The 57,671-nt window shown below is 69.6% G+C and carries 39 protein-coding genes (1 of these 39 running past the window's edge); 18 read left to right on the forward strand and 21 right to left on the reverse strand.

The genetic code is table 11. The features are described from left to right. Positions 1 to 91: 91 nt before the first annotated feature. Entirely contained in the window at positions 92 to 625 is a 534-nt protein-coding gene (locus AB0B66_RS37090; protein ID WP_360539123.1) for a DUF6817 domain-containing protein, read from the reverse strand. Between the two features lie 108 nt (positions 626 to 733). Here AB0B66_RS37090 and AB0B66_RS37095 point away from each other — a divergent pair, with 108 nt between their 5' ends. Beyond that, positions 734 to 1,465, forward strand: coding sequence for a methyltransferase domain-containing protein (locus tag AB0B66_RS37095; protein ID WP_360539126.1), 732 nt, complete (start codon positions 734 to 736; stop codon positions 1,463 to 1,465). Between the two features lie 90 nt (positions 1,466 to 1,555). Here the strand turns inward: AB0B66_RS37095 and AB0B66_RS37100 are convergent, their stop codons facing one another. From AB0B66_RS37100 to AB0B66_RS37115, 4 genes are all read right to left on the reverse strand, one after another. Next, positions 1,556 to 1,978 (reverse strand): DUF4259 domain-containing protein, encoded by a 423-nt coding sequence (locus tag AB0B66_RS37100; RefSeq protein ID WP_360539129.1) that lies wholly within the window; start codon positions 1,976 to 1,978, stop codon positions 1,556 to 1,558. A 105-nt stretch (positions 1,979 to 2,083) separates the two neighbouring features. Further along, positions 2,084 to 2,554 (reverse strand): CAP domain-containing protein, encoded by a 471-nt coding sequence (locus tag AB0B66_RS37105; RefSeq protein WP_360539132.1) that lies wholly within the window; start codon positions 2,552 to 2,554, stop codon positions 2,084 to 2,086. Positions 2,555 to 2,691: 137 nt separating this feature from the next. After that, complete coding sequence (locus AB0B66_RS37110) at positions 2,692 to 3,456, reverse strand: glycoside hydrolase family 16 protein (RefSeq protein ID WP_360539135.1); 765 nt, start codon at positions 3,454 to 3,456, stop codon at positions 2,692 to 2,694. Between the two features lie 425 nt (positions 3,457 to 3,881). After that, positions 3,882 to 4,913 carry a LacI family DNA-binding transcriptional regulator gene (locus AB0B66_RS37115; RefSeq protein WP_360539138.1) on the reverse strand — a complete coding sequence of 344 codons (1,032 nt, stop codon included), beginning with the start codon at positions 4,911 to 4,913 and terminating at the stop codon, positions 3,882 to 3,884. A gap of 271 nt (positions 4,914 to 5,184) precedes the next feature. Here AB0B66_RS37115 and AB0B66_RS37120 point away from each other — a divergent pair, with 271 nt between their 5' ends. Then, positions 5,185 to 6,471 (forward strand): glycoside hydrolase family 6 protein, encoded by a 1,287-nt coding sequence (locus AB0B66_RS37120; protein WP_360539141.1) that lies wholly within the window; start codon positions 5,185 to 5,187, stop codon positions 6,469 to 6,471. 74 nt (positions 6,472 to 6,545) lie between these two features. Here AB0B66_RS37120 and AB0B66_RS37125 read toward each other — a convergent pair whose 3' ends face one another. Beyond that, positions 6,546 to 6,836, reverse strand: coding sequence for a hypothetical protein (locus AB0B66_RS37125; protein WP_360539144.1), 291 nt, complete (start codon positions 6,834 to 6,836; stop codon positions 6,546 to 6,548). Positions 6,837 to 7,085: 249 nt separating this feature from the next. Between AB0B66_RS37125 and AB0B66_RS37130 the strand changes: the two genes are divergently transcribed. Then, positions 7,086 to 11,423 carry a hypothetical protein gene (locus AB0B66_RS37130; protein ID WP_360539147.1) on the forward strand — a complete coding sequence of 1,446 codons (4,338 nt, stop codon included), beginning with the start codon at positions 7,086 to 7,088 and terminating at the stop codon, positions 11,421 to 11,423. Between the two features lie 83 nt (positions 11,424 to 11,506). Here AB0B66_RS37130 and AB0B66_RS37135 read toward each other — a convergent pair whose 3' ends face one another. From AB0B66_RS37135 to AB0B66_RS37160, 6 genes are all read right to left on the reverse strand, one after another. Further along, positions 11,507 to 12,619, reverse strand: a complete 1,113-nt coding sequence (locus AB0B66_RS37135; RefSeq protein ID WP_360539149.1) for a hypothetical protein — start codon at positions 12,617 to 12,619, stop codon at positions 11,507 to 11,509. Between the two features lie 95 nt (positions 12,620 to 12,714). Further along, the gene (locus AB0B66_RS37140; protein ID WP_360539152.1) at positions 12,715 to 13,503 is read right to left on the reverse strand and encodes an ABC transporter ATP-binding protein; all 789 of its coding nucleotides are present in this window, start codon (positions 13,501 to 13,503) and stop codon (positions 12,715 to 12,717) included. A gap of 5 nt (positions 13,504 to 13,508) precedes the next feature. Next, positions 13,509 to 14,507 carry an ABC transporter substrate-binding protein gene (locus AB0B66_RS37145; protein ID WP_360539155.1) on the reverse strand — a complete coding sequence of 333 codons (999 nt, stop codon included), beginning with the start codon at positions 14,505 to 14,507 and terminating at the stop codon, positions 13,509 to 13,511. 41 nt (positions 14,508 to 14,548) lie between these two features. Next, a complete protein-coding gene (locus AB0B66_RS37150) occupies positions 14,549 to 15,436 on the reverse strand; it encodes an ABC transporter permease (protein WP_360539157.1) in 888 nt (295 codons plus the stop codon). Between the two features lie 155 nt (positions 15,437 to 15,591). Continuing rightward, on the reverse strand, positions 15,592 to 16,371 hold the full coding sequence (locus AB0B66_RS37155; RefSeq protein WP_360539159.1) for a cupin domain-containing protein: 780 nt from the start codon (positions 16,369 to 16,371) through the stop codon (positions 15,592 to 15,594). Beyond that, positions 16,355 to 16,708: a cupin domain-containing protein gene (locus tag AB0B66_RS37160; protein ID WP_360539161.1), complete on the reverse strand. Its 354-nt coding sequence runs from the start codon at positions 16,706 to 16,708 to the stop codon at positions 16,355 to 16,357. The genes AB0B66_RS37155 and AB0B66_RS37160 overlap by 17 nt, the downstream gene beginning before the upstream one ends. 295 nt (positions 16,709 to 17,003) lie before the next feature. On the opposite strand from AB0B66_RS37160, the gene AB0B66_RS37165 reads away from it, so the two are divergent. Further along, complete coding sequence (locus AB0B66_RS37165; protein WP_360539163.1) at positions 17,004 to 20,030, forward strand: family 16 glycoside hydrolase; 3,027 nt, start codon at positions 17,004 to 17,006, stop codon at positions 20,028 to 20,030. Between the two features lie 103 nt (positions 20,031 to 20,133). Here AB0B66_RS37165 and AB0B66_RS37170 read toward each other — a convergent pair whose 3' ends face one another. Continuing rightward, positions 20,134 to 21,972: a VWD domain-containing protein gene (locus AB0B66_RS37170; protein ID WP_360539165.1), complete on the reverse strand. Its 1,839-nt coding sequence runs from the start codon at positions 21,970 to 21,972 to the stop codon at positions 20,134 to 20,136. A gap of 365 nt (positions 21,973 to 22,337) precedes the next feature. Here AB0B66_RS37170 and AB0B66_RS37175 point away from each other — a divergent pair, with 365 nt between their 5' ends. After that, the gene (locus AB0B66_RS37175; RefSeq protein ID WP_360539167.1) at positions 22,338 to 22,799 is read left to right on the forward strand and encodes a Calx-beta domain-containing protein; all 462 of its coding nucleotides are present in this window, start codon (positions 22,338 to 22,340) and stop codon (positions 22,797 to 22,799) included. Here the strand turns inward: AB0B66_RS37175 and AB0B66_RS37180 are convergent. The 3 genes from AB0B66_RS37180 to AB0B66_RS37190 all read right to left on the reverse strand — a co-directional run bounded on the left by AB0B66_RS37180 (position 22,796) and on the right by AB0B66_RS37190 (position 27,842). Then, positions 22,796 to 25,831, reverse strand: coding sequence for a BTAD domain-containing putative transcriptional regulator (locus AB0B66_RS37180; RefSeq protein WP_360539169.1), 3,036 nt, complete (start codon positions 25,829 to 25,831; stop codon positions 22,796 to 22,798). The two genes, AB0B66_RS37175 and AB0B66_RS37180, sit on opposite strands and share 4 nt — an antisense overlap. A 428-nt stretch (positions 25,832 to 26,259) precedes the next feature. Beyond that, complete coding sequence (locus tag AB0B66_RS37185) at positions 26,260 to 27,114, reverse strand: alpha/beta hydrolase (protein ID WP_360539171.1); 855 nt, start codon at positions 27,112 to 27,114, stop codon at positions 26,260 to 26,262. Between the two features lie 200 nt (positions 27,115 to 27,314). Further along, positions 27,315 to 27,842 carry an RICIN domain-containing protein gene (locus AB0B66_RS37190; RefSeq protein ID WP_360539173.1) on the reverse strand — a complete coding sequence of 176 codons (528 nt, stop codon included), beginning with the start codon at positions 27,840 to 27,842 and terminating at the stop codon, positions 27,315 to 27,317. 153 nt (positions 27,843 to 27,995) lie between these two features. On the opposite strand from AB0B66_RS37190, the gene AB0B66_RS37195 reads away from it, so the two are divergent. Further along, positions 27,996 to 28,769 carry a 2-phosphosulfolactate phosphatase gene (locus AB0B66_RS37195; protein WP_360539175.1) on the forward strand — a complete coding sequence of 258 codons (774 nt, stop codon included), beginning with the start codon at positions 27,996 to 27,998 and terminating at the stop codon, positions 28,767 to 28,769. 43 nt (positions 28,770 to 28,812) lie between these two features. Here AB0B66_RS37195 and AB0B66_RS37200 read toward each other — a convergent pair whose 3' ends face one another. Then, positions 28,813 to 29,541 carry a neutral zinc metallopeptidase gene (locus AB0B66_RS37200; RefSeq protein WP_360539177.1) on the reverse strand — a complete coding sequence of 243 codons (729 nt, stop codon included), beginning with the start codon at positions 29,539 to 29,541 and terminating at the stop codon, positions 28,813 to 28,815. A 176-nt stretch (positions 29,542 to 29,717) separates the two neighbouring features. Here AB0B66_RS37200 and AB0B66_RS37205 point away from each other — a divergent pair, with 176 nt between their 5' ends. From AB0B66_RS37205 to AB0B66_RS37220, 4 genes are all read left to right on the forward strand, one after another. Beyond that, positions 29,718 to 30,041: a hypothetical protein gene (locus AB0B66_RS37205; protein WP_360539179.1), complete on the forward strand. Its 324-nt coding sequence runs from the start codon at positions 29,718 to 29,720 to the stop codon at positions 30,039 to 30,041. Beyond that, on the forward strand, positions 30,038 to 31,042 hold the full coding sequence (locus AB0B66_RS37210; protein ID WP_360539180.1) for a hypothetical protein: 1,005 nt from the start codon (positions 30,038 to 30,040) through the stop codon (positions 31,040 to 31,042). The genes AB0B66_RS37205 and AB0B66_RS37210 overlap by 4 nt, the downstream gene beginning before the upstream one ends. A gap of 146 nt (positions 31,043 to 31,188) precedes the next feature. Further along, on the forward strand, positions 31,189 to 31,668 hold the full coding sequence (locus AB0B66_RS37215) for an SPW repeat protein (protein WP_360539231.1): 480 nt from the start codon (positions 31,189 to 31,191) through the stop codon (positions 31,666 to 31,668). Between the two features lie 153 nt (positions 31,669 to 31,821). Continuing rightward, a complete protein-coding gene (locus AB0B66_RS37220; protein WP_360539182.1) occupies positions 31,822 to 32,346 on the forward strand; it encodes a YbhB/YbcL family Raf kinase inhibitor-like protein in 525 nt (174 codons plus the stop codon). A 15-nt stretch (positions 32,347 to 32,361) separates the two neighbouring features. Here the strand turns inward: AB0B66_RS37220 and AB0B66_RS37225 are convergent, their stop codons facing one another. After that, positions 32,362 to 33,024, reverse strand: coding sequence for a hypothetical protein (locus AB0B66_RS37225; protein WP_360539184.1), 663 nt, complete (start codon positions 33,022 to 33,024; stop codon positions 32,362 to 32,364). Between the two features lie 175 nt (positions 33,025 to 33,199). Between AB0B66_RS37225 and AB0B66_RS37230 the strand changes: the two genes are divergently transcribed. Next, entirely contained in the window at positions 33,200 to 33,964 is a 765-nt protein-coding gene (locus AB0B66_RS37230; protein ID WP_360539186.1) for a methyltransferase domain-containing protein, read from the forward strand. 67 nt (positions 33,965 to 34,031) lie between these two features. On the opposite strand, the gene AB0B66_RS37235 is transcribed toward AB0B66_RS37230, so the two are convergent. Further along, positions 34,032 to 36,470: a tetratricopeptide repeat protein gene (locus AB0B66_RS37235; protein ID WP_360539188.1), complete on the reverse strand. Its 2,439-nt coding sequence runs from the start codon at positions 36,468 to 36,470 to the stop codon at positions 34,032 to 34,034. Positions 36,471 to 36,728: 258 nt separating this feature from the next. Between AB0B66_RS37235 and AB0B66_RS37240 the strand changes: the two genes are divergently transcribed. From AB0B66_RS37240 to AB0B66_RS37255, 4 genes are all read left to right on the forward strand, one after another. Then, a complete protein-coding gene (locus AB0B66_RS37240; RefSeq protein ID WP_360539190.1) occupies positions 36,729 to 37,853 on the forward strand; it encodes a hypothetical protein in 1,125 nt (374 codons plus the stop codon). A 319-nt stretch (positions 37,854 to 38,172) separates the two neighbouring features. Next, positions 38,173 to 44,715 carry a LamG domain-containing protein gene (locus AB0B66_RS37245; protein WP_360539192.1) on the forward strand — a complete coding sequence of 2,181 codons (6,543 nt, stop codon included), beginning with the start codon at positions 38,173 to 38,175 and terminating at the stop codon, positions 44,713 to 44,715. 13 nt (positions 44,716 to 44,728) lie between these two features. Further along, a complete protein-coding gene (locus tag AB0B66_RS37250) occupies positions 44,729 to 50,377 on the forward strand; it encodes an RHS repeat-associated core domain-containing protein (RefSeq protein WP_360539193.1) in 5,649 nt (1,882 codons plus the stop codon). Between the two features lie 87 nt (positions 50,378 to 50,464). Then, positions 50,465 to 53,230, forward strand: coding sequence for a BTAD domain-containing putative transcriptional regulator (locus AB0B66_RS37255; protein WP_360539194.1), 2,766 nt, complete (start codon positions 50,465 to 50,467; stop codon positions 53,228 to 53,230). A gap of 182 nt (positions 53,231 to 53,412) precedes the next feature. On the opposite strand, the gene AB0B66_RS37260 is transcribed toward AB0B66_RS37255, so the two are convergent. Next, the gene (locus AB0B66_RS37260; protein WP_360539195.1) at positions 53,413 to 54,807 is read right to left on the reverse strand and encodes a hypothetical protein; all 1,395 of its coding nucleotides are present in this window, start codon (positions 54,805 to 54,807) and stop codon (positions 53,413 to 53,415) included. 289 nt (positions 54,808 to 55,096) lie between these two features. On the opposite strand from AB0B66_RS37260, the gene AB0B66_RS37265 reads away from it, so the two are divergent. Beyond that, positions 55,097 to 55,606, forward strand: a complete 510-nt coding sequence (locus AB0B66_RS37265; protein ID WP_360539196.1) for a hypothetical protein — start codon at positions 55,097 to 55,099, stop codon at positions 55,604 to 55,606. A gap of 116 nt (positions 55,607 to 55,722) precedes the next feature. Here the strand turns inward: AB0B66_RS37265 and AB0B66_RS37270 are convergent, their stop codons facing one another. Then, positions 55,723 to 56,157 (reverse strand): hypothetical protein, encoded by a 435-nt coding sequence (locus AB0B66_RS37270; protein WP_360539198.1) that lies wholly within the window; start codon positions 56,155 to 56,157, stop codon positions 55,723 to 55,725. A gap of 234 nt (positions 56,158 to 56,391) precedes the next feature. On the opposite strand from AB0B66_RS37270, the gene AB0B66_RS37275 reads away from it, so the two are divergent. Both AB0B66_RS37275 and AB0B66_RS37280 read left to right on the forward strand, forming a co-directional pair. Next, positions 56,392 to 56,763: a TraR/DksA family transcriptional regulator gene (locus AB0B66_RS37275; protein ID WP_360539200.1), complete on the forward strand. Its 372-nt coding sequence runs from the start codon at positions 56,392 to 56,394 to the stop codon at positions 56,761 to 56,763. 504 nt (positions 56,764 to 57,267) lie between these two features. Further along, a protein-coding gene (locus AB0B66_RS37280) for a hypothetical protein (RefSeq protein ID WP_360539202.1) crosses the window boundary here: on the forward strand, positions 57,268 to 57,671 show its 5' portion. It continues 148 nt past the right edge of the window; 404 of the gene's 552 nt are visible here — the first part of the coding sequence; its start codon is at positions 57,268 to 57,270; its stop codon lies off the right edge, out of view.

Consider the following 57,671-nt stretch of genomic DNA (forward strand, 5'->3'; position numbering starts at 1 on the left):
CGCATCAGTGATCGTCAGCGCTGCCTTCGGCCGACCCATCCGTCCCATCGGCACAGCATAGACTTATGCAACGGATTTCCGGCGCAGCACACTAGTGGCCGATCAGGCGCTGAACCTGACCGGTGACCTGCGGGGAGGCGATCGGAGCCCAGGCGGCGAACAACGAGCGGAAGTACGCGCCGTACTTGTCCGCCACGGAGGGATCTTGCTCGAAGACGTCCAGTTCATTGACGATGCTGAGATCCACGAAGGGCTGAATCTGACCGGGCCCCAGACTCCAGGTCTGTCCGGTGAAGCGGTCGACGACTTCACCGGTCGTCGCGAGGCTCCGCCAGGTCCGCCCGCGGTCGCACGCCCCGTAGAGGTAGACCAGTTGCTCGGCCTCGTGGCCGATGAGGTCCTGCGCCATGCCCCGGTCCGTCAGGTCGAGCAGGACGACCTCGAAGCCGTCGGTGCCGTATACGGCATGCGCGAGACCGGCCAGTTGCGTGTCGACGCCGCATTCCAGGTCCGCAAGACGGTCGTGCACCCGGCACAGGTGCGCGTAGAGAGTCCCGCCGGGATGCGGGATCGTCTCGGCCCCGCGCTGCCGAAGCCATGTCCGTACGGCACCGTCGATGGTCATGGCCCGACTCTAACGAAAGGCGCATCGGACCGGCCGTCCCTCGACATGGGCGGTTAGTCACAGCGGCGCGCCCTTGCGAGCCCGCGCTCACAGGCGGTTCAGTGAAGCATGGCCCGAATCGCATACGACAATGAGGACGCGGCGGCGTTCGAGGCGAGCCGCCACCTCATCGACGCCGAGCTCGTGGCCTGGCGGGAGGCGATCAGCCGGCACCTCGACCCCCGACCAGGCATGCGCGTGCTAGACCTGGGCTCCGGCACCGGCATGTGGGCGCGAGCCTTCACCGCCTGGTACGACGGCGTGGAGGTCGTCGCGGTCGAGCCCTCCGAAGCAATGCGCGCCCGCTCGGTCCACCAGCCCGTCGTGCCAGGAGACGCCGAAGGTATCCCACTCGACGACGCCAGCGTCGACGCGGCCTGGCTCTCCACGGTCATCCACCACGTGCCGGACCTGACAAGCGCGGCCCGAGAACTGCGCCGCGTACTGCGTCCCGGGGCACCGGTGCTGATCCGCTCGGCATTCGCGGGCCGTCACCACGCGATCACCCTGTTCCGCTACTTTCCCGAAGCCATTCGGGTGCTGGACACCTACCCCTCCGTGGCCGACGTCGAAGCCGCCTTCGCCACCGCGGGATTCGCCCCCGCCGGCTTCGAACAGGTTCCGCAGACAACCGCGCCGTCGCTTCGCGAGGCCGCGACCAGGTTGCGCCGTGAGGCCCACACGCCTCTGCAACTGATCACCGACGACGAGTACACGGCAGGGCTGGTCCGGCTGCACCGGGCAGCGGAAACCGAGACCGGCGCTGTAGTCGACTCGCTGGACCTCCTCGTCCTACGCTGACGGGCCGGCGTCAGCCGGCGTCATCCAGCTGAGACAAAGCCCCTGGCCTCGGACCCGCTGAAGGTTCCCCTTCGGCGCGAGACCGACCGGTCAAGCCGCCGGTCTGTGCAGCTCGGCGCGCAGGTTGCGGACCACCGCGAAGGCAGCGTCGGGATCGTTGGTCTCCTCCCACAGTTCGACCCACTCGGAGTCTGCGGCCAGGACCCGGTCCAGGGCGCGGACCGCCAGCGCCGGCAGATCTGCCGGGACTTCCAGCCGGTTGCCGTCGGTCAGGAAGTCGGGGGCGTACGAAGACATCAGCCGAACAGCGCCGGGCAGCTGCGAGCCGATGACGGCCGCAGCGGCGATGGCCTGCTCACCCTCGCGGGAGTCCAGATAACCGGTCTCCTCAGCGGCCTGCCGTAGAGCCTGGCGGATGAGCCCGAGGCGTTCGGCGGGATCGGCATCGTGCAGGTTGCCACACCAGTCCGCCGCGCCGTCGTTGTCGAACGGGCCGATGTCCCAGGTCCCCACGCCATGTACCTCCGGGCTCGCGATGTTGCGCGACTGTAGCGCCCAAGTGCGACACCGTCGGCACCCGCCACCGAGTAGACCGGACCCCGATGTTGCCGAGGCGGGTCATGTCCCGGACGCGAAGTCGGCCACGGCCGCGAATTCGCCGCCCGCGGTGAGCGCCGCGGCGCCTACCTTGGTCAGCTCGCAGTCGCTGATGATCGTGCGGTGACCGGGGCTGTCCATCCAGGCGTCGACCGCCTGTCGCGCGGCTCCGGTGCCCTGCGCCCAGTACAGGATCTCGCCGTTGGTGGAGGCGTCGAATCCGGTGTCGGCGATGCGCTGGGCGGCGGTGCTGCCGTCGGATCCGGTGTGGTCGCGCACGCCGTGGTCCAGCATGTCCTGGGCGTGGCGTTTGGCGGCGTCGGCCAGGCGCTGGTCGGCGGTGACCGCTGGGCAGGACGGCTCTGCTCGGCGCTGGTTGATCAGCGTCACGAGGTCTGCGCCGTCGCCTGGTGCCGCCGGACCGGTGGGTCTGCCGGCGCATCCGGCGAGGCATGCGACGAGCCCTGCGGCCAGCAGTCTGCGCAACAACATGGTCTGCGGATGCCCGGTCCGGTCGGCAGACAAACGGTCAGGCGGAGCGATCGCTCAGCCGGGACCGCCGAACCGCGCGACCGGCGGACGTGGAGGTGCCACGGCCGGCCGGTCGCGCCGTGATCCGCGTACCGGGATCAGTACTTGGTGTAGGTGACCGACTCGTATCGGGCGGTCAGCGGTGTGCCGGGGTAGCTGAACGGGCCGAGCCAGCCGTCCACGCCGATGCCTGGCCACAGGTTGGCCATGATGCGCTGGGGGCGGGTGGGCAGCGGGCCGCGTGAGCCGTTCTCCTGGTGGACGAGCCGGCCGTCGACGAACCAGTTGATCGTGCCCTGGTTCCACCACTCGATGGCGTAGTTGTGGTAGCCGGTGGAGGCGTCGAAGCCGAGGTTGATGATCGTTTCGTGTCCGCCGACTCCGTTGGTGAAGTAGTTGGTCTGCATCTGGGTCGTGTTCTTGCCGAGGATCTCGACGTCGATCTCGTCCCATGGCTGACCGTCGCTGGGCCCGGTGTAGGTGAAGAACGACGTGACGGTGCCGGGGCGTTTGACCGCCATCATCCGCACTTCGAACCGGCCGTAGGAGTACAGGTCGGTCGACCGGAACTCGCCGGAGGCGTACAGCTTGCCGGAGCATCCGGCGGGGCAGGTGGCGGTGTCGAGGTTGATGCCCATGACGCCGCCGTTGAACCAGACGTGGTCGGCGCGCCAGCCGACGTTGAACATGCTGCCGTTGCTCCAGCCGTCGGCCTTGTACCAGCGGCTGGTGTTGAACGTGTTGAAGTTGTCGCTGAAGCTGCCGCCGATGGCGGCGTAGGCGGGGGACGCGACGTGGACGGCGCCGGCGGCGGCGAGGGCCATCGTCACAGCGATGACGAGGGTGCGGGTGAGGCGTCTCATGCTTGCTCCATCTGCTGGAGGCGGCCGCGGGCAGGCGGCACGCCGTGGACGGAAGCGGCACCCGTCCTCGCGCGAATGGACGGTTGCGCGCCGGTGGACTGGAAGGGCTTCCAGTCCGTTTCCAGCGGTCTGGCGGCGTCACCGAAATGATGTGCGTGAATCAAAACGCTGTCAAGGGCACTGTTGTGCGGCGCGGCGTAACTTGGCATTTACACGGTGCCGGTACGCCGGTAGCTTCCAAAATGGAAGCGATTCCAGTTTCTGGTCTCCGTCGGCCGAGGTCCGGCCGGGTGGTCGCGGCGGCGTCAACGCACGTGAGTCTGCGGCCGGCCGGCGGACGGACGCTTCCGGTGGCGGTCTGCGGTGCGTGACACCGCAGGCCGCCACCCGCGCGGTGGCCGAACGTTCGCGGTCGGTGACGCGGTTCAGCCGTGGCCGGCGGTCCGCGTCGAACCGCGTACGACCAGGCGGGTGGGCAGGATCAGCGGAGTCGGCTGCGTGCCGTCCAGGACGGACAGCAGCATGCGGGTCATCTCTGCGCCCAATGCCCGTATGGGCTGATGGATCGTGGTGAGCTGCGGGTCGGTGTGCCGGGCGGTCTGCAGGTCGTCGAAGCCGATGAGGCCGACGTCGCCGGGAACGGCGCGGCCATGGGCCCGAAGGACCCGCAGCGCCCCGGCGGCCATGTTGTCCGACGCTGCGAACACCGCGTCGAGGTCGGGATGGGCCTGCAACAGCCGAGTCATCGCCGTAGCGCCGCCGGCCTCGCCGAAGTCCGCGTGCTCGACCCGATGTGCCGGCAGCTCCGCGACCGCCATCGCGTCCCGAAACCCCCGGTAGCGCGCGTCGGCGACGTCGAGGCTGAGCGGGCCGGTGATCGTCGCTATCCGGCGGTAGCCCGCCTCGACGAGATGCTCGATGGCCAGCCGTGCGCCGCCCCGGTTGTCGGTGTCCACATACCAGCGGGGTTCGCCGCGCAGCGGCCGACCGCCGAACACGACCGGCACGCTCGACTGCTCGGCGAGCCCGGCCAGTGGATCCTCGCCGTGCAGGTTCATCAGCATGATCCCGTCGGCGCGGCGGGACCGTATGATCTGCCGCAGCTTGGCCTGCCCCTCGGGCCGCCCGGCCAGCACCAGCGTCAGGGTGAAGTCGGTGGGCTCCAGTGCGACGCTGATGCCGTAGATCACCTGGGCGAAGAAGGCGTCGGCGAAGATGCCCGGCTCGTCGGCGGCGACCGCCAGGACGACCGCGCCAACGCGGTTGGTGGCCAGCGCCCGAGCGGACGGATTGGGCACGTACCCCAGCTCGCGCACCGCACGTTGCACGGCGACCCGTTTGGGCGCGCTGACGTTGCCGACGTTGTTGATCGCCCGGGACGCGACCGAACGCGACACCCCCGCCCGCTCGGCAACGTCGTCGAGGGTGGGGGAGCGGTCAGGCGGCGCGGTGTCCATGAGCAGGGACCCGTCTTTCCTCGCGGGGGATCGGCGGGACCCATAGTAGGGCAGCCGCGACCGGCCGAGGCGACGCCGCCGTCAGTGGCCGCTCAGCGGCGACCGCCGGTTTCCCGCCTGCCTGGCCGTAGCGGCAGTGAGTCGAAATTGGAAGCGGTTGCTCTGCATGAGAATGCGTTCTGGCATTGACAACACGGAGCCGATCGATGACGATGCATCAAGAAACTGGGAGCGCTTCCAGTCCGTCCCATCGTTTCCTAGAGGAGACCCGATGCCCCTACGACGACGGCTACTGGCGTCGCTGGCCGCAGCAGCCCTGACCGCGGTGGCCGCCCCGGCACCCGCATCGGCCGCCGCGCCCGTCGCACCGGCCCGCCGCAGCCTGCCTGCCGACACCCGCTTCTACGTCGACCCCGCCGCCGGCGCCGCCCGCCAGGCCCTCGTGGACCTCGCCGCCGGCAACACCACCGACGCCGTGCGGATGGCCCAGCTCGCCACCTGGCCGCAGGCGATCTGGATCGACAACGGCACACCCGCGCAGATCGGCGCCCAGATCCGAAAGATCATGTCTGCCGCGCGGGCCACCCGCACCGTTCCCGTACTGGTCAGCTACTTCATTCCCGGCCGCGACTGCAGCCTGTACTCCGCCGGCGGCGCGCAGGCCTCCGCCGAGTACCGGGCCTGGATCGCGGCGTTCGCCGCGGCGATCGGCGACGGCAAAGCCGTGGTCGTCGTCGAACCCGACGGCCTGTCGCTGCTGCCCAAGGACTGCGCCGGCAACATCGACCCGACCGGCGAGCTGACCGCGCAGCGCCTGGCCGACCTGAAGGCGGCGGTGGCGATGTTCGGGGCCCAGCCCAACACGTCGGTCTACCTCGACGCCGGCAACAGCGGCTGGCAGGCCGTCGGTGTCATCGCCGAACGCCTCATCCAGGCCGGCATCGACCAGGCCCGCGGATTCGCGCTCAACGTCTCCAACTACTGGCGCACCGAGCAGAACACCCGGTACGCGACCTGGGTCGCCAAGTGCATCTGGTGGGCGACCCGCGGTCCGGACTGGGCCCGCGGGCACACCGACTGGTGCGCCAGCCAGTACTACTCGGCCGCCGCGCCCAACGACGGGCAGCCCGGCAACGCCGTCGTCTACGAGGACCCCGCGACGTGGCACTGGACCGACGCCTGGTTCGACCAGAACGTCGGCACCCCGCCGGTCGGGCAGCTCACCCACAACATCGTCGACACCAGCCGCAACGGCATCGGCCCCTGGACCGCCCCCGCCGGCAAGTACACCGACGCCGAGACCTGGTGCAACCCGCCGGCCCGTGGCATCGGGGCCCGGCCGACGGCCGACACCGGCCTGCCGCTGACCGACGCCTTCTTGTGGATCAAAACCATCGGCGAGTCCGACGGCAGCTGCAAGCGCGGTACCGCCGGGCCCGCCGACCCCGAGTACGGCTCGGTGGATCCCGCCGCGGGCGCCTGGTGGCCGGACATGGCCCACTGGCTGGCGGCCAACGCCTCACCTGCCTTGAGGTTCAACCCGCGGCTGCTGGCCTGACGGGTCGGCGGGACGCCCCAGGGCGTCCCGCCGACCATGCGCAGCAGTCGGGAATAGTGCAGTGCCGCCGGTGGTCAAGCCGCGGAGGGCATTCCGGGTGTCGTCGATGCCAAACTGTGATCTACTTCGTGCTCGCGGGGCAGGTAGCAGGGCAGATCGGGCAGCCCTTTGCTGTCGGTGGCGAGGGGATGGCGGATCTCCAGGTCCCAGGGCGACTGCTCCGCCGGAGTCCGCCCGGCGCGGCCTGTTAACAGGCGGCGGCCGGCCAGTGCTGACTCGATGCGCTCCATGCGGCCGGCCAGGTCTTCGAGCCACCGCCAAGTCGCCAAACGACCCTTGACGGCGGATACGAGGTCCAACACCATCGGCCCGCCTCACGGCGGTCGGCGACGTCGGTGGCCAAAACGCCCGCGATGCCCGGTGTCCCATGCAGACTTTGACAGCTCGAGCCGAGCGAGATGGTAGTAGATCTTCTTGGGCGCCACGCCGGTGACTGCGGCCAGTTGGCGAGCGGTCCAGGACCGTTCGACGTCGTGTCGGTTGGCCGACACTCGATGGCGCCTCGCCGTGCCGCGCTGCTTTGATCCGAGAGCTGTCGTGACGAGATTCCAGCCGTGCTGAGTGAGGATTCATGTGAGATGCCGGGTGGACTTTACTTCATAGGCACAGGCACCTCTCACTACAAGCATGGCGACTTCGCGGATCGGCCCGAACTGTCGGTCGAACTGGCAAGGATGTCGAGCCTCTTCTCGGACGTGCTTGGATACAGCGAGGTAGCCGACTTCGGGTTGAACATGTCCTCGATAGAGCTGAAAGCCCGCCTCCGCGCATTCTTGACGGCCGACGAGCGACGGCGCGACGACCGAGTGGTGTTCTATTACACCGGACATGCCATCCATGACGGCATGGAGTATCTGATCCCGTTGCGCGAGACCACCAACGTCGACCTCATCGGCACTTCGTTGTCCGCGTCGGAACTCTCACGTTGGCTGTTTCGAGGGACCGCCGTCGACTCGATCCTGGTGATCCTCGATACCTGCTATGCGGGGGCGGGTGGCGGGGAGATCGCGAAGAAGGCGATCGATCAGATGCTGCACGAGCGCCGCTCGGGCGGTTCTGCTGTCATCTCGGCGAGCCGTCCCTATGAGGCGGCAGAGTCCGGTGCCTTCACGCAGGCGTTCGAGTCGGTGGTGCGCCATCGCGCGAGCGGCGGGCACAACCCTCGGTTTCTGGCGCTGGACGGCGTGGTGAACATGATCTGCGAGGAGACTCCGACCTGGCAGAACGCGCGACTGTTCCTTACCGGTGACCCGGTCACCGAGTTCCTGCCGAATCCGCGCTACGACCCCAGCTACCGGGATCTCGATCTTCGTGCGCAGCGGGATCGGCAACAGCGGGCGCTGAGGGAAGCTGAGAGCAAGGCTCATGTCCTGCCGCGGGCGCAAGGGCTCGACACGCCCCAGGACGATCTGTGGTTGTTCACGGGACGGGGCGCTGCCCTGAAGGCCATCGGCGGCTGGCTGCAGCAGGATGAGGGCCACCGGACGCTGGTCGTCACTGGCGACCCCGGCTCGGGCAAGTCCTCAGTGCTGTCGCGAGTGTTTGTGCTGTCGGATCCGAAACTGCGCGCTCGAGTGCCGGCCCTGTACCGCATCGCGGACGAGACCCTCCCTCCGGTGGGCTCGATCGCGCGCTTCATTCACGCCCGCGGACTGACTGCATCGCAGATCTTCGACGGCATCCTCGAGGCTGCCCGGCTGGGCCGGGTGGAGACGCCCGCAGACCTGCTGGCGGCGGTGGCGGCGAGGACCGAACCGCTGACGATCGTCATCGACGCGGTCGATGAGAGCATCGGCGGAAACGATCTACGCACTTCGCCGGTCGCTCATCTGCTGGTCCAATTGATCGAGGGCGCGCCGAGGTCGAAGCTGCGGCTGCTCATCGGATCGCGCCGGCCGCTGTTGAGCGTGATCAACACTGATCTCTGCGTGCTGGCCGATCTCGACAAGGCCGAATACTCCGAACCCGGAGATATCAACTCGTATGCCGTCGAGTGCCTGATGAGGCTGTCGCCGGCATCTCCATACCGGCACGTGCCCGAATCGGTGACCCGCGAAGTCGCCGACGGAATCGCCCGAGCCGCCCAGCGGTCCTTCCTGGTCGCCCTGATTGTCGGTCGCAGCCTTTCCCTACGCGAGGCGGCCGTGGATCCCACAGTTGCCGGCTGGGATGCCCGGCTGCCGCGAGAGGCTTCGGAGGCGATGCGGCTGGACCTCGACGAGCGCCTCGGGGTAGAGGCCGCGAAGGCGCGGGACCTGCTACGTCCGCTGGCGTATGCCCAGGGCGCCGGCCTGCCATGGGAGGACATCTGGCCACGCCTGGCATCGGAGCTCGGCGCGGCCCGCTACACCAGCGACGATATCGACTGGCTTGTCGAGCGTGCCGGCTACTACGTCATCGAGACGACCGAGCAGAAGCGCTCCACCTATCGCCTCTACCATGAATCATTGGAGGCGCATCTGCGGGCGGACCGGGACGCGGTCGTCGATCACCAGAGGATCGTCATGACGCTGCGCGATCACGCGCTGGCAGGGGGCAGTGGCAACACCTGGTTCGACGCGCACCCGTACATTCGCACCCACCTGGCGACGCACGCTTCCCGATGTCAGGCGATCGACGGACTGGCGCTCGATCCGGCTTTCCTGCTGGCCTCGCATCGTCCGCAGATGCTGGCGGCGCTTTCCCGAGTGGCGACGCCTGATGCCAAGGCGGCGGCCGACGCCTTCATCCAGGCGCTTCCCCACCTGCGTGGAAAGCACCACACCGAACACGGATCCTACCTGCAGATGGCGGCCGCGCAGATCGATGCGTCGGTGCTGCTGGAGGCGAGCCAGCGCGCGGACGTGCCGGCGAAGTGGAGCACCCTCTGGGCCGACTGGCAGCCTGAGCGGACCCACCAGCGAATAGGCACGCTGCGAAAGAGCACGCGACAACTCGCCACGGTGCAGGTGGACGGGATGTCGATCCTCGTGGCGGGCGCAGGATACTCCGAACACGACGTGTGGGATGTCGCCACCGGCAAACCCATGGTGTCGCATCGCGTGGGCCACACGTATTCGATCACTGCTGCGGAGTTCGTGACCATCGGCGGCAAACTGCATGTCATGACCGGCGGCAGCGACGGCAGTATATGCGTACGGGCAGTGAAGTCAGGCGAACCCATCCTGCCGCCGAGTCGCAAGAACCGCGGCGGGGTGCCGGGCTTCCTCAGCAAGATGCGCGGCGACAGCAACTTCTTCAAGTCGCACGACAACGCCGTGAACGAGATCTTCGGCGCCCAATACGGCGGTCAGTCGCTTGCCATCAGCGGGGACGCTTATGGAAAGGTCTGCCTATGGGACCTGGACAAGATGACCGTCGTCGAAAATGTCCGATTCCGCCATCATCGCTCACGTGAGTCGACGGCCGTTAACGCGGTCAAACTCGCGCAGGTCGCAGGGGCACTGTGCGGGATCGTCGCACTCGCCGACGGCACGGTCAGACTGTGGCCTCCTGCTGCCAAGGAAAGTGTGCTTTTCCAACACGGCGATGCGATCGAGGCGATGGCACTGTGCCACCTCGGCGGCCGCGCCGTCGTCGTCACTGGATCCGGCAGTGAAATCCAGGTGCACGATGCCGCGTCAGGTGCCATGACGGCCCAGTTCTCGATCCCCGGCACTCGCATCATGTCGCTTGACGTCGGCCCGACAAACCAGCCCCGTGTCGCGGTAGTTGCGGGCACCAGCACCGGCTCGGTGTACATCCTCGACATAGAGAACGGGCAGGAGCTGCTGCCGCCCTTCCGCCACGGTGGCAATGCGGTCTATGCGGTGCGATACACCGCCGTCGACGAACGGGACGCCGTCATTTCCGCTGACGAGCACGGCGTGCTGCGGCTGTGGGACATCACGCACGCGGGTCCGCAGCAGTCCGCCGGAAGTTCGCGGCGATCCGTGTCGAACGCGGTTGCCCTGACGGTCGACGACCGGCCGATAACAGTATCCTCCAGGGGAGACAGCTACGTCGAAGTCGTGGAAAGTCGGACCGGACACAGCCTCACGAGGCCCTTCACGGCATCCTACGGCTCCACCATGTCGCTGGCGGGAATAAGGGACTCCGGCACGCCCGGACACAACTACATCGCCACGCTCGGGACCATGGGCATTTCCGTCGCTAGCCTCGACACGGACCTCTACGTGACGCAGCGATTCCAGGCCCGTTTCTTCCGGGCGCACAACGTGCGGAACGTCCTCGAGATCAGCTTCGCGCGCTCCCGTGAAGGCGAGGCACTCCTCCTGGTCACACCGTCCGGTATCGGGATTCTCGACGTGGTCGGCAGAAGGTGGCTGCGTCGACTACGACCGGAGGGGGCCGGTATCCGGCTCACGGCCACGACCGGCTCGGGTGAGACGAACTATGTGGCTGCGGCCGGCGACGATGCGCTCATTGACGTGTGGAGCACCGCCACCTGGCGCCATGCCGCGTGCTGCGCGATGAAGGGCCCGACTTCGGCGCTCGGCTTCTTCCAAAGCCGGACCGAGTGCTATCTGGTGGCCGGAAACGCCAACGGCGAAGTGAAATTCTGGAACCTCCGTCATCCCTACTTCTTGCGGCTGATGCGGCTGGCGAGGCTCTCCCGGCTCAATCCGCAGCATGTCATCAAGCTCGACGGCAGAATCCGCGCGATCGCGAACTGCCGAGCGACTTCCCGGCTGTACATCGCACACGGTCAGATGGTCAGAGTCCTGGGCTTGACGTCGAAGCTCGACATCGACGTCGGATCGCCTGTCACGGCGTTGACCCCGACCGAGGCGAATCACCTGATGGTGGCAACGGAGAATGGCCTCATCGTGCTGAGGATCGATCAGATGGACTCCGCGACTCCCTTGTTCTCGCGATGGTCGCCCCACTGACGACGTCTGGGCCGCGCTCGACCTCACCTCGGCCGGCTGACCGCGCTCCGGCTCGCCGGGCGACCACGTCAGCCTGCAAAGTTTCACTGAGCTGATCGGGCCGGCGGTGCCGTTCGGAGGGATCGCCGCTGCCGGTGGACCTGCCAGCCGGTGGCGGCCACCGCGATAGCGAGGCCGGCCACCGGCCCGGCGGGGGAGCCGACGACGGTCAGCGCGGTCGCGGCCAGCCCAGCGGGCAGCCAGGTCCAGACCGGCACCAGCCGTGGCGGCCGGCCCTGTCGTCGCCGCCAACCCTCGACGGCCATCGGGATGATCAGCGGTGGCAGGGTAGCGGCCAGTAGGGTCAGCCAGGTCAGCAGCGCCCGGTCGAAGCGTGCCGCGGCCAGCGTGCCGCCGAGGGTCGCGACGATGGCCATCGCGGCCGTGGCCGGCAGCCGGGGCCAGACCGCCCGCAGCGCGAGCGCGCCGGAGAAGGTGGTGGTCAGCGCGGGCGCGAACACCCCGACGGTGACGAAGATGTTGCCGTAGACGGCGATGCCTGGCGCGTTGGCCAGCACCGCGACGACGTCGGCGCTGCCGGTGCGCAGCCAGACCCCGGCGCCGGCCGCGGTGACCAGGGTGGCCGGCCCGACCAGCAGCGCCACGCAGATCGCCAGGTCCCGCCGGGTGGCCAGGCCGCGGCTGAAGTCCGGGGCGCGTAACGCGAACACCGCGACGTAGCCGCCGATCGCGGCGACGTCGGCCAGGGTGGCCCAGCCGCCCGGGTCGGCGGTCACCGGTGCGGCGTCCGGGCGCAGCAGCAGGACGCACACCGCGACCAGTGCCAGCGCCGCGACGGTGGTCAGCACGGCGATCCGGTTGTTCCACCGGCCCGGCACGAACGACGCGGCCAGCACGGCGCCGGCCAGTAGCAGCGCGCCGGCCGGGCCGGGCAGGCCGGTGACCTTCGCCAGCGACGCGCCGCCAAGGCCGACGTTGAAGCCGTTCCAGCCGATCATCGCAGCGGCGAGCACCGCGCCGAGCGCGATGCCGGCCCGGGTGGGCAGGTAGCGCGGGGCCAGTTCGGTGAGTGCGGCGTTCTCTCCGTACGGTCGGCGCAGTCCCAACGCGCCCTGCCCGAACAGCAGCGCCGCCATCAGGGCCGCGCCGCCGAGCAGCGCGAGCAGCGGGACAGGGCCGTCGTGGCGGCGGGCCATCCCGGCGCCCAGGATCAGTGCGGCGGGCGCGGCCCCCAGTCCGAGCCAGGCGCCGGCCGCCGCGCTCCAGCGGCGGGCCGGCGCCGGTGCCCCGTTCAGTGGTTCGCCCCTGCCCCGAGCAGGCCGCGGATCTCGGTGGCGTACCGGTCGAAGCGCTGGTCGGACATCACCTTGGCGTAGTCGCGTTCGGGCGGAAGGTCGACGTCGATGGTCCGCACGATCCGGCCGGGTCGCGGGCTCATCACCTCGACCCTGGTGCCCAGGAAGACCGCCTCGGCGATGGAGTGGGTGACCAGCAGGATGGTGGTGCCGGTCTCCCGCCAGATCCGGTTGAGCTCGGCGTTGAGGTGCTCGCGGGTCAGCGCGTCCAGTGCGCCGAACGGCTCGTCCATGAGCAGCACCGACGGCTGGTGCAGCAGCGCGCGGCACAGCGCCACCCGCTGCTGCATGCCGCCGGACAGTTCGTGCGGCAGCGCGTTCTCGAAGCCGGTGAGCCCGGTGAGGGCGATCAGCTCGTCGGCGCGCCGGGCCGCCTGCCGCCGGTCCATGCCCCGGATCTCGGCCTGCAGCAGGATGTTCTTGCGCGCGCCCCGCCAGTCCAGCAGGGCGGCGCGCTGGAACACGTACCCGATCTCCTTCTGGGCGCCGGTGACGGGCCGTCCCATCAACGTGACCGTGCCGGAGGTCGGCGCCACCAGCCCTGCGACGATCTTGAGCAGGGTGGATTTGCCACAGCCGGACGGGCCGACGATGGTCACGAACTCGCCGGCGGCGACCCGCATCGTGACGTCGTCGACCGCGACGGTGTGGGTGCGCTTGGACTGGAAGCGCACGGTCAGGCCGGTGATGTCGACTGCCGGCGCGGCGGTCGATGGGACGGTCATCGGGGTCAGCCCTTCGTCGCGAACGTGCCGGACCAGTACTTGCTCGGCGCGCCCGCGTCCTTCAGTTCGGCGTGTTTGGTCATCAGGTCGATGGTCTCGGTCCACTTGGTCTCGGCGTTGACGCCCGGTGCCGTCGTGTCGACCAGCGGCAGGCACAGCGTGAGCTGCTTGATCAGCACGTCCTTGGCGGGCTCGTTCTCGGCGAGCTTCTCCATCGCGGCAGCCGCGCCCGGGATGTCCTTGGCCGCCTCGGCCCAGGACTTCTGGGTGGCCCGGACGAACGCCTTGACCAGCTCCGGGTCCTTGGCCAGGGTGTCGTCGTGCACGACCAGCCCGGTGCCGAGCAGGTTGAGCCCGAAGTCGGCGAACAGCAGGTGGTTGACCTTCTTGCCGGTCTTGGCCTCGATGGTGGGGGCCTGGTCGTGGAAGAAGCCCTGGATGGCGTCTACCTTGCCTTCGGCCAGCGCGGCGATCTTCCCGGCCGCGTCGACGTTGACGACCTTCACCTCGGCCGGGTCGACGCCGTTGGCCTTGAGCAGCGCGGGGAAGGTCGCGTACATCGCGTCGCCGGGGGTGCCGCCGACGGTCTTGCCCTTGAGGTCGGTGATCTTCGTGATGTTCTTGTCGGCCAGGAACTCGACCGAGGAGGGCCCCTTCTGCAGGAACACCCCGACGCTCTTCACCTTCATCCCGGTCGTGATGGCCTTGAGCAGCGGGGGAGTGTCGGCCCAGCCGAAGTCGGTCTGCTGCTGGGCCACGGCCTGGATGGTCTTGCCGGAGCCGCCACCTGCCTTGATCTCCAGATCGATGCCCTCGGCCTGGTAGAAGCCCTTGTCGAAGCCGTAGTAGAACGGCGCGTGCTCGCCGTACGGGACCCAGTTGAGGGTCAGCGTGACCTTCTTTTTCCCGCCGGGCGCGGTGGGCTGGTCGTTGGTGCCCGGGGCGCAGGCTGCGGCGCCCAGCAGCAGCGTGAGCGCAGCCGCCAGCACGGGAAGTCTTGTCATCGGTTGGTCCTCCTAACGCGGCGACGGGAGGCTGATCCCCGTCAGGATGTGGTGAGCGGAACCCCGGACCGCCTGCTGGCGTGCCACGGGATGAGTGCTGCCTCGATCACCTCGACGATCGCGAACAGCACGATGCCGATCAGTGACATCAGGAACAGGTCGGCGAACAGCAGGGCCGAGTCGAGATTGCCGTTGGCAAGCAGGAGCACGTATCCCAGGCCTTCGTTCGCGCCGACGAACTCGCCGACCACGGCGCCCACCACCGCGAGGGTGACGGCCACCTTCATCCCGGCCATCAGGTGCGGCAGGGCATTGGGGAATCTGATCTTCTGGAAGGTCTGCCACGGGCTCGCGCCCATGGTCTTGGACAGGTCCACCAGCTCGGGGTCGGTGGACCGCAGCCCGGCCACCCCGGAGATGACCACCGGGAAGAACGCGATCAGCACCGCGAGGATGATCTTCGGGGCCAGGCCGAAGCCGAACCAGACGATCAGCAGCGGAGCAATGGCGATCTTCGGAATGACCTGGGCGAACAGCACTATCGGGTAGAGCGCCCGCTCCATGGTGCGCGAGTAGGCGATCAGGACGGCGGTGACCAGGCCCAGCAGCACGGCCAGGACGAAGCCGATGACGGTCTCGTAGAGCGTGACGTAGGTGTTCAGCCAGAGGAACGCCCGCTTGTCGACCAGCGTCTGCCACACCTGCGTCGGGGTCGGCACCAGGTAGTGCGGGACGGTGCCGCTTTCCGACAACGCCCACCACCCCGCGAACACGATGCCCAGCAGCAGCGCGGGCCGCCACAGCGCATCGCCGAACCGGACCAGCCGCGTCAGCGGCCGGACGGGAGTCCGCAGGGCCAGCGTGGGTTGACCGGCCGCGCGCGCCGCCGCGCCGCCAACGGCTGATCCACTTGCTGATCCATCGTGCACGAGGGCTCCTCCAGGACGGACGGAAGTTTCCTGGCGATTACAGGGAAGCGCTTTCCGATGAACGGACACTAGAGATGATGTCCCCATCAGGCAAGGGCTGGCCCGGAACGTATCTTAAATATTTATATGAAACGTTTGCAGTGCCGCCGGACCCGCTACCGGATCGGGTAGGTGTTCAGCAGCCCGCACATGCCATGCCGCCCCTGCTCGCCGGGCGCGTCGAAGCCGTGCACCGTGGCGTCGGCCAGATGCTTGGACTGTCCGGCGGCCAGCGCGTCCAGCTGGGCGGCGGTGTCCTGCGCCGCCCGCAGCGCCCCCGTGGCGAACCGCTCCCGCCATCGGGGCAGGTGCGGCGCCACCAGGCGAGCGGCCGCCCGGTGGAAGTCGCGCAGCGGCCCGAGGTCGCCGGCGTCGGCCGCTGCCCGCAACTGCTCGAAACCGCGCACCGCGAGATCGCGCCGGGCGTACGCGGCGGCCAGCGTCGCGCTGGCCGCGCCGTCGGACGGCGGGGCGTCGTCCGCGGCGCCGCCACGAGGCAGGGCGGCGGCAGCGGCGTACCGCGCCGGGTCGGCCAGGACCGAGGGCGGAAACGTCAGCACCGCGTCGCCGGCCTCCGGCAGCCCGCTGTTCTGCATCAACACCGTGATCTCCAGACCGCCGTGGTTGACCAGGCGATGAATGGTGCCCGGGGTGAACCACACCACCGCGCCGGGCCGCAGCGGTGTCTGCCGGAAGCCGCTCATCGTCAGCGTCTGGACCGCGCCGGCGCCGGCCTGCACCACGTACCCCTCGGTGCAGCACAGATGCAGGTGCGGGGTGCCGCCCACCAGGCCGTCGGGGGCGGCGGTGCCGTAGACGCGCAGCTGCGAGACACCCACCCCGCCGGGCAGCGGCGCGATGCCGGCCGGGGGGCCCGGCTCAGTCGAAGTACTCATCGGCGTCATTCGCGGCGGGGAGGCAGACCACCAGGGCCCGCAGGTCGCCCAGCGCCCGGTGCCGGGTGCCGGGCGGGATCAGGAACGCCGACATCGGCTTCGCCGGATGGCGTACGCCGTCCAGCTCCACCTCGCCGACGCCGTCGAGGATCACGTACACCTCGGTCGCGACGCGGTGGTGGTGGGTGACCGCCTTGTCGACCTGCAGCAGGTGGACGCTCACCGCGCCGCCGGACTCGCCCACGAACGCCCGCCGGGTCGTGCCGCAGGAGCACTGCCTGGGGGCGATCTCGGTCAGCTGGACCGCGGCGCTGCCGGCCGTTTCCGGGGTGGTCATCCTGCTGCTCCTCGTCATCGGTCGTGCCTGGGACAAAAATCGGGAAAGGGTTTTCCCGACGGTGGGTAGACGCTAGTGTGCCGCGTAGATGAACGTCAACGTTTCGATGCGATGTCCGAGACGGCCACTCTCGCCGACCCCCCGGAGGCGGTTCACGAAGCGATAGCAGCGAGGTCCCTCGAGAAGACGACGTGGCGGCGCACGTCCCATCCGCGTCAGGCAACCCGCCTGATCCACCCGTCATCCGGGCCCGCGCGTACGCTGCTGCCCGGGTGCGATCGCGACAAGGATCGCCATGAGTCCTTCACCCGTACCCCGAGCCGCCCGTCGCCGGACCTCAGCCATCGTCCTGGGGCTGAGTCTGGCGCTGCTGTCCGTGTCCGTGTCCGTGCCCGCGCACGCCGCGATCCCACCGCAGGATCCCGGAGTCACGCTGCGCACCTACAGCCTCGCCACCGACCTGACCGTGCTGTGCACGCTCAAACCCGGGCAGACCCCCAACTTCGACAAGCTGATGCCGGTGATCAACTGGTCGACCCAGACCGACTTCGGCGTCGCCGACAGATTCCTCACCCAGGTCGTCGCGAACATCAACATCATCACAGCCGGCTCGTACACCTTCCGGCTCACCAGCGACGACGGCTCCCGCCTGCGCATCGACAAGAGCACCGTGGTCGACAACGACGACACCGACAGCACCTTCACGACGGTCGTCAACCACGACGGCGTACACGGCACCTCATCCAAAGACGGCACCGTCGACCTGTCCGCCGGCTACCACAAGCTGCGCATCGAACACTTCGACAACACCGGTGGGCAGGTGCTCAAACTGGAGTGGCAGCCGCCGGGCACCACCCAGTTCGTCGTCGTGCCGACCACGGCGCTGAGCACCGAATCCGGGGTCACCCGGGTGACCGCGCCGGGGACCAAGGAATGCGTCGAGGGCGCCGACACCCCGGGCGACGGGCTGCCGCTGAACGCGGTGCACCCCGATTACACGCTGACCGACCTGCGTCCCAGCGGATTCCAACCGAAAGTCACCGGCATGGACTGGCTGCCCGACAACCGGCTGGCCATCACCACCTGGGGCGGCGACTACGGCACCACCCAGCCGCTCGGCGAGGTCTACCTGCTGGGCAACGTCACCGGCACCACCTCCGCCGCGCAGGTGACGGTGAAGAGGATCGCCACCGGGATGCAGGACCCGATGGGGATCAAGTATGTCGACGGCAAGCTGTACGTCTCGGAGCGGTCCCGGCTGGTCGAACTGAACGACACCAACGGCGACGAGATCATCGACAACAAGCGCACCGTGGCGACGTGGCCGTTCGGCGGGACCTACCACGAGTTCGCGTTCGGCCTGCTCTACCAGGACGGCTACTTCTACCTCAACCTGTCCGTCCAGATCACCCCCGGCGGGCGCACCACCAGACCGCAGCTCGCTGCCAACCGCGGCACCGCGATCAAAGTGAACAAGGCGACCGGCCAGGTCGAATACACGGCGAGCGGACTGCGTACCCCGAACGGCCTGGGGTGGGGTCCCGAAGGCGGCATCTTCGTCACCGACAACCAGGGCGACTGGCTGTCGGCCAACAAGCTGATACAGCTCAAGCCCGGCCGGTTCTTCAACCACTACAACGATCCGGCCGGTCCGTTCGACGCCGGCGCCGTCACCCAGCCGGTCCTGTGGCTGCCGCACAACGAGATCGCGAACTCGCCCAGCACCCCGGTCATGCTCACCCAGGGCCTGTTCGCCGGGCAGATGCTGTTCGGCGACGTCACCTACGGCGGCATCCAGCGGGGCTACCTGGAGAAGGTCAACGGCGAGTACCAGGGCGCGGTCTTCCGCTTCACCCAGGGGCTGGAGGCCGGCATCAGCCGGCTCACGGTCGGCCCCGACGGTGCGATCTACGCCGGCGGCATCGGCGACGAACGCGCCAGCAGCAACTGGCGACAGCAGGGCAAGCTCCGCTACGGGCTGCAGAAGCTGACCCCCGGCGGCAGCAACGCCTTCGACATCCTGGCGATGCGGGCGGTGGCCGGCGGCTTCGAACTCGAATACACCCAGCCGCTGTCGGCCGCCACGCTGAGCGCGCTGACGTCGCGGTACCGCGTCCAGCAGTGGCGGTACACCCCGACGTCGTCTTACGGCGGGCCGAAGGTCGATCTGGAAACGCTGAGCGTCGCCTCGGCCATGCCCTCGGCCGACGGCAGGAAGGTCACGCTGCGCATCAACGGCCTGGAAGCCGGACGGGTGGTCCACGTGCACTCGCCGCGGCCGTTCAGCTCGGCGGCCGGGCAGTCCCTGTGGAGCACCGAGGCCTGGTACACCCTCAACGCGCTGCCCGGCAGCACCTACGAGGCCGAGCAGGCGGCGCTCACCAGCGCGAACGTCGGCACCGAGCATGCCGGATACAGCGGATCGGGCTACGCCGACTACGCCGATGCGGCCAACACCGGCGGGTATGTCGAATGGACCGTCAACGTGCCCGCTGCCGGAGCCCACTCGCTGGCGTTCCGCTACGCCAACGGCAAGACCGTCGACCGGCCACTGGCCATCGCGGTCAACGGCACGACGCTCAGTCCGGCGCTGCCGTTCCCGCCGACAGGCGCGTGGACCACCTGGCGAACCGCATCGCTGACCACGACGCTGCCGGCCGGGCAGGTCAAGATCCGCGCGACCACGACGGGCGCCAACGGCAGCAACCTCGACCACCTGGTTGTCACGCCGGTACCTCGGATCTCCCTGTTCGACGGGGCCGGTCTGGCGGCGTGGGAGAGCGCGGACGGCAGCCCGGCGACCTGGCCGGTGGCGGGAGGGTCCATGGAATCGCTGGGCGGGAACATCCGCACCAGAGCGAAATTCGGTGACTTCAAACTCCACGGCGAGTGGCTGGAACCCGCCTACCCGCCGGAGGTCACCGGGCAGGCCCGCGGCAACAGCGGGTTCTACCTCCAGGAACGCTACGAGATCCAGGTGCTGGACTCCTACGGCGATACCACCCTGGCCAACAACGAGGCCGGTGCCATCTACCTCAAGCGCGCCCCGGACCGGAACATGGCCACCGCGCCCAACACCTGGCAGACCTTCGACATCACGTTCCGCGCCGCGCGGTTCAGCGCGACGGGTACCAAACTCGAAGACGCCAGGGTCACCGTGGTGTGGAACGGCGTCGTCGTCCACAACAACGTCGCGATCAACGGCCCCACCGGCAACGGCCAGCCAGAGGGGGCGGCGCCAGGCTCCATAGGCCTGCAGGATCACGGCGATCCGGGCGCGAACCCCCGCTTCCGCAACATCTGGATCGAACCGCTGAGTTGACGCACGCCCTGGTGCCGCCGCCGGTCTGCGTGCGGCGGCACCAGGGCGCCGAATTTCGTGATCACCACAACCGGACCATCCGGTCGGCGGTACTGGTCAGGTGCTACTGGCGGGGGTTGCCGTCAAGTACCGGAGGAGTCGCGCCGACGTAGGCCTGCGCAGCCCTCTCGCCGAGCACGGCGACGTCCAGGGTGCAGTTGTCGAGCCACGCCTGGTGGATCTCGGCGCGGACGCAGACGGCCTGCGCCTGCTGGCGGAGGTCCTGCGGCAGGTCGTTGACGAAGAACGGCCTGCTCGGGGTGCCGTTCTGGACCTGGCCACTGCACGGGGCGAGCAGAGTGGAGGTCGGCGGGACCCGCCAGCTCTTGCCGTAGACGTTGTACAGGTCATGGAACGACAGCGGGACGTTGAACACCGTGCCGTCAGCCGCTTCGAGCTTGCTGGCGTCGTTGTTCGGGTTGCCGAGCAGGCCGCGCACCGTCGTCGGCCAAGTGCCCAGGCCCACCGACAGGTCGACGTGGGTGGGGTTGACCTGTGCCTTGATGCTGTCGCCGGCTTCGTTGACGACGGTGTAGGTGTTGCCGCTGCGGTTGACGACGACCCCGCCCGGCACGGCGAGCTGGCCTGAGGTGAGGTTGGTCAGGTTGCCGTTGACGTAGAGCTTCGGGCCCAGTGCCACGACGACGCTGGTGCTGCCCGTACGGGTGCCGACGCAGGAGTTGACCGAGGCGTTGGGCCAGTTCGGCGCGCCGGACACCTTGCGCGATTCGACCTGGAAGCCCGTGCCGGTGCGTGCTTCGACGAAGTCGCCGCTGGCCTGGAAGTCGTAGGACAGCCCGGAGAAGGTGTGCTGGTGGGTGTCGCCGATGGCGGTGGCGTACGCGCAGTTGGCGGTCGAGGAGTTGGTCGTGTTCTCCGTGAACACGATGGCGGGGCCGGGCGGTCCGGCGGCCGGCGGGGGAGAGCCGAAGCTGAGGTTGTTGGTCTCGCCGGTGAAGCCCTGGGCAACACAGATGGGCGCGGCGGTGCCGCCGTAGTTGATACGGGTCCGGACGGTCAGCGACGCGCCGGGGTTGAAGTTGGCCTGGAATCCGCCGCCGTCGCCGAACACGTTGAACTCGGCGATCTTCCAGCCGGCGGCCGCGTTGACGTAGTTGCCGCCGGCGATCGTGTAGGCGGTCAGCCCGACGAACGTGGTGACGCTGTCGCTACCGGGGTTCGCGGTGCCGGATACCCGCAGATTGGCCAGGTTCGTGATCGGCTGCATGGGCACCACCGCGCCGAAGGGGCTGTTGCGGTAGCAGTGGATGCCGTAGGTGAACCACCCGGCGGGGCAGGGGGCGCTGTAGAAGATGAGCCAGTACTGGATGAACGACAGTCCGGTGGTGCCGTCCTGGGCGTAGATGAACTGCTCCCAGCCCCGGCAGTTCGGGTCGGGCGAGGCCGCGCAGGCCGTGCTGACGAAGAAGTCGGTGTTCAACTGCAGCGAGTACGCGTTGGCCACCGGTGCCCCCACGCCGTTGGGGGGACTGCTGACGCTGGTGACACCCGAGACGTTGTCGAACGAGCCGATGGCGTTGAAGATGAACCCGCTGGGCGCCTTCGCCGAGAGGTCATCACCGTTGCCCACCACCATGGGCCGCGGACCGGTGCGGGGGCCCATCGGCAGTGCCGGGCGGGGGACCATCGGGTTCCTCGAGGGCGTTGCGCACGCCGAGTCCTGCCACGCCAGGTCCGGATAGGTCGCCTGGTAGCAGCCCTTGGCGGGCCTGGCGAGCTGTGAGATCCTCGTCTGCCAGGTCTGCTGGGCGGCCATGGTGGGTTGCGCGTCGATCGCCGCGCTTGCCTGCGCGGCTCCCGTGGACACCAGCAGCAGGGCCGCCATGGTGACCGCGCTCAGTACCCGGTACCTCGTGGTTCGTGTGGGGCTGGACAGCCTCATCGTTCTCCTCCCGAGTGTTGTCTGTGGGGCACCAATCAGGACAGCAGGCAGCGGCTGCGAAACGGCTGCGAAACGGCTGCCGCCCGCGCGATCGGCATCGACAGCCGTCTGCGCCTGCGTCGGCGACGGGCAGATCTGCAGCTCGCCGGCCCGCCGCCGGTCGTGCCGGGAACGTCGGCCGGTCGATCCGGAGCCGTCACAACCGATTCACAACCGTCGTCTCGTAGCCTGGCCGTGGCCGTCGACGTCCCCAACCCGCCGTCGGACTGGCCGCGGCGAGAAGAGGCGGCCGGAAAAGGCGTCCCGTGATACGACTGCTCCGCCTGCCGCTGGTGACCGCGGCCGCCGCCGCGACACTGACGGCGATGATCCTGCTCGTCGGCAGCCCAGCCGGCACACCGATCCGCCCGGTGAACGTGACCGCGCCGCTGAGCCCGGTGCCGTCTCCCAGCCCTTCGCCGTCTCCCAGCCCTTCGCCGACCTCGGGCGGCTGTGACGGCTGTGTCCAGCCCACAGACACCCTCTGCTGGGAGAGTCACCCGCGCTGCTTCGTGTTCGTGGTGCGGGTGCCGGCCCGAGCCAACCGGGTCACGGCACATTTCAGAACCGTCGGCATGACCGCCCGGCCGGGAATCGACTATGTCGGCGTCGACTCGGGAACGCTGGTGATCGAGCCGAACCAGTCATCGGCCGAGATCGCGATCGAGCTGATACCGAATCCGGCCGCCCGCGATGACCGTACGTTCGGCGTGGAGCTGTTCGGGGTGTCGGGCGCCGAGGTGATCAGACCGATGGCGACCGTGACGATCAGGCGCTCGCGCGGCTAACGGGCCTCGGCTTCGGCCCGATCGAACAGTTCAGCGGCCAGCTCGTCGTGGTGACGCGCCTGCGTCATGCGTTCGGTGCGTGCGGCGAGCTGGCCCAGGTCGCGGTGTATCGCGGCAGTCTCGTACGGGTCCGGGGCCAGCTCGCGCGCCGACAGGGCCAGACTGAGGTGTTCGCCGGCCGCCGCCGTGTCGCCGGCCGCGAGATCGATGCGGCCCAGGTTGGCCAGCGCGATCGCCTCCTGGTGCGGGTCGGCCTGCTGCCGGCTGAGGGTCAGCGCCTGCAGGAAGTACTCGGTGGCCGAGGTGTACTGCTGCCGGGCGAGTTCGGTCAGCCCGAGGTTGTTCAACGTCTCGGCCTGATAGCGGCGGTCGCCGGCCTTGCGCCGCAGGATCAGCGCGTCGTGGAACCGGGCCGTGGCGAGCTCCCACTCGCCGCGGTCGCGGTGAGCCTGGCCCAGGCCGGCCAGCGCCACGGCCTCGAGCCGGGCATTGCCGATCTCGCGACTGGCGGCCAGGGCGCGGCTGAGGTGGCCGAGGGCGAGATCAGCCTGGCCCATGCGGACATAGGCGTCCCCCAGGTTGCTCAGCGTCAGCGCGACCCCCAGCTCGTTGCCCTCGGCCAGGTGCAGCGCCAGCGCCTGACCGTAGGCGTCGACTGCCTCGGGAAAGCGCCGGGCGCCGGCGAGGGCGACCGCGATGTTATTGCGCACGTGGGCCTCACCCCGCTTGTCGCCGTGGGCCTGCAGTACCGCCAATGCCTGGTTCAAGGTGGTCAGCGCCAGGTCGAAGCTGCGGGTGGTCACGTAGGCCACGCCCAGTCCACTGCCCATCAGGCCCTCGGCCACCGGATCACCGGCGGCCTGCGCGGCGGCCAGACCTATGCGGCACAGCTGGATGCGCTGGGTCCAGTGGCCACGGGAGTCGAAGAACCCGGTGACCAGATAGGTCATCTGCCACGCCGTATCGGGGCGGCCGTGGTCTATCGCGCAGGTCAGGACCGGCAGCAGATTCTCCCGCTCACCGTCGAGAAACGACAGCGCACGATCGGCGTCGGCCCGGAACGGCAGCGTCGGCGGAGGATGGGCGACAGCGACGCGGACGCGATCACGGCCACGGTCAACGATCTTGTTGGCGGCGTCGGTGACAGCCAGGTACCAGTCGAGGATCCGGTCCACGATGTCGGCGCGGGCCTGCTCGGATTCGCCGCGCTGAGCGCACTCGCGCGCGTACAGGCCGATCAGGTCGTGGAAGCGATAGCGGCCGTTGGCGATCTCGGTGACCAGGTGCACGGCAGCCAGTTCGTCCAACGCCTGCCGGGCCGAGGTGGGTGTGACGTCGGCGGCCGAGGCGGCCAGATGATGCCCGAAGGTGGCGCCCGGGTGCAGGCCCAGCGCCCGGAACACCCGGGCGGTGAGCGGCTCCAAGACCTCGTACGTCGTCGCGAAGACCGTCCGGAGGTTGCGCGAGTCGCCTTCGACCGACAGCTCGTCCAGCCGCTCGCCGGTGGACAGCTCCTCGGTCAGGTCGGCGATGTCCCGCATCGGCCGGGAGGTCAACTTGGCCGCCGCGATCTGCAAAGCCAGCGGCATGCGGTCGCACAGCTCGACCAGCTGGGCGGCGCTGTCCGGCTCGCGGACCAGCCTGCGCGAACCCAGCACACTGTCGAGCAGGTCCAGCGCCTCGTCGGGGCGCAGCGCATCGAGGGCAACCACCGTGACCGCATGATGGGTCTTCAGCGCGGTGAGCCGGTGGCGGGAAGTCACCACCAGCAGCGTGCCGGTGTTCGCCGGGACGAGCGGCAGGACCTGCGCCACGGTGCCGGCGTTGTCGGCCAGGATCAGCATCCGCCGGTCGCGGGTCAGTGAACGGTACAACCCGACCTGCCCCAGCCCGTCGGCCGGCCCGCCACGGTCGGGCTGGTCGAGGCCGGCCAGCACGTGCGCCAGCGCCTCGGTCGGGGTGACCGCCACCGCCGGGTCATGTCCGCGCAGGTCGAGAAACACCTGCCCGTCGGGGAAGTCCGCGGCGACCCGGTGGCCCCACTGCACGGCCAGGGCGGTCTTGCCCATACCTGCCGCGCCGGAGATCACCACAACCTGGACGTCGGGGTCGGCGGCCGCGGCGTCCAGCTGCGCCAGCTCGTCGCTGCGCCCGGTGAAGTGCCCGACCGGGCCGGGCAACTCCGCCGGGCGGGGCCGCGGCCGAACCGGCGGCGAGAACACCTCGACCGGTGGTGGCCCATGCTGGTCGAGGACCGGATCGCGGCGCAGCATCTGCACGTAGAGCACGGCCAGCTCGGAGCACGGTTCGGCGCCCAGCTCCTCCCGCAGGTGGACCCGTAGCAGGTGGTAGAGGTTCAACGCGTCGTTGGTCCGCCCGCACCGATACAGGGCCAACAGAGCGAGTCCGACCAGCCGTTCGTGAAACGGGTGCCGGGCCAGCAGACGCTGCAGTTCGCCGACCGCGGCGGTGTGCCGCCCCAGGCGCAGCTCGCCCTCCCACAGGTCGCAGTGCGCGGCGAGCCTGACCTCCTCCAACCGGATCAGCTCGCCCGCCGCCCAGCCGTATGCCTCGGCGCCGGCGAAGGCGTCGCCGCGCCAGAGGTCCAGCGCCCGGTGCAGCCGGGTGACGGCTGCCGTGTCGGCGCCTTCGGCGAGTTCGGTGCGCGCCAGTCGGACCTCGCGTTCGAAGCGGTGCGCGTCGACGAGTCCGAGGTCGATGGTCAGCTGGTAGCCCGAGTCGTTCGTGTGCACCAGATCGACCAGGCCGCACTCGTCCAGTGCCTGCCGGAGCCGGGCGATGTGGCTGTGCAGGGTCTTCACGGCCGTGCGCGGCGGTTCGTCGCCCCAGAGGCCGTCGACCAGCCAGGTCGTGGATATGGTGTCAGGCGCGCCGAGTGCGAGCAGCCCGACCAGGGCGGGTTGGCGGTTTCCGGTGAACACGGCGTGGCCGGACGGTCCGGCCACCTCGATCGGACCGAGCAGCCGGATGCGCGGTGCCTGCTCAGCCGGAGCTGATCTGGTCTGTGTCACCCCGGCCTCCTTCCCCACCGCGCGAACGCAGACAGTCATCATCACCTATCTCTCAGTCGAGGATAGGCGGTGATCGACAGAGGCGACAGCCATCTCGCGGCCGAATGGCAGAAGGCTCGCCCATCTGGATCGAACCGCTGAGCTGACGCAAGATTCCGGTGCCGCCGCTGGTCTGCGCGCGGCGGCACCGGAGTGCTCCGACCTAAGTGATGTGATCCCGGAGGGCCGCGTGGATGTCGTCGAGCGACCAGGTCAACGACGCGCCCTGGATCACGGTCGGGGTGCACCGCCCATGAGCGCGCCGAGCACTACCGGGACACAGGCGAGACCGAGCAGCGTCAGATATCGCGCGTCGGGTCGTATCCGGACCAGCATCGGCATCCCGGCTTCCCGTTGCCGCCTCGTGATCGGCGTTGGTCAGGTCGACGTCAGTTCGTCGCGCGTACTGCTTTGAGGATGACGCCGGCCACGACGTCCGGGCGGGCGACCAGCGACAAGTGCCCGGCGCGCACCTCAGTGATCACGGAGTGGGCGCGGTCGGCCATGAACCGCTGCTGAGCCGGTGGAATCACCTTGTCCTGCGTGCCGAGCACCCACCAGGAACGGATGGTCTGCCACGCGGGAACGCCCGACGGCTGCCCGCCGGCGCTGAACGCGAACGGCCGCTGGATGGTGTAGAGGATGTCGGCCGTCTGCCTGGGCACGCCGTTGGCGAAGGACTGTGTGAGGACGTTCTTCTTGAGGTAGAGGTCGACGTCGCCGGGCGGTGCCTGGGGATACGGGACGAAGTCGAAGGTGGTGGCCGGGTCGCCGGACAGTGCCGAGTCGGGGCCGGAGAGTTGGAAGACGTTCTCGCCCTGGGCGGGTGCGAAGGCGTCCACGAAAACCAGGGCTTTGACGTTGCGGTTGCCGGTGGCGGCGTTGGTGATGACCGCTCCGCCGTAGGAGTGTCCGGCCAGGACGATCGGGCCCTGGATCGTGGACAGGAAGTCGGCGATGGTCTCGGAGTCGCCTGGCAGGCTGCGCAGCGGGTTGGGCGGGACGCGCACCACGAGTCCGTCGTCGAGCAGGCGTGCGGTGACGGCGTTCCATGACGAGCCGTCGGCCCATGCGCCGTGCACGAGCACGATCGTGGGTTTCGTTCTCGCATATCCGCCGCCGGCGGCCGAGGCGGTGCCCGTCGCGGTGAGGGTCAGAGAGGTCGCCATGACCACGGCGAACAACTGGATCAGGTGCCGCCGCCACCGGCCGCGGACCCCTGAAGACACGTGGATCTGATTCACGAAGCCTCCTGCGAACGCTTCTTGTCGGGCCGACCCGCCCGCACACCTAACGTCACAGTGATCACACAGTTACTCAGAGCGCATGTCTTCGCGACCACCAGATCGCCGCCGGAAGCGGCGCGGCCGCGCCGGTGGTGGGCCACCGAACCTCGACCGCGCCGCCACTTCGCCCTGCTCGACGGACATACCGCGAAAAGGGCTCAGGAGTCCAGGTAGAACCAGAGCTGGTCGTGGTACTGGGGCAGACACGTGTACTGCACGACCGCCGTGGTGCCGCTCTGCGAGATGAGGCACTTGCCGCTGCTGCGGTTCTTCAGCATGATGTCACCCCAGTCGCCTTCTTCGATGGCCTCCCACTGCTGGCTCCACGGAATCGAGCTGGTGTCGGCGGTGCTGCAGGTGTACTGGGTGGCGTTGGTGTTGAGGGAGTTGTTCGGCATCCGGAGGCACTTGTCGCTGTTCCGGTTGCGGATCTGGTGATAGCCGTTGCCCAGGGGGACGAACTCCCAGTACTGGTCGGCGAACACGTTGTCCTCGCAGAGGTCCCACTTGTACACCGGCTGGTTGTTGGCGGTGCCCTGAACGTACATGCACCCCCATCCCACCTCGTTGCGGAGCCTGAAGACTCCGGAGATGTCGACGCCTGCCTGCGCGGGTGCGCCGATCGTCACCAGCGGCGCGATGAGGGCGATCGTCAGTAGGATCGCTCGGGCGGCTACGCGTCTCATGGGGGCTCCAAAGCGTGTGAAGGACTCCTGCTCCGAGAGGGGAGTGTTTCGTCGGACATGTTCAGCGGTCATTGCTTTTCGGGTGACGCCGAATCCGGCAGGCGGCGCGGGGCCGCCGTGGTCCGTCCCGAGCGAGTGCCGCATCATCTCCTGATGATCACTCCCTATCAGCAGGCCGGTTACCGGGTGCGCGTCGACTGGGGTCCGCAGGGCGCCGACGCCGTGGGCACCGGAGCCGCCCTGGTCGCGGTGGTGGACGTGCTGTCGTTCACCACCGCGCTGACCGTCGCCGCCGACCAGGGCATCGAGGTGTTCCCGTACCGGTGGCGAGACGCTCGGGCGTTCGAGTTCGCCCGCAGCCACGACGCGTTGCTGGCGGTGGGCCGCTCCGAGGTGGGCCCGGCGCACCCGGTGAGTCTGTCGCCGGCGACGATCCGGTCGGCGGCCGGAGTACGGCGGCTGGTGCTGCCGTCGCCCAACGGGTCGACGATCACCCAGCGGCTGGCCGAGGCGGGCGCGACGGTCGTCGGAGTGTCGCTGCGCAACGCCGCGGCGGCCGCGGACTGGGCGGTCGCGCACCTGGCCGGGGCCGACGAGGCGGTGGTGGCGGTGGTCGCCGCGGGTGAGCGGTGGCGGGCCGACGACACGCTGCGCCCGGCTGTCGAGGACCTGTGGGGCGCGGGCGCGTTCGTCAGCGCCCTGGCCGGCCACGGGTTCGGGCCGCTGTCGCCGGAGGCGGAGGTCGCCGCGGCGGCGTACCAGCAGGTGGCGGGCCGGTTGCCGCAGGCGCTGCAGGACTGCGCCAGTGGCCGGGAACTGATCGGCTACGGGTATCCGCAGGATGTGGCGATCGCCGCCGAGGTGGCCGGCAGCCGGGTGGTTCCGGTGCTGGACGGCGTGAGTTTCCGGCCGCGGCACCTGCCATGAGCAAGGTCCCGGCCGGTCGGCCGGGACCGCGACCGGTGGCCGCTCAGCTGAGCCGGCAGGCCTTCAGGGAGCCGTCGTAGCCGGAGAAGAACGCGTCGGTGCGCTGCGCGACGGTGCCGTGCGACTCGGGCGCGAACCAGGGCTGGTCCTCCGGGTCGCCGACGGCGAGCAGCCCGCGGCGGAACTCGTCGAGGTCGCCGTCGTCGAGGCTGAGCAGGTCCCGGCGCACCGAGTCGCCGAGGTACGCGCCCGCCATGCAGTCGGCCTGGAGTTCGTGGTCGATCGCGTACCGGTGCTCGACCCCGAGCCGGGCCTGCACGGCGTGAGCGTATTCGTGGCCGAGCAGGTAGAACACGAACGCGTCGCCGATCCGGCGGAACGCGGTGACGGCCCAGCCGGCGTCGTAGGCGATGAAGTCACCGGCTGGGCAGTAGACGGCGTTGTCGGCGGGGATGGGCTCGCGGCCGCAGGCCAGGTCGCCGGTGTCGCGGTAGGTCCGGACGGCGCGGACCGGCCCGAACGTCACCCCGGAGGCCTCGAAGACGGCTGACCAGTACGTCTCGGCGAGGCTGACGGCGTCCCGCGCGTCCTCCTCGAACTCCTCGACGGTCTTGGTGCCGTCGACCTTGGCGGTCGGCGTGGCCGCGGGGGCGGGGGGCGGGGAGGTCGAGTCGTCGGGCAGGGTCGGGTCGGGCAGCGCCCCGCAGCCGAGGGTCAGCACGGCGGCGGCGACGAGCGCGACGGTCCAGCGGGTGCGGTGGCGGGCGGGCATCGGCGGCATCCTTTCACGGGGTGTCCTCTGTTGTACCTTCCGATGCCCAATCCGTGCGGGTTCAGTCGGCGGCGGTGCCGCGAGGTGACTGCCGGTGCAGGGTGAGGAAACCTGGCCGCCCTGACTGTCCGATGTGCAGATACGGTGTACCACCGGCATCCCGCAGAGGAGAGATCGTGGAACAGGACGAGCAACGCCCGGACACGACGGCCGCCGCGGTCGGGCCATGGCCGTGGGCCGGCAGTCCGGCAGATGAGCCGCCGAACACGTCCGGTCCGGTGTCGGCGACGCCCCCGGGACCAGACCTCTATCAGGCCCCCTGGTACGCCGTCCAGCCGTCACCGGATCCGTCGGCCCCGATCAGCTTCCCGGGTGGCCCGCCACCGGGTCCCGATCTCGGTGCCGGCGGTTTCGTGCGTGAACGGTCGACCGGCCCGCTGACACCCGACACCCCGGGCGTGTTCGAGCGGCTGCTGCGGCGCCTGCGCAGTGGCGCGTGAGCGACATCGCCAAGGGCATCCTGGGCGGTGGATGGGGCCTGGTCGTCGGCTGGATCCTGCCGACACTCATCAACGTGGCGCTGTTCGTCGCGCTCGCGCCGACGGTGTCCGGGGTGTCGGCGGGTGACCTGCTGAGCGGAGCGGCCACCCCGACGGTGGCTGCGCTCGGCGCGGGAGTGCTGGTGGCAGGGCTGGTCCTGGCGGCGGTGCAGAACTTTCTCTACCGGGTCCTGGAGGGTTACACGCTGTGGCCGGGCGCTGCGCAGGGCTGGGGGCGGCGGCGGCAGCTGCGCCGCAAGCGCCTGTTGACCGACCGGCACGACGCGATGCGGCTGGCCGCCGCCGAGGCTGCGGGCCAGGACGTGGCCGAGGCGATCGCGCCGTATCGCGCGCACCGCCGGTTGTCGCGATACACCCGCAGGATCGAGGGTTCGGCCGTCGCGATCGGCCTGGCCGCCGAGCGCCTGCGCCGGTACCCGATCGACGACGACCAGATCGCGCCGACGCGGCTCGGCAACTCGATCCGCAGGCTCGAGGAGTACGCGTGGAGCCGGTTCGGGCTCGACTCGCAGGTCCTGTGGAGCGAGCTGGTCTGCCTGGTCGACGAGCAGGCGCGCAAGGAGGAGAGCACGGCGCGGACGAACGTCGACTTCTTCGTGTGCATGCTGTCCGGGCATGTGCTGCTGGCGGGTGCGCTGGCCGGTCTGTGGCTGGCCGGGACGCTCTCCGGGCCGGTGCCGCTGGTCGCCGCCGGTGTGCTGGTCGTGGTCGCGCGGATCTGGTATTCGGCGGCCGTCCGCGCGGTCGACAGCTGGGACGGGGCGGTCCGCTCGATGGTCAACCTCGGCCGCGGGCGGCTGGCCGAAGCCCTCGGGTTGGTGATGCCGGCGACGCTGGCCGATGAGCGGGCGATGTGGCAGTGCGTGGCCCGGCTGATACGCGACCCCGCCGAGCCCGGTGCCGCATCGGCCGTCGACGCCTATCGCAAGGCGCTGGCGTAGCCGCCGCCCGGTGGTGCGGGCGCGACCGCGGCGATGGGCGGGCCCTCGTTCGCGCTAATGGGTCGGTGATGGCTCTGACCAGCGTAAAGTCAGCTAAGGTCGGCCTTAGGAAGGCTGTTTGATGGTGTCGTTCGGAGGTGTTTAGCATGACTGTTCGAACCCCTCGCATCGAAGATCATCCGGACCTGGCGGAGCTTCGGCTGCGCTACGAGGAAGCCGCCGAAACCCCGACCGCACAGGTAGCGGAGGGTCTGACCTTTCTGTCCGGCCTCTACCTCGCGATCTCGCCCTGGGTAGTGGGCTTCACCGGCAACTCCAACCTCACGGCGAGCAACATCATCTGTGGTGTCGCACTGGCCGTGCTGGCCCTGTGCTTCGCCACCATGTACGGACATTCGCACCGGATCGCGTGGGTCGCACCGATCATCAGCGCATGGGTGATCGTCTCGCCCTGGCTGGTCAGCGGTCCCACGCCGAGTACCCGCGCCATCGTCAGCAACGTCATCGTCGGCCTGGTCGGGCTGGTGTGCACCATCGCCATGATGTCTCTGGGCAGGCGAAGGGTTGCCGACACGGCAGGCCTGAGGGCATCGGCGCAGTCGTACCGAGAGGTGCCGCGGCCGTAGCTTCCGGTGGCCGGCCTCGGCGGCGTCGGATGCCGTGACCTGTTCTTCCGACACGAAGCGCACGGAGGGCTGTTCAGCGCTGCCGCCGTCGGCAGCGCTGAACAGCGCCGATGGTCACCCATAGGAGCCAGTTGATCCGGAAGGCACACGGTCATGCTTCCCTACGATCCGTACGACCTCCTTCCCCAGGTGGGCACGTTCACGTTGACATCGGAATCGGTGACCGACGGGCAACCCCTGGGCCGGGACCAGACCGGCGGCATCATGGGGGCCGGCGGCTCGGACATCTCGCCGCAGTTGAGCTGGTTGGGATTTCCTGAGCAGACCCGCAGCTTCGCGGTGACGGTACTGGATCCGGACGCGCCGACGGCCTCGGGTTTCTGGCACTGGGCCGTCGCCGATCTGCCCGCCACGGTCACCGAGCTCGCGGCAGGGGCCGGCGACGGGCGCAGACTACCCGGCACGGCGGTGACCCTGCGCAACGACGACGGCCTGGCGCGGTATGTCGGCGCGGCTCCCCCACCCGGACACGGCCCGCACCGCTACTTCATCGCGGTACACGCGGTGGACGTGCCCACACTCGACCTTCCTGACGGCGCGACGCCCGCATACCTAGGATTCATGCTGTTCACCCACGGCATCGCGCGGGCCGTGATCCATGGCGTCCACGAGAGGTAGGCCCGGCCGAGACGATCAGAGGCTTCCGTAGGACTTCCGGGTCAGCACGGCAGGGTCGACGAACGCCGGATCACACGGGGTGTCCGTGCGGTACGGTCCGGCGTCGGCGTCCCATTCGTCCTCCTCGTCGCCGAGGCGCTCGATCAGAGCGAAGAGGAGGTCCTCGACCGGGCGTAGCGCGGCGACCGGGGCTTCCAGGTCTGCCGAGGCGACGAACCTGCCCTCGGCCGGGCCGACCGACAGCACGGACAGCCAGCCGTCGTCGTCGGCGGAAAGCATGTTCGCTCCGGTCTCGGACCAGAAGAGCACGGTGCCGTCGCCCGGTCCGGCCATGACCGGTCCGGCCCCGGCGAACATCAGTAGCGCCGTGCGCACGTGTTCCTCCGCGAAGCCGAATCGGAGCAGATATGCCTCCAGCGCGCCCTCGCGGTGCAGCAGCACCGTCGACTGCGGGCCGCCGTCGCACGCCTGCTCGACCAGGCCGCCGAAGAACTCTCGGGGCGTCGCTCCCGCGGCGTCCCATGCGCCGTCGGCGCTTTGGCCGTCCCAGTACCGGCCGGAGAACATCGCCGCCGGGTTGGTGATGGCGTCGCGGCCGGGCGCGGGCGTGTCGAGCCAGCGTTCGAAACCCTCCCGCGACATCGGGATGCGGGCTGCCAGCAGGAAGGTGTCCGACACCGCGTCCTCCAGGAAATGATCGGCGAGCGCGGCAGCCTATCGGCCCGCGCCCGGCGGCGTCCAGCCATGACGGACCTCCCCGCCGCTGTCCGCCCGGCGACCAGGTCCGGGGGCGCGACTGGCTGGACGACGAATGAACTGACCCTCGCGTTCGGCCGCGACCTATCGTTAGACAATGAAGTACGCCGATGGAGTGCTGGGCAAGGACATCCCGACCGAGTTGGCTCGCCTGCGGGCGCTGGAAGAGCTCTGCGACCCGATCTCCAAAGGACTCATCGGAAGTCTCGGTCTGGCACCCGCCTGGCGCTGCGCGGACGTCGGCGCAGGAGCGGGCTCGGTGGCAGGATGGCTTGCCGAGACAGCCACCGTCGTGGCGACCGATCTGGACACCCGTTTCCTGACCCCCGGCGAACGGCTGACCGTGCTGACCCACGATGTGACCGCCGACCCCGTGCCAGGTGGTCCGTTCGACCTCGTCCATGCGCGTTTCCTGCTCGAGACGCTCCGTGATCCCGAGGCTGCCGTCGGGCGGCTGGTCGAGTGGCTGCGCCCCGGCGGCCACCTGGTGGTGGTCGGGGTCGACCTGACGGTGTCGGCGATGACGCCGCATCCGGAGCTGCGGGCGGTGACCGGCGCCCTGCTGGAAGTGTTCCGTGAGCAGATGGGCACCGAGCCGACCTTCGGCAGGCGGCTACCGTCGCTGCTCGCGGCGTACGGCATGACCGACATCCGGATGGCGGTGCATCCGCTGCTGGTCGGTGACGGCGGGGCGGGGGAGAGGGTCATGCGGGCGACGTTCGAGCAGGCCTTCGACACGATGGTGGCCACCGGGCGGCTGACCGCCGAACAGGTCGAAGCGAGCAGGGCCTGGTTCGGGCGGCCCGGCCACCTGGACATCCTTGCCCTGATGCCGGTCGTGTGGGCCCGCCGCCCGCGATGACCCCGTCTGTTCTCGGGAACGGCAGCTGTGCGGCGTCCGCGCCGTAGAGCTGCGCGACCTGTCGTGGTCATCCAGGGTCCGGTCCAGCGCTCGGTGCCCCGCCCGCAGGCGCGGTGGCGCGGACCAGTCGGTGGCGTACCCCCTCGGCATCGGGATGGCCGAGGTCGTCGAAGATGCGCAGGGCCCGCTGCCAGGTGCGTACGGCGCCGGCTCGGTCGCCCAGCGACCATCGGCTGTCACCGAGCCGGTTCAAGGTCTCCGCTTCGTCATAGCGGTCACCGAGCTGCGTGATGAGGATCAGGGCCCGCTGGTAGCACGCGACCGCCTGGCGGTGGCGGCCGAGACGGTCGTGGATGAAGCCGAGGCTGTCCCAGGTGTTCGCCTCGCCGTGTCGGTCGTCGGTCTGGCGCAACAGCACCAGCGCTCGCCGGCAGTGGTCGAGCGCCGGCCCGTACCGGCCGAGTCTGGCGTACGCCCACCCCACCCCGTTGTGTGCGCTGGCCTCTCCGGACAGGTGCCCGGCGATCCGGTACAGCTCCAGGCCAAGCTGCGCGTGGTGCAGGGAGTCGGCATGGCGGCCGAGTCGATCCAGTAGTGCGCCGAACGCCCGGTGGGTCCGTGCCTGCCCGGTGTGGTCGCCGAGTTCGCCGAAGAGCTTCAGCGCCGCGCGGTAGTGGCCCTCCGCCTCCTCCCGTTCGCCGACGCGGGTAAGCGCACGGGCGAGATCGCGGTGTGCGCCGGCCTGCCCGGGCCGCTCGCCGACCTGCTGTGCCGCGGCGAGGGCGGTGCGCTGCGCAGCGACCAGGTCCGACCAGTGCCCTTGGCGTTGCAGGAAGTCCACCAGGGTCCGTGCCAGCCGCCAGGCGTGCTCTTCGCACCGGGCGCGTGCGGCGTGGGCGACCGCGGCCAGGAGCACGCGGTACTCGGCGGTGAACCAGCTCAGCGCGTGGTCGTGATCGGCGATCTCCTCGGATGCCACCCCGGGTGCGGCGTCGGGCAGGCTGATCGGGTCCCACCCGGGCTGCAACAGCAGTGCGGCCGCGTGTGCCGTGTGCAGGTAGTGGTCGAGTCCGCGCTGGATCGCCGCGCGCTGGGTGTCGGGGGTGTCGATGCTTTCCGCCAGGTCGGCCGCGTACGCCCGCAGCAGGTCGTGGCGGCTGAACCTGCCTGGCAGGTGTTCGGTGACCAGGTGCGCATGGGCCAGCTCGGCCAGTAGCCGGCGCACCTGGATCCGGGGCAGGCCGGCCAGGCTGGCAGCGGCGGGGATCGCGGTGTCCGGCCCCGGATGGCAGGCGAGCAGCCGGAACAGGCGCGCGGCGGGTGGGCTCAGATGCTGGTACGACCAGGAGAAGACCCTCTGTACGTCGGTGCCGGCATCGCCGCCGACGAACCCGTCGGGTAGCCGCCTCGTCTGGCGCAGCTCGGCGGCGAGCGTGGACAGCGGAAACGACGGATGGGCCGCTCCTCGGGCGGCGACCACCGCCAGCGCCAGTGGCAGCCGCGCGCACCGTTCGATCATCTCGTTCACGGCGTGCGGTTCTGAGGTCAGCCGGTCTGCTCCGAGGCGCCGTGCCAGGAACTGCCACGCCTCGTCGAAGGAGAGCAGGTCGACGGTGATCGGGACGGCGCCCTCGGCGGCGACCAGGCCGTCGAGGCGGTTGCGGCTGGTCGCCAGGACCAGGCAGCTCGGGCTGCCGGGTAGCAGGTGGCGCACCTGCTCGACGTCGCGGGCGTTGTCCAGCACGATCAGCATCCGCCGGTCGGCGAGCAGGCTTCGGTACAGCCCCACCTGCGCGGGCAGGTGTGTCGGGAGGCGTTCGGGCGGCACGTCGAGTGCCTCCAGGAACCCGCGTAGGGCCTCGGCGGGCGTCATCATGGGGCCGCTGGGGTCGAACCCGCGCATGTTGACGTAGAGCTGGCCGTCCGGGTAACGCGCTGCGGCGCGGTGGGCCCAGTGCACCGCGAGAGTCGTCTTGCCGACCCCGGCGGTGCCCGACAGCACCACGCTCGTGGCGGCCGGTTCGGCTGAGCCGCTTGTCCCACCGGTAGTGGTGGCGCCGTCGAGCTGGGCGAGCAGCTCTGCGCGGCCGACGAATGCGGTCAGGGCCGGTGGCAGCTGCTGCGGCACGGGAGCACCTGCCGCCAGGTTCATGCGACGTCGGCCTTCCTCGACCTGGTCGCGCGCGGTCGCCAGCGCGCCTTGCTCGGCGCTGGTGGCCCCGAGCAGCCGGGTCAGGATGTCGAACCGCTCGGTGGGGGGCAGGACGTTTCCCGCGAAGTACTCCCCGATGATTCCGTGGGACCAGCCGGTCTTCGCCGCCAGTTGCCGGTACGTCAACAAGCTGCCGCCATGCCGGCGGGCGTGGCGGTGCCGCAGCTTGCGCAGCAGCAGGGCCAGGTCCCGCACCGTCTGCAGTTCGCGGTCCACCGCGAGCGCGAAGTGGGGTTCGTCGGGTGTCTGCTGGAACGCCCGGCTTGTAACGGGGCGTGCTGGCTGGTCGTGCATGTTCTCTCCCCCTGCCGGACATGCGGAAGGCACCCATGGCCGAGGTCGCGTTCCATGGGTCGCTTGTGGACTGCCGCAGCAATGCTCGGCGGGCCCGTACCGCCGCCCGTGGCGATCCACCGCGCCAGTGCGGAGGCCTGCGCCACAGGTCCAGGTGTCCAACATGTCCAACATCCCCATTGGACAGTCGTTCCATCGACAACAGTAACCGTCTGAGCGGATGCCGCACGGGCTCCGCCACAGGTTGGGAGAACATGAATGGCAGTCACAACGACCGGGCGACAGGTGTCCGCGGCCCGGATCCTCGCGGCCGTCGCGTTGGCGGCCGGGGTGGCCCTGGCCGCGCCCCAGTCCGCCGCGGCCGCGCCCGACGATGCGGGCCTTTCGGCGAAGGCCGGAGTGACCGGAGGCGCGGTGGCCGTCCACGCCGAAGCCTGGGCAGCCGGACGGGCGAAGTACGGGCGAAACGTCACCGCGGCCCAGGCGGTCGACGCGTTCTGGACGCCGGAGCGCATGCGCGCGGCCCGGCCGATCGAGGAGTCGCCCGAGTACGCCCGCGCCATGGCCGCGGGCAGTGCGGCGGCGAAGGCCGCGGCACCACAGGCGGCCACCGCCGCCCGCAAGCCCACGGTGATCCCACCCTATGAAGGGGCCTTGGGCACCCCCAAGGGCGATGGCGCGTCGACACTGGCCGTCAACCCGAACTTCGCCTCGTCCCACCCGACCGCGCGCACCAGCGGCAAGGCGTTCTTCGTGCTCGGCGGGCTCTCCTACCAGTGCTCTGGCACCGTGGTGAACTCCGCCGGCGCCGACACGGTATGGACGGCCGGACACTGCATTCACAGCGGCGCCGGCGGCCAGGCCGCCTCCAGCTGGGCGTTCGTGCCGGCCTACGACGACGACCTGGCCAACCCGCGGCCGTACGGCACCTGGTACGCCGTCAGCATCTGGACCATGAACGCCTGGATCAACTCGTCGGCCCCGGCCGAGGACATGGGCGTGGCGATCATGGGCACGCTGAACGGCAACCACATCGTCAGCTACCTCGGCGGCCAGGGACTGTGGACGTTCGCCGGCACGCAGAACCTGCAGAACGCGTTCGGCTACCCCGCCCAGGCCCCGTTCGACGGCGGCAACCTGCTGCGCTGCAGCGGCTACTCCTCGCAGGAGAACGCCAACGTCTGGACCGAGACGATCAAGATTCCCTGCAACTTCAACAAGGGCGCGAGCGGTGGCGGCTGGTTGCTGAACTGGGACGGCAACTGGGGCCTGGTCAACGGGATCAACAGCCGGGTCGACAAGCTGCCCAATCCCACGATCGTGGCGTCGCCGTACTTCGACCAGACGGCCCTGGACCTGTACGACTTCACCAAGAACATGTGACCTGTCCGCAGCCGCGGATCTCATGAGGATGCTGTGGGAGTCACACGACTCCCACAGCATCCTCATATACCGGGACCGGCAACCTGGGCGATCTGTTTGAAGACTGAAAGCGATCTGAAAGGGGTCGCGACCATACTCCGTCCGGTATCAGCCTGCGTGCTGGCTGATAGGGGCGGAGGGTGCTGTGAGAAGAGGTTTCCGGGGCGCGCGATGGATGCCACAGGCTGCTGCGGCATGCCTCGTGTTGACCGTCGGCGGGGCAGGACTGGTGACCACCGGGCGGCCGGCGGCACCGCGGGAAGTCGAGCCGATCTCGCGCGTGAGCGTGCAGGAGGCGCCGGACAGTGCTTCGGCGCTCGTGGCGGCGAAGCGGCAGCAGACGTCGGTGCGGGTGGCGGATCTGACGACCGAGACGCGGCTTGTGCAGGCGAAGCCGGACGGGCGCATGGCGGCGGAGATGACCACCGTGCCGGTGCGGGTGCGGCGCAACGGCGGTTGGCTGCCGATCGACACCACGCTTGAGGTCAAGCCGGACGGCTCGGTCGGCCCGCGTGTCGCGGCGACCGAGGTCGCGTTCTCGGGCGGGGGTGACGCCGCGATGGTGCGCTACGGCGTGGGCGCGTCGCGGGTCGGCTTCTCCTGGCCGAAGGCGCTGCCCAAGCCGGTGCTCAGCGGCGACACGGCGACCTATCACGAGGTGATGCCCGGCATCGACCTGGTGTTGAAGGCCGACAACGCCGGTTACACCCAGCACATCGTGGTCAAGACCCGTCAGGCGGCCGCTTCCGCGCGTCAGGTGCGGCTGGGCATGACGACCGAGCGGGTGAAGGTCGGCGTCGGACCCGACGGGTCGATCGAGGGCCGGGACCTGCAGGGGGAGCCGATCTTCCGGTCGCCGCCGTCGCTCATGTGGGACTCGGCGCCCCACCGCAAGGAGGCTCTGGCCGCCGTCGCGATCCGGGACAGGTCACTGGTGATCACGGCGGATCGCAAGCTGCTCGACGATCCCGACACGACGTTCCCGGTCACCATCGACCCGGCCCCGGCGCAGCTGGGCAAGTTCGCCTGGGGCGGGGTCTACTCGGGCAACGCCGGCCGCGCGTACTACAACAGCACCGCCGACCCGGCCGGCACCGCGCAGGTGGGTCTGTGCAACTGGTCCAACTGCAACGCGGTCGTCGGCGTCGCTCGCACCTACTTCCAGTACGACACCCGTTGGCTGGGCGGCAAGGAGTTCATCAAGGCGTTCGTCAACACCGTCGCGGTCTACCGGCCCGACTGCGGGGTCGTCAACCAGCACCTCTACTGGGCCGACGGTCAGTACGGCGCGGGCACGACCTGGAACAACCAGCCCGGCCACTGGGTGATCGACACCAAAGCGGTCGCCGGCGCGCGTTCCGGCTGCGCCGACCCCGGTGAGCACCATGTCGGCTTCGACACCAAGGGCCACATCCGGTTCGGCGACTTCTCCAGCTACTTTCTCGGCGCGGCCGACGAGGGCAACTCCAGCTACTGGCGCAAGTACGATCCGGGCCGCACCGTGCTGTACGTCGAATACAACACCAAGCCGAACAAGCCCACCGAGCTGTCGGTCTCGCCGACGCGAGCGGCGTGCAAGAACTGCGGCGGCAAGGTCTACCTCGGCGACGATCTGATCGATCTGCGCGCCCGGCTGACCGACCCCGACGGCGACCAGATGAGCCCCTACTGGCAGATCAACGGCGTCGGCGTCTGGGGCGGCGCGGTCAACTCCGGCGACCTGGCGGTCAGGACCTTCGACGCCCGCACGCAAGGTGATCAGACCACCATCGGCTGGGACGTGCACGCGGTCGACGCGCACTGGAGCCAGTACGAGGTCGGGCCTTCCTTCGTGGTCGACCGTAGGAGCCCGGTCAAAGCGCCGACGGTCACCGGCGACGTGTATCCCGCCGACAACCGCTGGCACGGGGGCACCACGGTTCCCGGCGTCTTCACGTTCACGCCCGACTTCGCCGCGGACGAGCTGCGCGACATCGACCATTACCGGTACGGCTGGGACGCCTCGGCTGTCGAGAAGCTCGACGCGAGTGCGCTGAACGCGTCCGCGTCGATCCTGCTCACGCCACCGGGGGACGGGCCGCGGGACCTCTACGTCTACGCCGCGGACCGGGCCGGGCGGCTCAGCCCGGTGACGATCCACCACTTCTATGTGCGTGCCGGCAACGGCCCGCTCGCCCAGTGGTCGTTCGAGGGGGACACCAAGGACACCGCGTTCCTCGGCTTCCGCGACGGCACACCGTCGGGCGGCACGGCCTACACCCCTGGGGCCGTGGGCAACGCCATGACGTTCGACCCGGCGACGACGGCGCACGTCAAGGCACCCAACACGGTCAACACGACGGCGGGCTTCAGCGTCTCGGCGTGGGTGAAGCTGGACACGGCGGTCGGTGCCCGGGCGATCGTGAGCCAGGGCGGTGACCGATTCCCGGGATTCGTCCTCTGGCACCGCGGCGACACGGCGGCCGGCGGCTCCCGCTGGGTCTTCGGCATGCCGGGCGTCCAGAACTCCGGCGAGTTCGCCGTCTCCGCCGAGACCGTCCAGACCGGCGTGTGGACCCACGTCACCGGTGTCTACGACGCGCAGGCGCGCAAGATGCGCATCTACGTCAACGGCGTGAAGAGCGGCGAGATCGACCGCACCCTGCCGGCGTGGAACGCGACGGGCGAGGTCCAGATCGGGCGGACCATGTGGGACGGCAGCCCCGGCGTCGACCATTTCCCCGGCTCGATCGACGAGGTCGCCATCTGGGATCGGGTCCTGTCCGACACCGAGGTGCGCACCGCCGTCAGCCGGGACAACGTCCAGGTCGGCCACTGGCGCTTCGATGAGCCCAATGGTCTGACGGCCGCGAACAGCGTCAGCGGCGGAGCCGCGGGCGTGCTCACCGGTGGGGCGTCGTTCACCACCCCGGGCATGGTCGACGGCTCGCTGCGGCTGGACGGCTCCACCGGCGCGGTGAGCATGGGCGGGCCGCTCGTGGACACCGACCGCAGCTTCACCGTCGCGGCGTGGGTGGAGCTCAGCAGGCAGGCCCCGGCCAACACCGCAGTGACGATGCTGTCGCAGGACGGGCAGCACTGCAGCGCCTTCGCCCTGCACTACCGCCCTGACCCCGGCAGCGCCGACAGCGGCCGCTGGTGGATGCTGCTGCCGAACACCGACGAGCCGACGCCGACCGCGAACACCATGGTCGGCAGCTCGGTCCCGGCCAAGGTGGGCCAGCGGGCCCACGTCGCCGCGGTCTACGACGCGAGCACCAAGTTGGTTCGGCTCTACGTGGACGGGCAGTCGGCCGGAGAGACGACCCGTGTCGGCGGCTTCCGCGCCGCCGGGGCGTTCACCGTCGGGCGGGGACGATGGAACGACGCCAGCACCGACTTCTTCCCGGGGCGCATCGACGAGGTGCGCGCCTACAGCCGCCCGCTCGGTCAGGCCGAGATCCAGGGCCTGGTGAGCCAGAACAACGTCACCGAGGGCCTGTGGCGGCTGGACGGGGGCCTGGCCGACACGTCGGGCAAGGGCCGCGATGCCGGCAAGGCCGACACGATCGGCTTCGCCGGCGGGCAGACCACCAGCCCCGACCCGGCCGACCTGGCCTTGGCGTTGGACGGCAACGGTCACGTCTCCGCCCCGAAGGCGCTGGACACCAGCCGCAGTTTCTCGGTCTCCGCCTGGGCGCGGCTGGACCGCGTCGGCGGCCACCCCGCGGTCGTGTCGCAGGACGGAACCCATGTGAGCGCGTTTCAGTTGCAGGCCACGCCGGACGGCCACTGGGCCTTCACGATGTTCAGCCATGACCGGGCCGACGGCGGCGACGTGCATCACCGGCTCGTGGGCCCGTCCGTGCAGGTGGGCGCGTGGACCCATCTGGCCGCCGTGTACGACGCGGCGACCCGTCAGGAGCACCTGTACGTCAATGGGGTGCTCGCGGGCACCGGCACCGCCCCGGCCATGTGGAACCACGCGACCGGCCAGTTGCAGATCGGTGCCGCGAAGTGGAACGGCACCCGCGTCGACCGGTTCCCGGGGGCGATCGACGACGTCGCGGTCTACAACCGCGTGCTGTTCGCCGACGAGGTCCGCACCCAGGCCGGACGGGACCTGAGCCTGGCACACCAGTGGACGTTCGACGAGCCCGGCGGCGCGAACGCCGCCGACGCTGTTGGCAGCCGCACGGCCTCGCTGTCCGGCGGCTACCAGCGTGCGGTCGGGCGATCCGGAAACGCGCTGCGCCTCAACGGCTCGAACGCCACCGCGACCACCGCCAAGGTCGACCTGCGCACCGACCGCAGCTTCACGGTGTCGGCGTGGGTGCACATGGACCCGGTGGACTGCGAAGACCCGTACGCCGGCTGCCGGCGCGACGCCGTGACCGTCGACGGTGCGCAGACCAGCAAGTTCCGGTTGGGCCACCTGGTCGACGACGGCGACAACCTGTCCGGATCGTGGATCTTCGAGATGCCGGAGAGCGACACGACCCCGGCCGTCGCGCGGGCCGCGGTCTCGGTCGCGCCCGGCGAGATCAACGCCTGGGTCCACCTGGTCGGCGTCTACGACGCGCCGTCCAAGACGATCTGGCTCTACGTCAACGCCGTACGGCAGAAGGACGGCGCGCTGGACACCTCGTGGCAGGCCACCGGCGGCCTGGCGGTCGGGCGGGGCAGGACGGCGGGACAATCCGCCAACCACTTCCCCGGACTCGTCGACGACGTGCGGCTGTACACAGGTGTGCTCGACAAGACCCGCGTCGCGGCGCTCAAGGCGTCCTACCCGAGCGAGGCCGCCACGGCCGCGGTGCCGACCGACCGGCTCGGCCACTGGACGTTCGACGAGATGACCGGCACCACCTCGGCCGACACCAGCGGGAACAACCGCCCGGTGACGATGGCAGGCGGGGCCGGTTGGATCGGTGGGCGTAGGAACGGCGGCTTCAAGCTGGACGGCACCTCGGCCTACGCCCAGACGGCGAGCAAGGTCGTCGACACCACGGGCAGTTTCTCGGTGTCGGCCTGGGCCTACCTGGAGGGCACCGACTACGGCAACCGCACGCTCGTGGCACAGGACGGCAACCGGGTGAGCGCGTTCTTGCTGCAATACAACAAGCAGGCGGGCAAGTGGGCGGTGATCGTGCCGTCGTCGGACGCCGACGACCCGCCGGCGGTGGTGCTCACCTCCGCCGAGGCGGCACCGGCCGGCGACTGGACCCACCTCGCCGTCACCTACTACAGCGGGCTCAAGCAGCTCAGGCTATACGTCAACGGGGTGCTGTCGGCGATGCGGGCCGAGGTGAGCACGATCGCGTCGACCGGTCCGCTGACGATCGGCCGCGCGAAATGGAACGGAGGCCTAGGCGACTACTACAGCCACGCCATCGACGATGTCCAGGTGTTCGGCCGGGTGCTGAGCGCGGGCGAGGTCCGTGCCGTCCACGACGACGCGAACGCCGGCGCCATGGGCCGATACACGTTCAACGGCGACACACCCAACGATTCGTCGTGGCGGGGCAACCACGCGACGGCGCACACCTCAGGAGTGTCGTACGGCCAGGGTTTCTCGGGCCGGGGGCTGGTCCTGGACGGCCAGTCGGGCCGGGTGGCCACCACCTGGCTCGGTATCTCCACCCGTGACAGCTTCACGGTCAACGCCTGGGTCAACCTGGCCCGCAAGGATCAGATCGCGACCGTCGTCGGTCAGGACGGCAGCCGCAACTCGTCGTTCTTCCTGCAGTACCGCCCGGGGCCCGACCGCTGGGTGTTCGGCCACCACCTGCAGGACGCCGACGCGTCGGGGGTCGAGTACGCGCAGTCGGTGCAGCCGCCGGTCGTAGGTCGGTGGACCTACGTGACCGGGGTCTACGACTACGCTGCCCGGCAACTGCGCCTGTACGTGGACGGCCAGCTCGCGGGCACCAAGCAGAACGTGGCGCTGTGGGTCGGCAACGGCAGGTTCACGATCGGCCGTTCTCAGGTGAACGGGCAGGCGGCGGAGTTCTTCCCCGGCACGATCGATGAGGTCACCACCTACCTGGGGATCCAGAACGGGACCGACATCACCCGCATGGGCTGGGCGGACGCCGCGGGTGGGCAGTTGGGCCGATACCTGAACGCCGCCGGCGACCACTACAGCGGGTCGACCAGCGCGACGGCCCGGCCGGGTTACCACTTCGAGGCCACCCTCGGCACGCTCGTCAGCGGCGACCGGCCGGACACCCGCTCGCTGTATGCCTGCACGACGGGCAACGACGCTTTCACCTCGACCGACCCCGCCTGCGAAGGTTCGACCGTGGTCGGCGAGATCGGCAAGGTCTACACCCGCCAGCCGACCAACGTGGCCACGATGGCGATCCACCGCTGCAACGACGGCCGTGATCGGTTCGAGTCCCGTAGGTCGGACTGCGCGGGCGCGACCAACGAGCAACTGCTCGGCTACACCCTGGCGTATGCCCAACTGGGACGGTCGATCACTGACGGCGACCACTGGCAGGGCGTCGACGGCGCGCCGTACGGCTACCGCTTCGAGGGCGGGGCCGGCTGGGTGCCGCTGCTCAGCCAACCGGGCACGGTCCCGCTGATCAGCTGCTACGACGGAGCGGACCAGTTCCTGTCCACCGATCCCGCCTGCGGTGGCAAGACCGTGGTCGGCACGATCGCCGAGATCTGGTCGACTGCGCCGTCCTCGGTGGAGAGCAAACCGGTCTTCTCCTGCCGGATCAACGGGCAGCGCTTCGTCGACTTCAGCTCCACCTGTGCCGGCTACACCGTCGTCGGGCGGCTCGGATTCGTGCTCCTCGGTGCCCCCAACCCGACCCCCATCCTCTCCTGAAAGGGCTGGCAACGTGCGATTGCCACGAGCTCACCGCCTCATTGCGGCGGCGCTGTCGGGTCTGATGGCCCTGACCCTCGTCACCGTCGTTGCGCCACGGGCCGCTGTGGCGGGTGGCCCGTCGGTCGACCTGCCCGACACCCCGTCCACCGCGATCACCACGCCGACCGTCGACGCGCCACGCCCACCCGATCAGGCATCCGCGTCGGAGCTGCACGGCGACCAGCCCGCAGGCACCGCGCCGCCGAGCGGAGGCGGCACGGCCACGGCCACGTCGCTGTCGCCGTCGGCCAGTTGGGACGTGTCACCGCATACCGGCGACTTCACCTGGTCGTACCCACTGCGGGTGCCGCCGGCGGCGGGCGGCCTGGAGCCATCCCTGAGCCTGTCCTATTCCTCCTCCACGGTCGATGGCCGCACGAGCACGACCAACAACCAGTCGTCCTGGATCGGCGACGGCTGGGATCTTCAGCCCGGTTACATCGAGCGGACCTACGGCGGATGCGCCGACGACGACGCCGGTGGCACGGTGCCGCCGAAAACCGGTGACCTGTGCTGGCGCAACGACAACGCGACGGCGAGCCGCGCCGGTCTGCTGATCAACGAATCGGGGCAGCGCTGGCGGGCCAAGAGCGACGACGGCTCCCGGATCGACCGGCTGACCGGCGTGGCCAACGGCGACGACGACGGCGAGCACTGGCGGATCATCACCCCCGACGGCACGCAGTACTTCTACGGCTCGCGTCCGGAGTCGAAGTCGACCTGGACCGTGCCGGTCTTCGGTGACGACGTGGGGGAGCCGTGCCACGGCGGCACGTACGACAGCTCGCGGTGTACGCAGGCGTGGCGGTGGAACCTCGACAAGGTCGTGGACGCCCACGGCAACATGATGATCTACAGCTATGACATCGAGACCAACAAGTACGGGCTGAACCTCAAGGACGACGCGGTCGGCTACGTCCGGGGCGGTTACCTGCGCACCATCGACTATGGTCTGCGGGCCGACGGCTCGGTGGCCGCGAGCGGGCAGGTCGAGTTCACCACCGCGGGCCGGTGTGTGCCCGGCAGTGACTGCACTCCCGGCAAGCCGGACAACTGGCCGGACGTGCCGTGGACGAGCAACTGCGACGGTGCCACGTGCGTCGGCAACTACGCCCCGACGTTCTGGAACACCAAGCGCCTGAGCAAGATCGTCACCCGGGTGCGTGGTGCCGGCGGTCTGACAGACGTGGACTCGTGGACGCTGCAGCACTCGTTCCCCGACCCGGGCGACCGGGAGAAGGCCGGGCTCTGGCTGAAGTCGATCGTCCACGCCGGGCATGTCGACGGGAATGCGGCGCTGCCCGCCGTGACGTTCGAGGGCACCGCCAAACCGAACCGGGTCGCCGTCACCACCGGCGTCGGTCCGCTGAACCGCTACCGCATCACCGGCATCGTCTCGGAGACCGGCGGGACCATCGCCGTCGTCTACGCGGCCCCCGACTGCGTGGAGGGCGTGTCGATGCCCGGCAGCCCCGAGACGAACACCAAGCGGTGCTACCCGGTGAAATGGACGCCCCCGGGCGGCAACGAGCGCACCGAGTACTTCCACAAGTACGTCGTCGCCGAGATCGTCGAGTCCGACCGTTACGACGGCACGAGCGAGCAGCGCACCGCCTACGACTATCTCGACGGCGCCGCCTGGCACTGGGAGACGTCGGAGTTCAGCGACGAGGACCGCAAGACGTACGGCGAGTTCCGCGGCTTCGGCCGGGTGCGGTTGCGCAAGGGTGCCCAGAGTGATCCGGCGGGCCCGATCAGCGAGGTCGAGCAGCGGTTCTACCGGGGCATGGACGGCGACCGCCTGCCGGGCGACCGGCAACGCTCGATCAAGGTGACCGATTCGCGCGGCGGCGAGTACGCCGACTCCGACTGGCTGGCGGGCACCGAGTTCGAGACGGCGACGTTCGACGGCGTCGGCGGGGCGACGGTCCGGACCGCGATCACCGTGCCGGTCGTGCAGGGACCCAACGCGACACGTGGCGCGGTGAAGTCCTACCTGGTGCGCCCCGGGACGGTCACCGAGCACGTGGCGTTGACCGGCGACCAGTGGCGCACCACCCGGGTCGCCACGAAGTACGACGACCGCGGCCAGGAGATCGAGGTCGACGACGCCGGAGACGTGGGCAGGTCCGACGACGACCAGTGCACCCGCACATCGTATGCCCGCAACGACGATAAGTGGATCATCTCGGTGCCGTACCGCGTCTGGACGGTCGGTGTGCGCTGCTCGGAGGAGCCGACCGACACGATCGCCGACACCCGCCGGGGCTACGACGGGCTGCCGGTCGGCACCGCGCCGGCGGCCGGTGACCTCACGCGCACCGAGGAGCTCACCGAGTCGGGGTACCTCGTGACGGCGACCGCTGCCTTCGACGTGCACGGCCGTGTCACCAGCAGCAAGGACGCGCTGGGCAACGAGACCCGCACGGCATACACCCCGGCGGTCGGCGGGCCGATGACCAACACCGCGGTGACCAACGCGCTGGGCCACGTCACCCGCACCACGTTCGCTCCCGCCTGGGGCCAGGCCACACTGCTGATCGACGCGAACCTGCGCCGCACCGAGACGACCTACGACGCGCTCGGCCGGGCCACCGCGATCTGGCTGCCCAACCGCAAACGCTCGCAGCTCGAATCGGCGAGCATGACGTTCGGCTACCTGATCCGCGACAACGGCACGACCGTCATCACCACCGACACCATCAACGCCCGCGGCGGCTACACGTCCAAGAAGGAGATCTACGACCCGCTGATGCGGCTGCGCCAGGTGCAGACACCCGCCCCGGGCGGCGGCCGACTGCTGACCGACACCCGCTACGACTCGCACGGCCGGGCGTACTTCGCCAGCTCACCGTACTTCCACAACTCGGCGCTCGACGACAGGCTGTGGGTGGCATCCGAGGTCGACAAACTCGGCGCGACGATGACGACGTTCGACGGCGCGGGCCGGGTCGTCGCGTCGGCGTTCCGGGGCGGCGGCGTCGAGAAGTGGCGCACCACCCAGGTGCACGACGGCGACCGGGTCCGGGTCACCCCGCCGCCGGGCGGCACACCGTTCGTCAAGGTCAGCGACGCCCGTGGCCGCACCGTCGAGCTCCGGCAGGGCAGCACGCCCGACATTACGCGATACACCTACACCAACAGCGGTCAACTGGCCTCCATCGTCGACGCGATGGGCAACACGTGGCGCTACGCCTACGACCAGCGGGGCAACCTGGTGCGGTCGGAGGACCCGGACAAGGGCGTGGTCACCATGGCCTACGACGAAGCCCGGCGTATGGTCGCCACGACCGACGCCCGCGCGGTCACCCTGCACACCGGCTACGACGCGCTGGGCCGCCGGACGAGCATGTCGCAGGCCGGCAGCCTGCTCGCGTCGTGGTCCTACGACACCGCGCCCGGGGGCAAGGGCCTGGCCGCCACCTCCACCCGCCACGTCGGGTCCGCGGCGTACAAGACCTCGATCGGCTCCTACAACCAGCTCAGCAAACCCCTGTCGATGACGGTGACGATCCCCGAGCAGGAGCAGACCCTGGCGGGCACCTACACCACCGAGCTGCGTTACGACTACGACGGCGTGCTCGCCTCGCAGATCATGCCCGCCATCGGCTCGCTGCCTGCTGAGGGGGTGGTCCATGAGCGCTCCGAGCTGGGTATGCCGACCATCACCCGGGGCGGATTCGACGGCCAGACGTTGCACTACGTGACCGACACCCTCTACACGCGGCTCGGCGAGACGGCGCGCGTGCAGTTCGGCGAGGGCACCAAGCGGGCCTGGCAGTCTTACTACTACGACGCGCACACCCGCAGACTGGACCGGACGATCGCCGACGTGGAGGCGCCCGCGCCGATGCAGGCCGATCAGCGCTACGCCTACGACCCGGCCGGCAACATCACCTCGATCGTGGACGCGCCACTCAACCGCACCCCCGACACGCAGTGTTTCCGCTACGACTACCTGCGACGCCTGACCGAGGCATGGACTCCGGCGCAGGGATGTGACACGACCGCGCTCGGCGGACCCGCGGCCTACCGGCAGGCGTTCACCTACGACAAGGCAGGCAACCGGCTCACGGCCGCCACCGAGGCGGGCACCGCCACCTACACCTACCCGGCCGCCGGGTCACCCCGCCCCCATGCGGTGCAGTCGGTGAGCCCAGGAGGTTCATACGAATACGACGCGACCGGCAACACGACCGTCCGGCCCGGGCAGGAACTGCAGTGGGACGCCGAGGGCCGGGTCAACGCGATCACGACAGCGGCCGGGGCGACGACCTTCGTATACGACGCGAACGGGTCGCGGCTCATCCGGCGCACACCGCAGAGCACCACGCTCTACCTCGACGGGCAGGAGCTCACGCTCAACCGGAGTGCGGGCACCTTGACGCCGACCCGGTACTACGCACACGCGGGCAAGACGGTCGCCGTGCGCACCGGCGGCAAGCTGTACTGGCTGCTCGGCGACCACCAGGGCACCTCGCAGCTGGCGGTCGACGCGGACACGATGGCGGTCCGGCAGCAGCGGCGCACGCCGTTCGGCGGGACCCGCGGCACCTCCGCGAGTCTGCCCGGTGAGAAGGACTTCGTGGGCGGCACCCGGGATGCGACCACGGCGCTCGTCCACGTGGGCGCACGCGAGTACGATCCCGTCCTCGGCCGGTTCATCTCCGTGGACCCGGTGATGGGCAACGAGCCCCAGTTGATGAACGCCTACGCGTACAGCAACAACAGCCCGGTCACGTTCAGCGACCCGACCGGCCTGTACTGCGACAGCTGCGACTACTACCACCACAAGAACGGCGAGTCCAGCGTCTGGAGCCCAGAGGTCCAGCGGACGTCGTTCTGCGACAGTTGCGAGTACTACTCGGTCAAGAACAACACCGCCAGTGCCTGGAACCAGCGCCAGTACACCGCGGCCGAGCGTCCGACGGTCTTCGCCGAAAGCGAGAAGATCAACGAACGCGTCGCCGCCGAGCAGCGCGCCGCCGAGCAAGCCCGCCAGCAGGAGCAATCGTGCAACGCCAGCTTCTGGTGCCGAGCCGGCCGCGTGGCCAAGTCGGTAGCCACCAGCTCGGCGTTCGGGTACGTAGCCGGTGCGCTGAGCATCGCCGGAATCTTCTGCCCCGTATGCGGTGTCATCGGACTGGCGATGAGTGCCGTCTCGGCCGCCGTGTCCTGCGGTGACGCCGCCTTCGGCGGCGGGAGCTGGGGGCAGTGCGCCGTCGGGGCAGCCGGGGTGCTCGTCGGCGGCGCCGGCATGGTCGCAGCGAGATCGTTGAGCGCAACGACCAGACTCGGCGCCCCCAGCATCGGCGACGACACCGTCGTCAACCTCGTCGACGGCGACGTCTACGGCACGGTCGTGCAGATCGGCTCGGTCGGCCACCACAGCGGCAACCTCAACGTCGTCAACATCATCAACGGCGACGTGTACGGCACGGTTCTGCAGATCGGCGCGATCGGCCGCGTCTCCGGCAACCTCAACGTCACCAACGTCATCAACGGCACCGTCTACGGCACGTCCACCCGGATCAAGAGTATCGACGAAACCGTCCACGTCGCTCACCCCAACGGCACCGTGACATTCAGCCCGTCGGGCGACATGACGATCACTCCATGATGGACGGAGGCAGTCCGCGTCGCCCCTGTGACGTGGGCTGCCTCACCGTCCGGGGCATTTGTCGCCGTCACATGGCACGCTGTCCGCGTGCGGTTGCAGGCGCGGCTACTCGGTCCGCTGGAGGTCTCGGTCGACGGGATGCCCGTCCGCCTGACCGGCAGGCCGAGCGGCCTGTTCGCGGTGCTGGCGATGTCAGCCGGATCCGTCGTGTCCGCCGAACGTCTTGCCACGGCGGTGTGGGGCGACGATCTGCCCGGCAACCCACGGGCGAGCGTGCAGACGAACATGACCCGGCTGCGGCAGCTGATCGGGGCGCAGTTCGTCGAGACGACGGCCGTCGGCTACCTGCTGCGGGTCCCGCCCGAGCAGGTCGACGCGCTGCGTTTCCTGGAACTGATCGACCTTGCCGCAGCCGCCCCGGACCCCGGCACCGAGTCACGCACGCTCACCGACGCACTCGCGCTGTGGCGCGGCGACCCGTTCGAAGGCATGCGCTCGGTCTGGCTCGCCGAGGCGGAGACCCCGCGCCTGGTCGAGCGCTACCTCGACGCCACCGAACGCCGCATCGACCTGGACCTGGCCGCCGGCCGATACGACGGGCTCGTCAGCGAGCTGCGTGACCTGATCGTCCGGCACCCGCTGCGGGAATCGCTGTGGGCCAGGCTCCTGGGCACACTCGACGCAGCCGGCCGCCGCGCGGAGGCGCTGGAACAGTACGAGACGATCCGGCGGCGCCTTTCCGAGGAGCTGGGCACCGATCCCGGCCCGCAACTGCGCGAGATTCATGTGAAGCTGCTGGGCGCAGCACCGTCCACGGCTCCGGCGGCGGCACCCGCGCCGCAGGTGATCGTGCCCCGTCAACTGCCGATGGACCACGCCGGATTCGTCGGCCGGGACAAGGCCCTGGCCGCCATGGACAGCCGGCTCGGCGACGCGACCTCACCGACCGTGATCACGTTGATCGGCGGTGCCGCCGGAGTGGGCAAGACAGCCCTGGCCATCCGCTGGGCGCATCGCGTCGCACCGTGGTTCCCGGACGGACAGCTGCACGCCAACCTGCGCGGATTCGACCCCTCCGGCACACCCCGCACACCACAGGAGGTGCTGCGCGGGTTCCTCACGGCGCTGCAAGCGAACGGGCAACAGGTGCCGCACGGGCTCGACGCCCAGGTCGGGCTCTACCGCAGCCTGCTGTCCACACGGCGCATGCTGATCGTGCTCGACAACGCCCGCGACGCCGAGCAGGTGCGCCCGCTGCTGCCCAGCTCACCCGGCAGCCACGTCGTGGTGACCAGCCGCGACGACCTGACCGGCTTGATCGTCGCCGAGGGTGCCCGCCCGCTCCCTCTCGACGTGCTCACCCCCCAGGAAGGCTGGCAGCTCCTCGAACAGCGGCTCGGGGCGCAACGGGTGCACAGCGACCCGTCCGCGACCGACGAGGTGATCGAGCGGTGCGCCCGGCTCCCGCTGGCGCTGTCCGTCATGGCGGCCCGCGCGGCGCGGCGCCCGGACACACCGATGCGGGCGCTCGCGCTGGAGCTGGCCAACACCCGGTCCGAGCTGGACGCGTTCGCCCTCAACGATCCGATGACCGATGTGCGGGCGGTGTTCTCGTGGAGCTACCGCACCCTCACCGACGCGGCTGCCCGGCTGTTCCGGCTGCTGAGCGTCCACCCCGGTCCGGAGGTGTCGGTGGCGGCGGCGGCCGCAGCCGGGGGCCTGCCGATCCCGCACACTCGCCGGCTGCTCAGCGAACTGCACACCACCCACATGATCACCGAGTCGGCCGGCGACCGCTTCGCCTTCCACGACCTCCTGCGGGCCTACAGCGCCGAGCAGGCGCAGCAGATCGACACCGAGCAGCAGCGGCACGAGGCGCTGCTGCGAGTGCTCGACCACTACCTCCAGACGGCGAACGCGGCATCGGTCGCGCTGGACCCGTACCGGGTGCCGATCCCGATCGGCCGGCCCCGCGACGGAGTGACCGTCGAGCCGATCGGGGACCATCGCGAGGCGGTCAGGTGGTTCACCACGGAACGGCCCGCGCTCGTCGCCGCGATCCCACGCGCCGTGGACGCGCGTGCCGATGACTTCGCGTGGCGGATCGCGTGGGCCGTCTCGGGTTTCCTGGACATGGCCGGCTACTGGGATGAGCGGGCCGCGGCGATCCACGCGACGCTGCACATCTCGCCCCAGGACACCGACTGGCCGTGGCAGGCGATCGGGCACCGCTCGCTGGGACACGCGTACGTCCGGATGGGGCGCTTCGCCGACGCGCACCGTCATCTCAGCCAGGCGCTGGAACTGTTCCGCCGGCGCGGCGACCAGGTCGGGCAGGCCCGCACCCACCTCAACATCGGCATCGTCCTGGACCGGCAGCGCGAGCACGCGCAGGGGCTCACGCACAGTCTCGCGGCGCTGAGCCTGTATCGCGCGGAGGGGCATCTGGCCGGACAGGCCGACGCGCTCAACGCCGTCGGATGGGACCATGCGCAGTTGGGTGACTTCGAGCAGGCGTTGACGTACTGCCGGCAGTCGCTCGACGTCCATCTGCAGCTCGATCACCGGCACGGGCAGGCGGACGTGTGGGACAGCCTCGGTTACATCCAGCGCAGCCTGGGGCGATACGAGGACGCGTACGCGAGCTACCGACAAGCCATCGACATCTTCCGGGACCTCGGCGACCGGTTCGACGAAGCGACCACGCTGGTCAACCTCGCCGACTCGCAGGTGGCCGCGGGAGATCCGGCAACGGCTCGGCGCACATATCTGGACGCGCTGGCGATCTTCGACGAGTTGCGACACCCTGACGCGGCGATCGTTCAGAGTAAACTGGCTGCGCTTCGACACTGAGCATGCGAAGTATTCCCGCGGTGCGAGTTATGTGTGCTCACCGAAACGAGCGTCCACGCTCCGACGAGTTCGGAAAGGCGAGGACGGCAGCCAAAGGGACCGCCGTTCCAGCGGGCAGAAACCGTAGGCGCGAGAGGCGCGTAGTCGAAGGTGCCGTCTGGCATCTCCAGGAATGTCGTTCGTCAGCCGTCGGCGGCCGACATGCCACCGCTCCAGTCCGTGGCGCGGCTCGACGCGATCAGGACGCGCTGGGTAATGAAACGGAGCAGGTGCAGGTCGTGTCGCAGCAGCTTGCTTTCGCGGTCGAAAGGCCGTATCGCACGCGTGGCGGCGTCGAAACCTTCCTTGTTGTGCACGATGCGGCAGCGTATGTCGTATACGCGTTCGGCGACCTGGCTCACCAGCCGGAACTTCTGGTCGGCTGGGTTGATCAAACGGACACCGCTGATTCTGGTCCTGTCCCCGAGGGCTTTCGCGGTCGCGGGTCTGTCCTCGAGAAAGGACGTGACGGAGTGATCCTCGACGCAGGATGCGATGGTCGCGGCGAGCTGTTCGCGTTCACTGAGCCTGGTGCGGCCGTCGGGGCTGACCGCGTCGAGCAGTCGCCCCAGGGCGACATCGTCATCGTGACGGAAGCTCGGGTCCTTGAGCAGGTTGCGCAGTCGCATGAGCGTTGTTTCACGAGAGTATGCCGCGAAGTACGATTCGAGTACCTGGTAGTACGCGAGGTACTCCAGCAGGGGGGTGTTGATCAGGCGCCGCGCGTACAGGTACAGGGCTGCGGCGTCCCAGCTGTAGCGGGTGGTGGGAAACTGCGGGGTAGCCGAGCTGGGCAGCTCCTTGTCGTATTCCTCTGATGCGAGCAGCTTCACGTCCAGCGCTGGTTTCAGTTCGCCGGTCAGGCCGTAACTGATGTCGAGGTCGATGAAGATCGAGGTCGACAGGTCGCGCAGCAGTGCCAATGCCTCGTCGTGGCGCGTGGTCTTGACTCCTCGAATGATGAGGCTGTTGCCATATGTCGACGGCACTGTCCTGAAGGCAGCCAATTGCGGCAGCAACATCGAGCGTAGCTCCACCGAGAGAATGCCCTGACGATCGGTCACCGTCAGGCTGCGTGGGGCCAGCGGATCACCGAGGGCCGCCGGAAAGCCGAGAAGATTCGGTATGTCCGTCGTCGTGCTGTCTTGGGTTTCGTCAGGCGGTAGCAGTGTGGCACTCGACAGTCGGTACAGCCCGGTGCCGCTCAGTTCCACCTCGGCCATGATCTGCCCTGCATCCGGGTCGAGTATCGCCTGGTAAGGACCCAGAGGTGTCCAGCGTTCGAAGTTGAACCTGGCGAGCGCCGCCGCCTCCGAGGCATTGAGGTGAATCGAGCGGACACCGCGACCCGACTTCAATTCCAGTCGCAGATTCAACGGTCCTTCGAGCGCGCCGCTCCGGGGGTCTTTGAAGCGTGTCCACCAGGCTGCGTGGCCGGCGTCGACCGCCCTTTGCGCGACCTCTTCCAGCGCAGGATCCGGTTCCGGCACCGCTGGGGCGGGTGAATCATCGGGGCCATCCTTGGCAGCGGTATTCACGATGACGAGGATGACATCCGCTGTCGTGTCGGCTCAATCGAATTGTGTGCTCGGCGTGCATGAACGGTCATGTTGCCTGGAACTCCCGAAATCATGGGTGGCGGGTGCGAACGTCAGGCGCTCGACGGCCTCCCGCAGGCACAAGCATTCGACGACTACGACCGCGACGTCCACCTGCCGATAGCTGTGAACCTGCAAGGCCGCACATCCGAGCCGGAGGACCGATGCCGGGGCTCGGCGAGTCGCGTATGAATGACGATTAGTTCCATCCGAGGTGGAGGAGAGCGTCATGCCCTCATCGGGGTACCCGGTGCAGTCACGCGCAAGTTCGGCGCAGACCAGCGCGCCCCAGGCGCCGTCCGGTAGCACCACGGCACTGCTGCGGATGTACAACCCCGTCAGCCGGGATCACCTCTACACCACCTCGGCCGCTGAACGCGACGACGCGGTCGCAGACTTCGGCTACGTCGACGAGGGCGTCGCCTGCCGGGTGTTCGCGACCGCAGGCACGGGCACCGTGCCGCTGCTGCGGATGTACAAGCCGGGCACCGGGGATCACTTCTACACCACCTCGGTGGCCGAACGGGACCGTGCGGTCGCCACGCACGGCTACGTCGACGAAGGCGTCGCCTGCCACGTGCTTCCAAGTGCCGGCACGGGCACGACACCGCTGCTGCGGACGTACAAGCCGGCCACCGGGGATCACTTCTACACCACCTCGGCGGCCGACCGGGACAACGCGATCGCCACCCACGGCTACGCCGATGAAGGCGTCGCCTGCCACGTCCACCCGGCCTGACGCGGCAACGGAGCCGGGAAGCGGGTCCCGGCTGGGGCGACCTCCTGAGTCGGACACCTTCTGACGTGGCATTCTGCCGGGGGTCGCCAGGGCCACGAGGGCGAGCGGCCCCGACCTCAGTAAGCGTGGTCGGTGCAGACCCGCCAGCCCGCCTTCTCGTCGGTCATGGGCAGCGTGATCTGCTCGCCGTGGCAGTCGGAGTAGCGTAGCTCGACGTCGACGCCGTACGCGACGCCGCCCTCGGTGCTGCGGTAGACGTGCCCTTCGAGGATGCGGTATCCGGTCAGGTGCGGCTCCATGCCCCGGTCGGCTCGCCAGTTCTGGAACGACACCCGGTCACGGCGACGCTGGCACAGCAGCTCGTAGCCGGTGACGCGGTCTCCGGCGATCAGGGCGTCGAGATACGCGGCCGCCGGTCCGGGCAGTTCCTTCACCGTCTGCCGGTCGGCGAAGAACGCGTACGTGAAGTGTGCGGGAACACCCAGGCAGACGGCGACGATCATCACCACGGCCGGCCAAGGGACACGTGTGCGCGGGGGCTGCTCGCTCACGCCCGCAGCGTAGGCGTCGTGCACAACCGGTCGCGCGGGTCGCGCGGACGGCGGGAGCCCGTCGGGTGTCGGTGCGGCCCGTGGCGTCGTGGCCGTCAGCGCGCAGGCGGGTCTGGACTGCTCATCGGACAGCTGCACCGTCGCGGCGGCTCGTCCGGCCGGGCTGCGCCGCATCGGTTTAAGACGTCCAAGGCTGGGAAGTCGAGTCCAGACGTTATGTATGGGAGGACGACGATGACTGCTGTCGCCGAGGGCTTGGACATGGCCGCGATCGGTCGGCTGCTTCGCCAGCGCTACGCCGACACCGCCGGGCAGGTGGGTCGCCTGCGGGCGCAGACCGCGTCCGTGCTGGGAGCGCATGACGCCGGCTCCGGTGACGCCGCCGACGCCGGCACGATGGCGCTGGAGACCGCTGAGCAGGCGATGGTGACCACTGCGTTGCAGGAGCAGCTGGTTCGGCTGCAGGCAGCTCTGGACCGCCTCGACGCCGGCACCCTCGGGGTGTGCGGGCGATGTGGTGAGCAGGTCCCGCTGACCCGGCTGCAGGTGATGCCGTGGGCTACCCACTGCGTGCCATGCCAGAGCATCGTGGACCGATACCGCTGAATCCTGAGGCGCACGCCGGCGCTGGCCGAACATGAGATTCACGCGGAGTTGACGAGGGCCGTGTCCGGGCCGAGTCGGGCGGCGATCTGCTCGTGGATGGCGGCCGGTGAGCGCCCCATGAACCGGTCCACGACCTCGTCCTCCGTCAGCGGCCACGCCAGCTCGGCTCGAGGGCGACCTGGACACGGGCGGCGATGGGCTCGATGTCGACCAGTACACCGTCGCAGTCGAAGATGACGAGTTCAATGGGCTTGATCATTCCCGCAGCATAGGCATTGCTACGCACGCTGCGGCGGCCTGCGCGAGCACGACCGGGACGCCGTTCTGGACCTGGGCGCCGGCGCGGCGGCCGGGCTGACGGCCCTGCGGGAGTGAATCTCGGCCGGCTCGTCGTTGTTCACACTGGAGGCGGCCAGGGCCACCATTTCGCGTTCACGTTCGGCGCGCACTGCGATTCGGTGCCGCGTGCCGCTCCATTGCACAGTGCCGTCCATCAATGCAAGCATGTGCCTCGTGCTCTTTTTGCGACGCCAAGGTTGGTGGCTCCTACCCGAACTGGTCGTTGTCGTGATCCTCGCTGCCGCTCTGCTGATCGAGCAGCCCAACCGCTTTGAGGATCAACTTGCCGCCCGGGCGCAAACGGCGCTGGAACAGCTCTCACCAGCCGAGCTTGAGCTCTACGAGCCCAGCGGGCATGCCGCGGTCCACGGGGGCAAGGTCCTGTGCGCCGCCGAGTCCTTCGGAACGGAGCCGCCGGCCGCCAGGCGCATCGAGGACGTTCGGGTCATCTATGCCGTCTACTTCTGTGCGATCGTTCAGCCCGGCACCGCGTGGGACTATGCGAGCCGTAGCTCGGGTCCAGTGGTCATCACGCTGACCGACCCGCTGGTCGTCCAGACTGCGAGGTC

This window comes from Catellatospora sp. NPDC049111 (genome assembly GCF_040648615.1).
Taxonomy (GTDB): domain Bacteria; phylum Actinomycetota; class Actinomycetes; order Mycobacteriales; family Micromonosporaceae; genus Catellatospora; species Catellatospora aurea.

Bases quoted from the DNA above. Each gene is read 5' to 3' on its own strand.
- AB0B66_RS37090 (WP_360539123.1), bottom strand. From the start codon at position 625: ATGACCATCGACGGTGCCGTACGGACATGGCTTCGGCAGCGCGGGGCC.
- AB0B66_RS37095 (WP_360539126.1), top strand. From the start codon at position 734: ATGGCCCGAATCGCATACGACAATGAGGACGCGGCGGCGTTCGAGGCG.
- AB0B66_RS37105 (WP_360539132.1), bottom strand. From the start codon at position 2,554: ATGTTGTTGCGCAGACTGCTGGCCGCAGGGCTCGTCGCATGCCTCGCC.
- AB0B66_RS37110 (WP_360539135.1), bottom strand. From the start codon at position 3,456: ATGAGACGCCTCACCCGCACCCTCGTCATCGCTGTGACGATGGCCCTC.
- AB0B66_RS37115 (WP_360539138.1), bottom strand. From the start codon at position 4,913: ATGGACACCGCGCCGCCTGACCGCTCCCCCACCCTCGACGACGTTGCC.
- AB0B66_RS37120 (WP_360539141.1), top strand. From the start codon at position 5,185: ATGCCCCTACGACGACGGCTACTGGCGTCGCTGGCCGCAGCAGCCCTG.
- AB0B66_RS37125 (WP_360539144.1), bottom strand. From the start codon at position 6,836: ATGGTGTTGGACCTCGTATCCGCCGTCAAGGGTCGTTTGGCGACTTGG.
- AB0B66_RS37135 (WP_360539149.1), bottom strand. From the start codon at position 12,619: ATGGCCCGCCGCCACGACGGCCCTGTCCCGCTGCTCGCGCTGCTCGGC.
- AB0B66_RS37140 (WP_360539152.1), bottom strand. From the start codon at position 13,503: ATGACCGTCCCATCGACCGCCGCGCCGGCAGTCGACATCACCGGCCTG.
- AB0B66_RS37145 (WP_360539155.1), bottom strand. From the start codon at position 14,507: ATGACAAGACTTCCCGTGCTGGCGGCTGCGCTCACGCTGCTGCTGGGC.
- AB0B66_RS37155 (WP_360539159.1), bottom strand. From the start codon at position 16,371: ATGAGTACTTCGACTGAGCCGGGCCCCCCGGCCGGCATCGCGCCGCTG.
- AB0B66_RS37160 (WP_360539161.1), bottom strand. From the start codon at position 16,708: ATGACCACCCCGGAAACGGCCGGCAGCGCCGCGGTCCAGCTGACCGAG.
- AB0B66_RS37165 (WP_360539163.1), top strand. From the start codon at position 17,004: ATGAGTCCTTCACCCGTACCCCGAGCCGCCCGTCGCCGGACCTCAGCC.
- AB0B66_RS37170 (WP_360539165.1), bottom strand. From the start codon at position 21,972: ATGAGGCTGTCCAGCCCCACACGAACCACGAGGTACCGGGTACTGAGC.
- AB0B66_RS37175 (WP_360539167.1), top strand. From the start codon at position 22,338: ATGATCCTGCTCGTCGGCAGCCCAGCCGGCACACCGATCCGCCCGGTG.
- AB0B66_RS37190 (WP_360539173.1), bottom strand. From the start codon at position 27,842: ATGAGACGCGTAGCCGCCCGAGCGATCCTACTGACGATCGCCCTCATC.
- AB0B66_RS37195 (WP_360539175.1), top strand. From the start codon at position 27,996: ATGATCACTCCCTATCAGCAGGCCGGTTACCGGGTGCGCGTCGACTGG.
- AB0B66_RS37200 (WP_360539177.1), bottom strand. From the start codon at position 29,541: ATGCCCGCCCGCCACCGCACCCGCTGGACCGTCGCGCTCGTCGCCGCC.
- AB0B66_RS37215 (WP_360539231.1), top strand. From the start codon at position 31,189: ATGACTGTTCGAACCCCTCGCATCGAAGATCATCCGGACCTGGCGGAG.
- AB0B66_RS37220 (WP_360539182.1), top strand. From the start codon at position 31,822: ATGCTTCCCTACGATCCGTACGACCTCCTTCCCCAGGTGGGCACGTTC.
- AB0B66_RS37230 (WP_360539186.1), top strand. From the start codon at position 33,200: ATGAAGTACGCCGATGGAGTGCTGGGCAAGGACATCCCGACCGAGTTG.
- AB0B66_RS37235 (WP_360539188.1), bottom strand. From the start codon at position 36,470: ATGCACGACCAGCCAGCACGCCCCGTTACAAGCCGGGCGTTCCAGCAG.
- AB0B66_RS37240 (WP_360539190.1), top strand. From the start codon at position 36,729: ATGGCAGTCACAACGACCGGGCGACAGGTGTCCGCGGCCCGGATCCTC.
- AB0B66_RS37265 (WP_360539196.1), top strand. From the start codon at position 55,097: ATGCCCTCATCGGGGTACCCGGTGCAGTCACGCGCAAGTTCGGCGCAG.
- AB0B66_RS37275 (WP_360539200.1), top strand. From the start codon at position 56,392: ATGACTGCTGTCGCCGAGGGCTTGGACATGGCCGCGATCGGTCGGCTG.